This is a genomic window from uncultured Maribacter sp. (genome assembly GCF_947500985.1).
GTDB lineage: Bacteria > Bacteroidota > Bacteroidia > Flavobacteriales > Flavobacteriaceae > Maribacter.
In genome coordinates, this window is sequence record NZ_CANMTX010000007.1 from 1 (window position 1) to 57,671 (window position 57,671).

The 57,671-nt window shown below is 34.8% G+C and carries 44 protein-coding genes and 2 tRNA genes (1 of these 46 running past the window's edge); 29 read left to right on the forward strand and 17 right to left on the reverse strand.

Features of this window, described 5'->3' with window-relative positions:
• Positions 1-483: 483 nt before the first annotated feature.
• The 3 genes from Q0871_RS14880 to Q0871_RS14890 all read right to left on the reverse strand — a co-directional run bounded on the left by Q0871_RS14880 (position 484) and on the right by Q0871_RS14890 (position 7,927).
• Positions 484-1,950, reverse strand: coding sequence for a glutamate synthase subunit beta (locus Q0871_RS14880; protein WP_299325221.1), 1,467 nt, complete (start codon positions 1,948-1,950; stop codon positions 484-486).
• 9 nt (positions 1,951-1,959) lie between these two features.
• Positions 1,960-6,468, reverse strand: coding sequence for a glutamate synthase large subunit (gene gltB / locus Q0871_RS14885; RefSeq protein WP_299325222.1), 4,509 nt, complete (start codon positions 6,466-6,468; stop codon positions 1,960-1,962).
• A 319-nt stretch (positions 6,469-6,787) separates the two neighbouring features.
• The gene (locus Q0871_RS14890) at positions 6,788-7,927 is read right to left on the reverse strand and encodes an acyl-CoA dehydrogenase (protein WP_299325223.1); all 1,140 of its coding nucleotides are present in this window, start codon (positions 7,925-7,927) and stop codon (positions 6,788-6,790) included.
• A gap of 338 nt (positions 7,928-8,265) precedes the next feature.
• Between Q0871_RS14890 and nhaD the strand changes: the two genes are divergently transcribed.
• From nhaD to Q0871_RS14970, 16 genes are all read left to right on the forward strand, one after another.
• Positions 8,266-9,636 carry a sodium:proton antiporter NhaD gene (nhaD, locus tag Q0871_RS14895; RefSeq protein WP_299325224.1) on the forward strand — a complete coding sequence of 457 codons (1,371 nt, stop codon included), beginning with the start codon at positions 8,266-8,268 and terminating at the stop codon, positions 9,634-9,636.
• 52 nt (positions 9,637-9,688) lie between these two features.
• A complete protein-coding gene (locus Q0871_RS14900; RefSeq protein ID WP_299325225.1) occupies positions 9,689-10,378 on the forward strand; it encodes a MotA/TolQ/ExbB proton channel family protein in 690 nt (229 codons plus the stop codon).
• Positions 10,379-10,387: 9 nt separating this feature from the next.
• Positions 10,388-10,774 carry a biopolymer transporter ExbD gene (locus tag Q0871_RS14905; protein WP_073247166.1) on the forward strand — a complete coding sequence of 129 codons (387 nt, stop codon included), beginning with the start codon at positions 10,388-10,390 and terminating at the stop codon, positions 10,772-10,774.
• Positions 10,775-11,713: an energy transducer TonB gene (locus tag Q0871_RS14910; RefSeq protein WP_299325226.1), complete on the forward strand. Its 939-nt coding sequence runs from the start codon at positions 10,775-10,777 to the stop codon at positions 11,711-11,713.
• On the forward strand, positions 11,710-12,921 hold the full coding sequence (locus tag Q0871_RS14915) for a folylpolyglutamate synthase/dihydrofolate synthase family protein (RefSeq protein ID WP_299325227.1): 1,212 nt from the start codon (positions 11,710-11,712) through the stop codon (positions 12,919-12,921). Before Q0871_RS14910 ends, Q0871_RS14915 begins: the two co-directional genes overlap by 4 nt.
• A gap of 59 nt (positions 12,922-12,980) precedes the next feature.
• Positions 12,981-13,055, forward strand: a tRNA-Val gene (locus Q0871_RS14920).
• Positions 13,056-13,983: 928 nt separating this feature from the next.
• Positions 13,984-17,100 (forward strand): SusC/RagA family TonB-linked outer membrane protein, encoded by a 3,117-nt coding sequence (locus Q0871_RS14925; RefSeq protein ID WP_299325228.1) that lies wholly within the window; start codon positions 13,984-13,986, stop codon positions 17,098-17,100.
• 17 nt (positions 17,101-17,117) lie between these two features.
• A complete protein-coding gene (locus tag Q0871_RS14930) occupies positions 17,118-18,566 on the forward strand; it encodes a RagB/SusD family nutrient uptake outer membrane protein (protein WP_299325229.1) in 1,449 nt (482 codons plus the stop codon).
• 15 nt (positions 18,567-18,581) lie between these two features.
• The gene (locus tag Q0871_RS14935; protein WP_299325230.1) at positions 18,582-20,561 is read left to right on the forward strand and encodes a PKD domain-containing protein; all 1,980 of its coding nucleotides are present in this window, start codon (positions 18,582-18,584) and stop codon (positions 20,559-20,561) included.
• A 136-nt stretch (positions 20,562-20,697) separates the two neighbouring features.
• Positions 20,698-21,612 (forward strand): polysaccharide lyase family 7 protein, encoded by a 915-nt coding sequence (locus tag Q0871_RS14940; protein ID WP_299325231.1) that lies wholly within the window; start codon positions 20,698-20,700, stop codon positions 21,610-21,612.
• Between the two features lie 10 nt (positions 21,613-21,622).
• Positions 21,623-22,597, forward strand: coding sequence for a polysaccharide lyase family 7 protein (locus Q0871_RS14945; protein ID WP_299325232.1), 975 nt, complete (start codon positions 21,623-21,625; stop codon positions 22,595-22,597).
• 223 nt (positions 22,598-22,820) lie between these two features.
• On the forward strand, positions 22,821-23,522 hold the full coding sequence (locus Q0871_RS14950) for a FadR/GntR family transcriptional regulator (RefSeq protein WP_299325233.1): 702 nt from the start codon (positions 22,821-22,823) through the stop codon (positions 23,520-23,522).
• 76 nt (positions 23,523-23,598) lie between these two features.
• On the forward strand, positions 23,599-24,870 hold the full coding sequence (locus Q0871_RS14955; protein ID WP_299325234.1) for an Nramp family divalent metal transporter: 1,272 nt from the start codon (positions 23,599-23,601) through the stop codon (positions 24,868-24,870).
• 78 nt (positions 24,871-24,948) lie between these two features.
• Positions 24,949-25,023 (forward strand) — tRNA-Val (locus tag Q0871_RS14960).
• Between the two features lie 154 nt (positions 25,024-25,177).
• On the forward strand, positions 25,178-28,861 hold the full coding sequence (locus Q0871_RS14965; RefSeq protein WP_299325235.1) for an efflux RND transporter permease subunit: 3,684 nt from the start codon (positions 25,178-25,180) through the stop codon (positions 28,859-28,861).
• Positions 28,861-30,576, forward strand: a complete 1,716-nt coding sequence (locus tag Q0871_RS14970) for an efflux RND transporter periplasmic adaptor subunit (RefSeq protein WP_299325236.1) — start codon at positions 28,861-28,863, stop codon at positions 30,574-30,576. Before Q0871_RS14965 ends, Q0871_RS14970 begins: the two co-directional genes overlap by 1 nt.
• Positions 30,577-30,578: 2 nt before the next feature.
• Here the strand turns inward: Q0871_RS14970 and murF are convergent, their stop codons facing one another.
• Together murF and gldJ are read right to left on the reverse strand one after the other, a co-directional pair.
• Positions 30,579-31,856, reverse strand: coding sequence for a UDP-N-acetylmuramoyl-tripeptide--D-alanyl-D-alanine ligase (gene murF, locus Q0871_RS14975; RefSeq protein ID WP_299325237.1), 1,278 nt, complete (start codon positions 31,854-31,856; stop codon positions 30,579-30,581).
• A gap of 63 nt (positions 31,857-31,919) precedes the next feature.
• A complete protein-coding gene (gldJ, locus tag Q0871_RS14980) occupies positions 31,920-33,587 on the reverse strand; it encodes a gliding motility lipoprotein GldJ (RefSeq protein WP_299325238.1) in 1,668 nt (555 codons plus the stop codon).
• Positions 33,588-34,024: 437 nt separating this feature from the next.
• Between gldJ and porV the strand changes: the two genes are divergently transcribed.
• From porV to Q0871_RS15025, 9 genes are all read left to right on the forward strand, one after another.
• Positions 34,025-35,173: a type IX secretion system outer membrane channel protein PorV gene (porV, locus tag Q0871_RS14985; RefSeq protein ID WP_299325239.1), complete on the forward strand. Its 1,149-nt coding sequence runs from the start codon at positions 34,025-34,027 to the stop codon at positions 35,171-35,173.
• Between the two features lie 125 nt (positions 35,174-35,298).
• Positions 35,299-35,784, forward strand: a complete 486-nt coding sequence (gene cdd, locus Q0871_RS14990; RefSeq protein ID WP_299325332.1) for a cytidine deaminase — start codon at positions 35,299-35,301, stop codon at positions 35,782-35,784.
• A gap of 188 nt (positions 35,785-35,972) precedes the next feature.
• The gene (gene pdhA / locus Q0871_RS14995) at positions 35,973-36,971 is read left to right on the forward strand and encodes a pyruvate dehydrogenase (acetyl-transferring) E1 component subunit alpha (RefSeq protein WP_299325240.1); all 999 of its coding nucleotides are present in this window, start codon (positions 35,973-35,975) and stop codon (positions 36,969-36,971) included.
• A gap of 4 nt (positions 36,972-36,975) precedes the next feature.
• A complete protein-coding gene (locus Q0871_RS15000) occupies positions 36,976-38,619 on the forward strand; it encodes a pyruvate dehydrogenase complex dihydrolipoamide acetyltransferase (RefSeq protein ID WP_299325241.1) in 1,644 nt (547 codons plus the stop codon).
• 85 nt (positions 38,620-38,704) lie between these two features.
• On the forward strand, positions 38,705-39,742 hold the full coding sequence (locus Q0871_RS15005; protein WP_299325242.1) for a M28 family peptidase: 1,038 nt from the start codon (positions 38,705-38,707) through the stop codon (positions 39,740-39,742).
• On the forward strand, positions 39,742-40,422 hold the full coding sequence (locus Q0871_RS15010; RefSeq protein ID WP_299325243.1) for an SDR family oxidoreductase: 681 nt from the start codon (positions 39,742-39,744) through the stop codon (positions 40,420-40,422). The genes Q0871_RS15005 and Q0871_RS15010 overlap by 1 nt, the downstream gene beginning before the upstream one ends.
• Positions 40,423-40,424: 2 nt before the next feature.
• Positions 40,425-41,027 carry a SprT-like domain-containing protein gene (locus tag Q0871_RS15015; protein ID WP_299325244.1) on the forward strand — a complete coding sequence of 201 codons (603 nt, stop codon included), beginning with the start codon at positions 40,425-40,427 and terminating at the stop codon, positions 41,025-41,027.
• A gap of 1 nt (position 41,028) precedes the next feature.
• Entirely contained in the window at positions 41,029-42,117 is a 1,089-nt protein-coding gene (locus Q0871_RS15020) for a mannose-1-phosphate guanylyltransferase (protein WP_299325245.1), read from the forward strand.
• Between the two features lie 2 nt (positions 42,118-42,119).
• Entirely contained in the window at positions 42,120-43,589 is a 1,470-nt protein-coding gene (locus Q0871_RS15025) for a DUF389 domain-containing protein (RefSeq protein ID WP_299325246.1), read from the forward strand.
• Positions 43,590-43,591: 2 nt separating this feature from the next.
• On the opposite strand, the gene Q0871_RS15030 is transcribed toward Q0871_RS15025, so the two are convergent.
• Positions 43,592-44,359, reverse strand: coding sequence for an ABC transporter ATP-binding protein (locus Q0871_RS15030; protein WP_299325247.1), 768 nt, complete (start codon positions 44,357-44,359; stop codon positions 43,592-43,594).
• Positions 44,359-45,096, reverse strand: a complete 738-nt coding sequence (locus Q0871_RS15035; RefSeq protein ID WP_291794078.1) for an ABC transporter permease — start codon at positions 45,094-45,096, stop codon at positions 44,359-44,361. Before Q0871_RS15035 ends, Q0871_RS15030 begins: the two co-directional genes overlap by 1 nt.
• Positions 45,097-45,214: 118 nt before the next feature.
• On the opposite strand from Q0871_RS15035, the gene pafA reads away from it, so the two are divergent.
• Together pafA and murI are read left to right on the forward strand one after the other, a co-directional pair.
• Positions 45,215-46,882: an alkaline phosphatase PafA gene (gene pafA / locus Q0871_RS15040; RefSeq protein ID WP_299325248.1), complete on the forward strand. Its 1,668-nt coding sequence runs from the start codon at positions 45,215-45,217 to the stop codon at positions 46,880-46,882.
• 1 nt (position 46,883) lies between these two features.
• The gene (murI, locus tag Q0871_RS15045; protein ID WP_299325249.1) at positions 46,884-47,672 is read left to right on the forward strand and encodes a glutamate racemase; all 789 of its coding nucleotides are present in this window, start codon (positions 46,884-46,886) and stop codon (positions 47,670-47,672) included.
• Here murI and Q0871_RS15050 read toward each other — a convergent pair.
• A complete protein-coding gene (locus Q0871_RS15050) occupies positions 47,659-48,159 on the reverse strand; it encodes a dihydrofolate reductase (protein WP_299325333.1) in 501 nt (166 codons plus the stop codon). The two genes, murI and Q0871_RS15050, sit on opposite strands and share 14 nt — an antisense overlap.
• Positions 48,160-48,170: 11 nt before the next feature.
• Complete coding sequence (locus Q0871_RS15055) at positions 48,171-48,572, reverse strand: 2TM domain-containing protein (protein ID WP_299325250.1); 402 nt, start codon at positions 48,570-48,572, stop codon at positions 48,171-48,173.
• A 54-nt stretch (positions 48,573-48,626) separates the two neighbouring features.
• Here Q0871_RS15055 and Q0871_RS15060 point away from each other — a divergent pair, with 54 nt between their 5' ends.
• Entirely contained in the window at positions 48,627-49,712 is a 1,086-nt protein-coding gene (locus Q0871_RS15060; protein WP_299325251.1) for an aminotransferase class V-fold PLP-dependent enzyme, read from the forward strand.
• Positions 49,713-49,860: 148 nt separating this feature from the next.
• On the forward strand, positions 49,861-50,157 hold the full coding sequence (locus Q0871_RS15065) for an isoamylase early set domain-containing protein (RefSeq protein WP_299325252.1): 297 nt from the start codon (positions 49,861-49,863) through the stop codon (positions 50,155-50,157).
• A 73-nt stretch (positions 50,158-50,230) separates the two neighbouring features.
• Here the strand turns inward: Q0871_RS15065 and egtD are convergent, their stop codons facing one another.
• From egtD to Q0871_RS15105, 8 genes are all read right to left on the reverse strand, one after another.
• Complete coding sequence (gene egtD, locus Q0871_RS15070) at positions 50,231-51,199, reverse strand: L-histidine N(alpha)-methyltransferase (protein ID WP_299325253.1); 969 nt, start codon at positions 51,197-51,199, stop codon at positions 50,231-50,233.
• A gap of 16 nt (positions 51,200-51,215) precedes the next feature.
• Positions 51,216-52,376, reverse strand: coding sequence for an ergothioneine biosynthesis protein EgtB (egtB, locus tag Q0871_RS15075; RefSeq protein WP_299325254.1), 1,161 nt, complete (start codon positions 52,374-52,376; stop codon positions 51,216-51,218).
• A gap of 75 nt (positions 52,377-52,451) precedes the next feature.
• Positions 52,452-53,267, reverse strand: a complete 816-nt coding sequence (locus Q0871_RS15080; protein WP_299325255.1) for an energy transducer TonB — start codon at positions 53,265-53,267, stop codon at positions 52,452-52,454.
• Positions 53,268-53,270: 3 nt separating this feature from the next.
• Positions 53,271-54,095, reverse strand: coding sequence for a thymidylate synthase (locus Q0871_RS15085; protein WP_299325256.1), 825 nt, complete (start codon positions 54,093-54,095; stop codon positions 53,271-53,273).
• A gap of 133 nt (positions 54,096-54,228) precedes the next feature.
• On the reverse strand, positions 54,229-55,551 hold the full coding sequence (locus Q0871_RS15090; protein WP_244534077.1) for a nucleoside transporter C-terminal domain-containing protein: 1,323 nt from the start codon (positions 55,549-55,551) through the stop codon (positions 54,229-54,231).
• A 155-nt stretch (positions 55,552-55,706) separates the two neighbouring features.
• Positions 55,707-56,336: a bifunctional nuclease family protein gene (locus tag Q0871_RS15095; RefSeq protein ID WP_073247103.1), complete on the reverse strand. Its 630-nt coding sequence runs from the start codon at positions 56,334-56,336 to the stop codon at positions 55,707-55,709.
• A gap of 85 nt (positions 56,337-56,421) precedes the next feature.
• On the reverse strand, positions 56,422-57,390 hold the full coding sequence (locus tag Q0871_RS15100; protein ID WP_299325257.1) for an electron transfer flavoprotein subunit alpha/FixB family protein: 969 nt from the start codon (positions 57,388-57,390) through the stop codon (positions 56,422-56,424).
• 37 nt (positions 57,391-57,427) lie between these two features.
• On the reverse strand, positions 57,428-57,671 hold the end of the coding sequence (locus tag Q0871_RS15105) for an electron transfer flavoprotein subunit beta/FixA family protein (RefSeq protein ID WP_299325258.1). The gene runs 497 nt beyond the window's last position; the window shows 244 of its 741 coding nt (coding positions 498-741); its start codon lies off the right edge, out of view; the stop codon is at positions 57,428-57,430.

A 57,671-nucleotide genomic window follows, 5' to 3' on the forward strand; every position in this document is an offset into this window, starting at 1 on the left:
TTTGCGCCGATGGTACTGCTATACCAAGTGGGAGAGTAGGTAGCCGCCTTTTTCGAAAGCCCTTTACAGTAATGTAAAGGGCTTTTTTTATACCATAAAATCAACAAAACTATACCTGATATACACGCTATAAATGAGTGTGGTAGCATTATTACCACCACTACTACTACTAGAATTAAGTTATATAGATAAGTCTGTTAGGATAGTTAATATTGTACCAATCTTTAGAATAACTTAATAACTGAGATAGGATTATATGCATTAGTGCATTCTTTCTTAGCTTGAGTTCATTCCCATTTTGTTCATACTCAAAAACGTTAGTTTAAAACCAGACTTGAATGGAAGTATACTCATTCATCTATTTAATTGGTTCAGCAAAACTAAACTTGGCCAGAACTTATTAGGTAAAACTGTTCTTGGTCTAAATGAAAAAAGCCCCAACTAAATGAATAGTCGGGGCTTTTAATGCTATTTGTAGGAATATTATACTCTTGGTAAATCACCTTCTCCTTTAAGAGGTAAAGCAGTTTCACCCATTAAGAATTTATCTACATGATGCGCAGCTTGTCGACCTTCAGATATAGCCCAAACAATTAGTGATTGACCTCTTCTTTGGTCACCTGCAGCAAATACGCCTGCTACATTAGTTTTATAATCATTTTCAGATGCTTTAATATTTGTTCTAGCATCCATTTCTAAGCCTAATTGACCGGCAACTGTATTTTCAGATCCTGTGAAGCCTAAAGCTAATAGTGCTAATTCACATTTCCATTCCTTTTCTGTGCCAGGAACTTCTTTAAGTTGTGGACGTTGCCCAGGAGTTTTTATCCATTCTACCTCTGAAGTTATTAATCCTGTTAAATTTCCATTGGCATCACCAATAAATTTCTTTGTAGATATGCTGAAGAAACGTTCAGCTCCTTCTTTATGTGAAGAGCTTGTTCTTAATCTCATAGGCCAAAATGGCCAAGGTTGACCTTCTGGTCTTTCTGCTGTAGCCATTGGCATAATTTCGAAATTGGATACAGAAGTAGCCCCATGGCGAAACGAAGTACCGATACAATCAGATCCTGTATCACCGCCACCTATAACAACTACATCTTTACCTGTTGCTTTGATTTCTTTGCCTAAATCTTTAATGCCGTCTACACGTCTATTGTTTTGACCAAGAAAGTCCATTGCTTGAACCACTCCTTTTAAATCTGAACCTTCAATTGGTAAATTTCTTCTGATAGTTGCACCACCAGTTAATACAATCGCGTCATATTCTTCTTTTAGTGTATCCGCTTTAATATCCACGCCTATATGAACTCCACATTTGAAAGTTATACCTTCTTCTTTAAGAACATCTAAACGTCTGTCGATTACGTTTTTCTCCATTTTGAAATCTGGAATACCATAACGCATTAATCCGCCAGGTTTTTCATCACGTTCAAATACGGTAACATCATGACCCGCTCTGTTCAATTGTTGTGCAGTTGCTAAACCTGCAGGTCCTGAACCTACTACTGCAACTTTTTTACCTGTTTTGTTCAAAGGTAACTTAGCAGTAATCCACCCTTTCTTAAAAGCAGTTTCAACAATATTTTTCTCGATATTTTCAATAGTTACTGGGTCTTCATTAATGCCAAGTACACAAGCTTCTTCGCATGGTGCAGGGCACAATCTTCCTGTAAATTCCGGAAAGTTGTTTGTTGAATGTAAAATTTCACTCGCTTTTTCCCATTTAGAGCGGTATACTGCATCGTTGAAATCAGGAATTAAATTTCCTAAAGGGCAACCACTATGACAAAAAGGTATACCACAATCCATGCAACGAGCACCTTGCTCTTTCATTTCCTTTTCAGGTAATGGTATTGTAAATTCTTTATAATCTTTTAAACGTTCCTCAACCGGTTCGTATGCTTCAATTTTTCTATCGAATTCCAAAAATCCTGTAATCTTTCCCATATTCCGATCTTAAATAGTTTGTAAATTTTCTTCCTCTAATCTAATTAAAGCTTGTCTGTATTCTTCAGGTAAGACCTTAACGAATTTAGGTAAGTACGATTCCCAATTTTCTAAAATACGTTGAGCTAATGGACTTGATGTAGAGTTATAATGGCTTTCAATTAAATCTTTTAATTGCTCGATATCATTGGTCTCAGTTACTTCTAAAAGATTAAGACCTTCTGTACTGCATCGCTTTTTAAAAGTTTTGTTACTATCTAATACAAATGCAATACCGCCACTCATACCTGCACCAAAGTTTCTACCTACTTCACCAAGAATAACAGCAACACCACCAGTCATATATTCACAACCGTGATCTCCAATACCCTCCACTACAGCTTTGGCTCCAGAATTACGGACACAAAAACGTTCTCCAGCTTTTCCGTTAATATAAGCTCTACCAGCGGTAGCTCCATATAAAGTAACATTACCAGTAATTACATTGTCTTCAGGTACTATCGTTGATTTCTCAGGTACTTTGATAACTAGTTTCGCGCCTGAAAGTCCTTTTCCTAAATAATCATTGGTATTTCCATTAACAATCATTGTAAGTCCCCTTGTTGCAAATGCTCCAAAACTTTGTCCTGCAGACCCTGTGAAATTAAGGCGTAGTGTGTTTATTGGTAATCCTTCTGCGCCATAAGTCTTAGATATCTCATTACTAATGATTGCACCAACGGCACGATCAGTATTACAAATAGGGTAATCTAAGATTAATTTCTCTTTTCTAAATAAAGAAGGATTAGCTTTTGCTATAATATCAAACTCTATAGATTTATCTATATCGTGTTTTTGTTTTTCTGTATTGTAGAATTTAGTTCCTTTAGGTACATCTACTTGATGTAGTATTGGAGTTAAATCTATACCAGCTGATTTGTAATGGTCAATTGCTTTTTTACGATCTAGTTTTTGAACCTGACCTACCATTTCATTTATAGTCTTAAAGCCTAATTGCGCCATGATTTCTCGTAACTCTTGTGCTACAAAATACATGTAGTTAACTACATGTTCTGGCTTACCGTTGAATTTCTTTCTTAACTCAGGGTTTTGAGTAGCGATACCTACTGGGCAAGTGTTTAAGTGACATACTCGCATCATGATACAACCAGATGCTACAAGTGGTGCGGTGGCGAAACCGAATTCTTCGGCACCTAAGAGGCAGGCTATGGCAACATCTCTACCAGTTTTTAATTGCCCGTCACATTCAAGAACAATTCTATTTCTTAAATCATTTAATACTAGTGTTTGTTGTGCTTCGGCAATACCAAGTTCCCATGGTAAACCACAATGTTTTAATGAGGTTAAAGGAGAAGCTCCTGTACCACCATCAAAACCAGAAACTAATACTACATCAGCTTTAGCTTTAGCAACACCAGCTGCAACGGTACCTACACCAACTTCAGAAACTAATTTTACATTAATTCTAGCTTTTCTATTAGCAGATTTTAAATCATAAATTAGTTGAGATAAATCTTCAATAGAATAGATGTCGTGATGTGGTGGTGGAGATATTAACCCTACATAAGGCGTAGAATTTCTTGTTTTTGCAATTTCAGGATTTACTTTTGGTCCTGGTAATTGACCACCCTCACCTGGTTTGGCACCTTGTGCCATTTTTATTTGAATTTCTTTAGCATTAGTCAAGTAGTTAGAAGTAACACCGAACCTACCTGATGCAACTTGTTTTATAGCACTATTTCTCCAGTCTCCAGTAGAGTTTTTATAGAATCTATTTTGATCTTCCCCACCTTCGCCTGAGTTACTTTTACCACCAATACGGTTCATCGCAATCGCTAAATTCTCATGCGCTTCTTTACTGATAGATCCATAAGACATTGCACCAGTTTTGAATCTTTTTACAATTTCTGTCCATGGTTCAACATCTTCTAATGGAATTGGGTCATAATTAGAGAATTCAAAAAGACCTCTAATCGTCATAAGGTTTTTAGATTGCTCATTAACCATACTCGAGTACTCCTTGTATGTGTCTGGCTCATTATTACGCACAGACTTTTGAAGTTTTGCTATGGATAGTGGATTGAACATGTGTTTTTCACCATCTCTTCTCCATCTGTATTCTCCGCCAATTTCTAAATCTAAATTAGCATCGATATGTTTTTTGCTAAATGTTTTATGATGACGTAGTGCAATCTCTTTTTCAATTTGATAAAGACCAATTCCTTGAATACGTGTTGGTGTATTCGGAAAATATTTTTCAACAACCTTAGTATTGATACCAATACATTCAAAAAGTTGAGATCCACGGTAAGAATTCAGTGTTGAAATACCGATTTTGTTCATCACTTTTAAAATGCCTTTTCCGACAGCCTTATTGTAATTTTTAATAGCATCGTCAAACGATATTTCTGTAATATCATGTTCCTCTATTTGCTCTGCAATAATTTCATTAACCAAATAAGGATTTATAGCACTTGCACCAAAGCCAAATAATAACGCGAAATGATGTACTTCGCGTGGCTCTGCAGATTCTATTATAACACTAAGTTTAGAACGTTTGCCTAGTTTCTGTAATCCACTATTTACAAATGAGCAAGCCAAAAGTGCTGGAATAGGAGCCATTTCTTCTGTAACATTTCTATCTGAAAGAATAATAATATTTGCTCCCTCGTCTACAGCTTTAGATGCTTGATTTAATAATGCTTGTAAAGCATCTTCTAGTCCGTTATGCCCTTGTTTGATAGCATATAACATCGTAATTGAGACTACTTTGTAATCTGGACTTACATCGTAATTTTTAATTTTATCCAAATCCTCTTTAGAAATTACAGGATTTTGAATTTTAAGTTTTCTACAGTGTAATTCTGAAAACTCGAATATATTATGGTCGCTACCCAAAGTTAAACTAATATCTGTAATCAATTCTTCACGAATACCATCTAGAGGAGGGTTCGTTACTTGGGCGAATAATTGCTTAAAATAATTGTATATTAATTGAGGTCGTTGAGATAAAACAGCAATTGGCGTATCTGAACCCATTGAGCCAATTGGTTCTTTGCCGGCTTTTGCCATAGGAAGAACTATTGTATTGATATCTTCTAATGTATATCCAAATACAGATTTTCTTTTCTCTAAAGTTTCTTCGCCTAGAAATAAAGGGCAATCATTATAAGGAATGTCTTTTAAATGAACTAGGTTGTCATTTAGCCATTTCTTGTAAGGGAATTTTTGAGCTATGTTCTCCTTAATTTCTTCATCGTTAATAATTCTGCCTTCTTCCATATTCACCAAGAACATCTTGCCTGGTTGTAATCTTCCGTGGAATTCTACATTGTCAGGGGCGATGTCAACAACACCCGTTTCAGATGACATAACCACATAATCATCTTTTGTTACCGTGTATCTGGAAGGTCTTAATCCGTTTCTATCTAATACTGCTCCAATAAAGTTACCGTCGGTAAAAGGAATAGAAGCTGGTCCGTCCCAAGGTTCCATCATACAAGAGTGATACTCGTAAAAAGCTCTTTTAGCTTCAGACATTTCTGCATTTTTCTCCCATGCTTCAGGTACTAATATCATCATTACCTCAGGTAAAGATCTACCTGTCATTAATAAAAGTTCAACAACCATATCCATGGTAGCAGAATCAGACTTTCCTGGTAATATTATAGGGAGAATATTTTTTATTTCATCTCCGAACATCTCGCTCTCCAATAATTCTTCTCTAGAGAACATGCGTGTAACATTACCTCTAAGAGTGTTTATTTCACCGTTATGACACATGTATCTAAAAGGTTGTGCCAAATCCCAAGTAGGGAAAGTATTCGTAGAAAAACGTTGGTGAACCAATGCTAATCTAGTTACTACTCTAGAATCCATTAGGTCTGAGTAATATAGGCTAATGTCTAAAGGCATCAATAAACCTTTAAAAATAATTATCTTGGTAGATAAGCTAGGTACATAAAAGAACTTGCTTTCAGATAATTTTGATTTTATAATCGTATGCTCAGTTACTTTGCGTGCAATAAAAAGTTTCAGATTAAAATCGAAGTAATCTTGATCTTCGTTCTCTTTTGCTACGAATATTTGTTTTACAAAAGGTTCGGTTTCAGCGGCGATTCTACCAGGTATGGATCTGTTTACCGGTACATCTCTCCATCCTAATAGTTTTAAGCCTTGTTTTTTTATATTTTCCTCAAAAACCGAGATACAAAAATCGCGTTGATTCTCTTTACGAGGGAAAAAGATGTTACCAACCGCATAGTCACCAGCTTTTGGTAATTCGAAACTACAAACAGCCTGAAAAAAATCATGTGGTATATCTATTAAAATACCTGCTCCATCTCCTGTCTTACCGTCGGCACTAACCGCACCTCTGTGTTCTAAACGTTCAAGTATCTCTAACGCTTTATGTATAATGTCGTTAGATTTTTTTCCTTTAAGACTGCATATAAATCCAGCCCCACAGTTATCATGTTCAAATTCCGGTAGATATAATCCTTGCTTCTTCAGTGTCATCCTTTGTGGTATTTCTTCAAAAATATCAATTTAATTGAATTATATTCAATGATTGAAACAAATTCAAGTAAAAAATTCAACAGAATAAATAAAAGCTTAAAAAATCGATAATTATGGATTTTTAAAACCTTCAATTTATCAGATTGATAAATTTAAGTTAATATTATCGAAAAGGATAGGTGAAGTAGGGGGTAAATTCTAGTTTTTGCAACTTTCTAACAATTGAGCATAACTTTATTGAGAGGTTAACAAAGTAAGATTACAGTTTAATAAAATTCACCCCTATTTTTTATAGGGGTGAATGAAGAATAATCTAATTTTACTTCAAAATACTTCTTGAAATAACGATTTTTTGAATTTCTGAAGTGCCTTCGTATATCTGTGTTATTTTGGCATCTCTCATTAATCTCTCTACGTGGTAGTCTTTTACAAATCCGTTTCCACCATGAATTTGTACGGCTTCAACGGTAGTTTCCATAGCGACTTTAGACGCATATAATTTAGCCATAGCGCCAGAAAGGTCATAATCGTTACCGTTATCTTTATCTATTGCAGATTGATATACTAATAATCGTGCAGCTTGAATTTCGGTATGCATATCTGCAAGTTTAAATGCAATAGCCTGGTGATTGCTGATTTCAGTACCAAAAGCCTTACGTTCTTTAGAATATTTCAAAGCTAGTTCGTAAGCACCTGCGGCAATACCCAATGCTTGCGCGGCAATACCAATACGACCCCCTGCTAAAGTTTTCATAGCAAACTTGAATCCGAAGCCATCTTCGCCGATTCTATTTTCTTTCGGAACTTTTACATCGTTAAATATTAATGAATGGGTGTCGCTACCTCTGATTCCTAATTTATTTTCTTTAGGACCAATTTCAAATCCGGGAGCACCTTTTTCTATGATTAAAGCATTTATTCCTCTGTGCTTTTTGTCTTTATCGGTTTGTGCAATTACAATATATGTACTTGCAGTACCGCCATTTGTAATCCAGTTTTTAGTGCCGTTTACAATATAATGGTCGCCCATATCTATTGCAGTTGTTTTTTGAGATGTAGCATCACTACCAGCTTCTGGTTCAGAAAGGCAAAACGCACCTATTTGCTCTCCTGTAGAAAGTTTAGTAAGATACTTTTCCTTTTGAGCTTCAGAGCCAAATTTTTCTAATCCCCAGCATACAAGAGAATTATTTACTGACATTATAACTGAAGTCGAAGCGTCAATTTTAGAAATTTCTTCCATGGCTATTACATATGATAGCGTATCAAGACCGCTTCCGCCATACTTTGGGTCTACCATCATTCCTAGGAATCCAAGTTCACCCAATTTTTTAATTTCCTCTGTGGGGAATCTTTGGGCGTCGTCACGTTCAATTACTTCTGCTAAAAGTTCAGTTTCGGCAAAATCACGGGCAGCTTGTTTTATAAGTTTTTGTTCTTCATTTAATGAAAAATCCATCTAATTATATATAAAGGTTAACAAATCAAAGATAAAGATATAGTAGTTAAATATTACACTTAAACACCTCCTTTTGACCGATTTTGTAACAATAGTATTATCGTAATATAGCATCAGTTCATATTTAACATTTTCTTATGCGTTAAAATGTGGTCATTAAAAACCTGTTAAATTTATAATAGTGTCGATTTAAGTATTTGGAAGTCAAATAACTTCGGTATTATTGTCAATTCATTAGGAATTCACAGACAATTTTAAATATATTTGGAAGATTTATTTTTTAGAATTAGAACCTATATTTACAACTAATAACTAGTTACTTTAAAAAACCAACGAAAATGGAAACCATCATTGTTATTGTTTTTTTGGCCGGATATCTTGCCATTACCTTAGAACACAATCTTAAAATAGATAAATTAATTCCAGCATTAGCTATGATGGCTATACTTTGGGCGCTAATAGCTCTTGGTATAGATGGCTATGAAAACTGGTTTGATTCTGCTCATCAAAGTCTTGTTGAAGGATTTGATAAATTTGGGCATTTGGATCGAATGCATATGATGGAGGAATCTCTTTTGCATCATTTGGGTAAAACTGCTGAAATCTTATTTTTCTTATTAGGGGCAATGACCATTGTAGAAATAATCGATTATTTCGATGGTTTTGCAACCATAAAAGGCTTTATAAAAACAAAGCAAAAAAGTAAATTACTTTGGTTGTTTTCAATATTGGCTTTCGTGTTATCTGCTATCATAGATAATTTAACGGCGACAATAGTTTTGATTACCATACTTCAAAAAGTAATTAAGGATAGGGAAACAAAATTGTGGTTTGCTGGTATGATAGTTATTACAGCAAATGCTGGTGGTGCTTGGTCACCAATTGGCGATGTTACCACTACCATGCTGTGGATTGCTAATAGAGTAAGTGCCGGTCAGTTAGTACTTCATGTTCTTTTACCTTCATTGGTTTGTATGATTGTTCCTGTTGTAATAGCAAGTAGGTTTAAGGTGTTTAAGGGTTTGATCGATGGGGAATTAGAAGAAGAAAAATCTAAGTCTAAGTATAGTGGAGTAATGTTGTACTTAGGTCTAGGAGCCATTTTATTCGTTCCTATTTTTAAGACGGTAACTCATTTACCACCTTATGTTGGTATGATGTTGTCATTGGCTGTTGTAGCAACTTTCGCTGAAATATATAGTAATAAGAAATTTAGCATTTCTTCAGTAGACCCAGAAGGTCAAGATAGTGAAGGTCACCATAGTCCTGTTCACCATTCTTTATCTAAAATAGAATTGCCAAGTATATTGTTCTTCTTAGGAATTTTGTTAGCGGTAGCTGCTATGGAATCATTAGGTATACTATTTAATGCTGCAGGTGCACTAAATGAAGCAATACCAAATACTGATGTTGTAGTATTGTTGTTTGGTTTGGGATCTGCGGTTATTGATAACGTACCTTTGGTTGCTGCAAGTATGGGTATGTTTAGCGAACCTTTAGATAATCCGTTATGGCATTTTATTGCTTATTCTGCTGGTACTGGTGGTAGTATGTTGATAATTGGTTCTGCCGCAGGTGTTGTTGCAATGGGTATGGAGAAAATTGATTTTTTCTGGTATCTTAAAAAGATTGCATGGTTGGCTTTTGCAGGTTTTATTAGTGGGGCTGTTGTTTTTATCCTATTAAGAGATTTTGTACTTAACGCATAATTTAATTCGCAATTCATCGTTATAAAGGCAAATTCAATACTTAAAGAATACTATGTTATTATTCCAGGATTTGGCTCAAGATGCGAGCGAAGAATTATTGTCTGAAGAGAAAACTCTTTCGGTTATAGATTTAATATTTAATGGCGGTACAGGTAGTGTCATTATTATATCGGTATTATTTATAATGTTGGGCGTAGCTCTATATATCTATTTTGAGCGTTTACTTGCTGTAAATGCTGCATCTAAAATAGATAAGAATTTTATGAATCAAATACGAGATTATGTTACTACGGGTAAATTAGATGCTGCAAAGCTTTTATGTGCTCAGACAGATTCGCCGGTAGCTAGATTGACTGAGAAAGGTGTTTCTCGTATAGGAAAGCCGTTGGATGATATAAATACCGCTATAGAAAACGCTGGTACTCTTGAAGTTTATAAGCTTGAAAAGAATGTAAGTATTCTAGCAACAGTAGCAGGTGCTGCCCCAATGATTGGTTTCTTGGGGACGGTTATCGGTATGATTCTTGCTTTTCATGAAATGGCCAGTAGTGGTGGTCAAGCAGAAATGGGTTCATTGGCATCTGGTATTTATACAGCAATGACAACAACAGTTGCAGGTCTTATTGTAGGTATTATTGCTTACGTGGGGTATAATCATTTAGTGAACAGAACTGATAAGGTGGTTCATAAAATGGAAGCTAACGCTGTAGAATTCTTAGATTTATTAAACGAACCTCTTTAATTTTATACTATGAAATTAAAAGGAAGAAATAAAGTCAGTCCAGACTTTAGCATGTCTTCAATGACAGATATTGTATTCTTGTTATTGGTATTTTTCATGCTAACCGCAAATTCACCGAACGCTTTAGATTTATTACTTCCTAAAGCGAAAGGGAAATCTACAAATACTCAGAATGTATCTGTAAGTATAGATAAGAACCTTCAATACTTCGTTAATGATGAACGTATTAATGGTGAATATATAGAGATAGAGTTGAAGAAAGCTTTAGCTGGTCAAGATAGTCCTACTATCATACTTAGAACAGAAGAAAGTGTTGCGATTAAAGAAGCTGTATATGTTATGGACATCGCAAATAGAAATAATTATAAGGTTATTTTGGCAGTACGCCCGAACTAAATGGCATTTTTAGATACGAAACATAAAAAGAAATCATTGACACTTACCACATTGTTGTTAAGTGCGTTATTGTTGGTTTTATTTTATATCGGTCTAAATTATATGGATCCGCCAGAAGAAAACGGAATCTCTGTTAATTTTGGCACAATGGAATTTGGTAGCGGTAAAGTACAGCCAAAAGAAAAGATACAGTCAGAGCCTTTAGATACTCCTCCCGTTGAGCCAACAATACAAGAAGTTGCAGAAACTGTTGAGGAACCTTTAGAAGAAGTCGAAGAAGCTGTGGCCGAGAAAGAGGCGCCTGCAGAAAAGTTATTGACTCAAGATAATGAAGAGGCTATAAAAATCAATCAGGCAAAAGAAGCTAAAAGAAAGGCTGATGAAGCCGCTGCAGATGCAAAAAGAAAAGCAGAAGCAGTAGAGAATAAGAAAAAGGCTGAAGCAGCAAAAATTGCTAAGCAAAAGAAAGATGCCGAAGATCAGGCACGCCAAGAGCAAGAAGCTAAAAAGAAAGCTTTAGACGCAATGATGGGTGGTCTTAATAAATCTGACGGCACAGCATCTGGTAGCGAAGGTGATGATAATAAGGTAGGAGATAAAGGTCAACCAGACGGTGATCCATATGCAACTAGTTATTATGGAAGTCCCGGTAGTGGTAGTGGAACTGGTGGTTATGGCTTAAATGGTCGATCATTAGTAAACAAAGGGCAAGTGCAGCAGGAATGTAACGAGTCAGGTAGAGTAGTGGTCAAAATTATTGTAGATCGTAATGGTAAAGTGATAAGTGCTGAGCCAGGTGTAAGAGGTACAACTAATAATAATCGATGTTTGTTAGAGCCGGCCAAGAAAACCGCATTCATGCATAAGTGGAATTTAGATAGCAATGCCCCAAATCAACAAGTTGGTTTTGTAGTTGTTAACTTCAAATTAGGAGAGTGACCTATAAAGAAACATTAGATTGGATGTTTGCACAACTTCCAATGTATCAAAATAAAGGTAATAGTGCATTTAATTCAAAACTTGATGGCATTACATCATTTGCCAATCATTTAAACAACCCTCATACACAGTTTAAGAGTATTCATGTAGCTGGCACCAACGGTAAAGGGTCAAGTAGTCATCTATTGGCTTCTATTCTTCAAGAAGCTGGCTATAAAGTAGGTTTGTATACCTCGCCTCATTTAAAAGATTTTAGAGAACGTATTCGTATTAATGGGCATAAGGTAGCTAAGCGTTGGGTAGTTGATTTTATTCAAGAGAATCAAGTATACTTTTCTGAAAATAAGCTGTCATTTTTTGAAATGACTGTTGGTATGGCATTTTCATATTTTGCTCAAGAAAAGGTTGATATAGCAATTATTGAAGTGGGCTTGGGCGGTAGGCTCGATTCTACGAATATTATTAAGCCAGAGGTTAGTCTGATAACAAATATTGGTTTAGACCATGTTGATATGCTCGGCGATACTATCGTTAAAATTGCAGGCGAGAAAGCAGGTATTATAAAATCGGGGGTTCCAGTGGTAATAAGTGAGTATAATATTGAAACAGCACAGGTATTTAATTTAGTCGCAAAAGATAATAATGCTAAAATAATTTTTGCTGAAGATGCGGATTATCCTGATTATGAAATCGGTTTGTTAGGTTCTTATCAGAAGAAAAATATAAAAGGAGTACTTGCAACTTTAAATACCTTATCTGGTTTCGTAATAACCGAAAGTAATATAGTTCAAGGATTGATAGGTGTCGTAGATAATACACAACTTATGGGGCGATGGCAGCAAATTGGTTCAGACCCTATAATAATTTGTGATACAGCACATAATAAAGAAGGTATTTCGCTTGTCATGGAACAAGTAAAGAAACAGAAATATGACGACTTACATATTGTAATCGGCTTTGTAAAGGATAAGGATATTAATAAAATATCACCCCTTTTTCCTAAAAAGGCTACATATTATTATTGTAAGCCAAAAAATTTTAGGGGACTTGATGAAAATAAATTAGCAAGTGTATTTTCTGATTTAGGTTATAAGGGTGAAGTTTATAAGTCTGTAAATAAGGCTTTTAAAGCGGCAAAAAAACGAGCTAAAAAGAATGGTTTCATTTATGTTGGCGGTAGTAATTTTGTAGTAGCAGAAGTTCTTTAAATTTTTATTGATTTTTCTTTTGTGAAATGTAAAAGTATTATATATTTGCACCCCCATTGGGGCTCTTAGCTCAGTTGGTTCAGAGCACCTGCCTTACAAGCAGGGGGTCACTGGTTCGAATCCAGTAGGGCCCACAGGTTAAAAGGCTTTCATGAAAATGAAAGCCTTTTTTTAGTTTTAGCCTGTTTTTGGAATTACTTTTTCTTTCCTTCAAGTAGTAACCTTATTACATTTAATTAAGATTTTACAAAGTGATTAAGAGCTACTTATTAATAAAACAAATCAGTTAAAATTTTGATGTTGGCTGTTTTATTTGGACTTAAGATTTTTCGCTGATTTTACTGTAATTATTAGAGCATTTATCGTTGATGTTTATGAAGTTGTTTTATGTTTTCAAATCATTTATTAAGGTGTATTTTGAAATAATATCCTTGAAAGGATATAAAATATGTTAAATTTTTAAGAGTTCTGGTTGTTTATGGTTTTTGACCTTATTCTATGGAATAGTTTTGTTTTTGATAATGGTAAAACCCTTTCTAACCATCATATATACTGCGGTTTTTGGTCTAATTATGTATTTCTGAAAATGTGCTCAAAATTTTGACAATTATGTAATATTAGGAAGTAGAAACTTGTTTAATCTCAAAAAACACCACCCTAAATCATTAATGTAATTTTTTTTAACAATATAATAACATATATTTGGTAAACCAGTTTGACGAACCAATTTGGTAAACCAGTTAAAATATTGAAATTAAAGAACCTTTATAAACTAAAAAAAATGACGTGAAACTTTAGAGCAGAATTGCATAAAAAAAGGACGGGTGCTCGCCCATCCTTTTAGTAAAAAAAATTACTTCATTTCGAAGGGAAGTAATACACAAACATGTAAATATTACTATAAACACATTTCCTGGTAAAAATAGGAATTTTCATTGATTTAAGATGAAAGGGTGTGTATAGGAATATTGAAGATTATGATGCGAGATATATAATCGCATTTTAAGTAGATCAAAAAGATGGTACAAGCCAATTCAATAGAACTAACTTAATATAACACAGATGAATTTTAAATTAAAAATTTTTATGGTTGTAATGTTGCTTGTCAACATTCAATTATTTGCACAAGACACCTATGATCTATCAGGTACGGTAGTAGATGCAAACAATGTACCAATACCTGGTGCAAATATCGTTGTAGCAAATACAACAAGAGGAACTCAAAGTGATTTTGATGGTAACTACACTATAAAGGTTAGCAGCGGTGATGTTTTGAGATTTTCCTATATCGGTTATAGTACACAAAATGTCACTATAGGTACTCAGCAAACGGTAAATATAACATTGGCGGAAGATGCAAGTCAGCTTGATGAAGTAGTTGTAGTAGGGTATGGTACTCAGAAAAAATCATCCGTTACAGGATCGGTTTCTAAGGTAGTTAATGAAACTTTAGATCAGATTGCGGTATCTAGGGTGGATGATGCCCTTATCGGTCAAGTATCCGGTGTAAATATCCAATCTACGAATGCTGAAGCTGGTGGGGCACCAACTATCACTATTAGAGGGGTTGGTTCGGTAACTGCCGATTCAGGACCAGCTTTGGTTGTTGATGGTATTGTAGTAAGTTCTGATTTCTTGGGGAACATTGATATGAACGATGTTGAATCCTTTGAGGTTTTAAAAGATGCAGCTTCAGCTTCCATTTATGGTAGTGAAGGTGCAAACGGTGTCATCTTGATTACGACTAAAAAGGGTAAGGCAGGAAAAACAAAATTTAGTTACCAGACCTACACAGGCTTTAAGCAGGCTCATGGTAGCGATGATTATCGTAAGAATACTGCTGATTGGGCTCGTAGAGAACAAGCAGAAACTGGAACGATTTCAGGGGAAACTCTTTACGCCCTGGCGATAACAGAGGCTACTGGTATAGACAGGGACTGGCAAGATGTCTTTTTTGATGGTGGTACTGTAACTAGTCACTCGTTATCTGCAAGAGGTGGTTCTGAGGATTCAACGTTTAGTGCTTCTTTGCGTTCACTTAGTGATGAGGGGGTGATTATTACGGATGATTACAAATTATATACGGCAAGCTTAAAATTTGATACTAAAATTGGTAAGAAATTAAGATTTGGACTTTCGGCATCTCCTTCTTATACGGAGCAAAGGGTTCTTCCTACATCTATTCATAATCCACTACGTCAGTCACCATGGTTGCCAATATACCATACTGAAGAATCTTTACAGTTTATCAATCGTGACGTATATCCTGACGTTGGAGTTGGAGATTACTTTTTGGAGAATCATTTGGATAATAGAAATTTTGACAATGATTTAAATGCTGATGGAAGTCAGAATACAGAACGTCCTAGAACTTCTGGTGATTCAAATCCTTTTCAACAATATGTTGAACGCCAACATACTGAAATTAATCAAAAATTGTTCGGTTCAACTTATTTAAGCTATTTGTTGGCAGATGGCCTAACGCTTAAAACTTCGTTAGGTGTAACTATTGAGCAGCGAAAAAGAGATCGCTATGATGGTGTAAATTACCATGCTTCAGGTGCTAGTAGATCAAACTATGTTTTAAATAACAGATTTCGTACAAGACTTATTAATGATAATACTATAAATTACAATAAAACATTTGGAAATCATGACCTTAGTTTATTAGGTGGTCTTACAGTACAACAACGTACAAGTGAAACTAGTGAGATAGAGGGTAATGGTTTTACAGATGACCGCCTAAGAAATATACAAGGTGCTAATCCTGATAACACAACTGTATTTCAATCCAATACGGAACTTAAGAAGATAGGTATGTTCGCTAGGTTGAATTATGCATATAAGGACAAATACTTGTTCAATGCTTCTTTTAGACGAGATGGTAGTTCTGTTTTTGGTTTAGATAATAAATGGGGTAACTTCCCTTCTGTATCTGTGGGTTGGAATGTTGCTAAAGAGAATTTCTTATTAGATAGTGAGACGATTAGTAATCTAAAATTTAGAGCTAGTTACGGTCTTACAGGGGCAGAGAACTTTAATGTTGGCTCAGAAATAGTAAATAATTGGCCTTACTTGGCTTTATTGCAAAATTCCAACGCTATTGTAGATGGTTCTTTGGTGACAGGTGTATCTCCGTTGAATATTGCCAATGCACTTTTGCAATGGGAGGCTTCAAAAGAATTTACGGTCGGTTTAGATTATGGGTTTTTAAATAATAGAATTACCGGTTCTCTTGATTTTTACCAAAGAACAAGTGATGAATTATTATTGGAAAATCCTGTTTCTTATGTAACTGGATTTAATAGTGGTGTTGTTAATTTAGGAGAAGTTCAAAATCGAGGTGTTGAATTTGAACTGAGAACCAAGAATATTTCTAAAGAGAAATTTAGATGGAACTCTACTTTTATAGCTTCAACCAACAAAAATGAATTATTAAGTTTTGGAGATTCTAATAATGCACTGATTCAAGATACTTACGGTAGAAATTCGCTATGGATCAATAGAATTGGTCAGCCAATTTCTTCATACTACGGTTTTGTGGTTGATACTGAAAAATTTGATGAAGTCTCATTTAGAACATCTTATGTTGATAATCCTTACAATAGGATTAATGGACAATCAGAAGATACTATCGTTAAGGATTTAAACGGTGATGGTATTATTACGGATGAGGATAAGACTATATTGGGTAATCCTTATCCAGATTTAATTTATAGTTTCACAAATGAATTTCAGGTTGGTAATGTTGATTTTTCTTTTCAGTTACAGGGTAGTTTAGGTGCGCAGATAAATAATATCGGTGACCAATACTTCTATAACTGGTTTGGAAACTCCACGAGAGATCCTAATGAAATAGTTGCAGATGGTTTAGTTTCAGATACATCTTTTATTCAAGAGAAAGTATTGACTAACGAAGTAATTGCTAGCGCAGATTATTTCTCTTTACGAAATGTAAATATTGGTTATAATTTTGATAAACAAACGCTTTCAACTATTGGTTTATCGGGTCTTAGGGTCTATGCTACGGGACAGAACCTTCTTTATATTACGGCAAATGATTATCATGGTTTCAATCCTGAACATGATGATAACGGTGATCCAAGAGCATTTGGTTCTCAAAGAGCTGGTACACCGGTTTTCAGCACGATAACATTTGGCCTAAATATTGATTTTTAAATATAAAAAAGAGAATTATGAGATATATAAAATATTTAGCATTTTCACTGGCGGCAATAATGACGTCATGTGATGCAGATGAATTTTTAAATCCATTACCGGATACCGTAATCGTAGAGGATACTTTCTTTCAGACTGATGCGGATGTGGAGAGTGGTCTATTTGGAATTTATGATGCTCTTCAGGGAGTAAATTCAAATACGGAATCTAGTGATACCGATTTTAATAGAGGTGTTCAATTTGAGCATCTGTTGACCGAGCATCGATCGGATAATACAAGAAATCAGACTTTAGAGGGTTCTAAAGCCGATTTTCATAGATATTTAATACAACCAACGAATACGGAATCAGAAGATTATTATGCTTCTATGTACTCGATTATATTCAGGGCCAATAATATGTTAAGTTTTATTGATATTGCTGATGAAAGCAATCAAGCTCGATATACAGCTGAAGCCAAATTTTTAAGAGCTTATGCGTATTTTAACTTGGTAAGATTATATGGTGATGTACCTTTGGTTACCGATGTAGTCTTGGCATCGGATACCGAGTCAACTTTTACTAGGGTTTCAGAGGAATTGATATATGCGCAGATTGTAGAAGATTTACAAGAAGCTGCAGGTGTATTGGATAATACTTTTAAGTCTAGAGCTTCAAGAGCTGCAGCACAAGCTTTGTTGGCAAAGGTTTATTTGACGCAACCGACAAGAAATTATGCAGCTGCACAGCAACTATGTGAAGCCATAATTAATAGTGGCGAATTTAGCTTACAAGAAAATTTTTCTGATGTATTTTACGACGAATTGAATAGTGAAATAATTTTTGCCATTGAATATGCGTTCGGTAATCCTAATGAAAGCCAAAGTTTTTCTGCTGAATTTACATCAACTGTTCGTGCTGGTTCAGATGATGGACAGAATATTGTAGAAAATAATTTGATTGCTGATCTTCAAGCCTTTGGTGGAACACGCTCAGAAGTATCTTTTATTACGTTCCCTACTAGAAGTGAGGTTACTAAGTTTTTACCTGAAGGTTCCGATATATCTGTATTTCCGCCTACCTATGGTGATAATGCGCGTAACGCTGGCAACGATTATATTGCCTTGCGTTATGCTGATGTATTGTTAATGCATGTTGAAGCAGCTATAGGCGCTGGTACGAGTACTTCTAATGCGAGTGTTATCAGTTCTTTTCAGCAAGTAAGAGATAGAGCTTTTCCAGATACGGCACCTAATACAATAAGTAGTGTTTCAAAAGATGAGTTGTTATTAGAGAGACGTGTAGAATTAGCTTTTGAAAACCAACGTTTCTTTGATTTAATAAGATTTGGTGTTGCTGAAGAGGTTTTGAGTGCATATGCTGCCGACAATGAATACTCGTTTACTGCGACAGATTTATTATTGCCAATTCCTTCAAGGGAAATTAATTTAAGTGGAGGGCTATTAACACAAAACCCAGGGTATTAATTTTAAATAAAAACTATGAAATTTAAAATAAACTTTTTTAGTAAAAGCAAATTTTTACTAATGGCCATTATTACGGCCAGTTTAGTAGTAAGCTGTGTCAATGATGGGCTTTTTAGAGATGATTTGCCAGATGCAAATTCTAAGGTGGATACCGTATTTCCGGCTGCCAGTTTTTCATTTGCTTCTTCTTCTGAAGATTTTAGAATAGTAAGTTTTAGTAATTTATCAACTGAAGCGGCAACATATTCTTGGGATTTTGGAGATGGAAATACATCCACCGAGCAAAATCCTACTTTTACATTTGAAGACGGTGAAGGCACTTATCCGGTAACGCTTACTGCTACTGATGGTAATGGTGTAACAGGTTCAAATACTGTAGATGTTATTGTTCAAGAAGGACCATTTCAACCTATAATACTTGAGGCTGGTTTCGAAGATAATGAGATAGAAAATGGTGATGGAAGGGATTCTTGGAGAAATAGTGATTTAGGCGGTGTAATACAAATAACAGGTAGTCCCGTATCATTTGGAGATCAGGGTGCTAAGTTACCTACTCCAGCAGGTGATCGTGTTGGTTATCAGGAAATAACCGTTGATGCTGATTCCAATTATGATTTGTTCTTTTACTATACCATGTTAGCTAATTCCGGTGATCCCTCTATTACGGTCTCTGTACTTGGTGTAACTGAAAATGGTGGTACGTTTACTACTGATGAAGAAGTAGCCAATGGTACAATAGCTTCGGTAACGGTAACAGATGACGAAGATCCTGAAGTTTATATTCAGCAACAACTTTCTTTTAATTCAGGTAGTAATAATACAGTGGCAATCTACTTCACCAATGGTGAGGTTGAGGCAAGGCTTGATAATTTTACGATTGATATAGGAACTGCCGGTGCAGTGCCACCTTCTGCAGGATTTACTGTGGAACAAAGTGAAGTTGATTTCTTAGAGTATACTTTTACGAATTCATCCACAGGAGGTGTTAGTTTCGAGTGGGATTTTGGTGATGGTAATACTTCTATAGAGGAGTCTCCTATACATACCTATGCGACTGCTGGTATGTATGATGTGACATTGACTGCTACTAACGACGTAAATCTAACGGCGGATCTTACAAGATCAATTAACATTCTATCTCCAGTATCGGCAGCCTTTACTTCAATGGTTGATGCAGGTGACTATAGAACTTTTAGTTTTATGGACGCTTCAGAAGGAGCTGAAACTTTATTATGGGAGTTTGGAGATGGTTTCCAATTTACAGGAATGAACCCTACGCATACTTATGATGAGGATGGAATTTATACTGTAGTTTTAACTGCCACAAGTATAACTGGAAATATCAGTTCGGCTACAGAAGAACTTGTGGTTTCTGATGGATTTGTTGTTCAGGTTATAAATGGAAATTTTGATCTTTATGGGACAACTGCTGGATGTACAGGAGAAAGCACTGGTGATAATGCAGATCCTTGGGATATGACTACTAACTCAACTATTAAGGATTGTGATGGTACTGATATACCTAGTCCATATGCTGATCTTTGGGATAATGGTGCATTAGATTCTTGGCTTGATGGTTTTTATGGTGATGGTAGTGAGCAAGCGGGTTCTACCAGTGATGGAAACAATGATACAAGAGGAGCTAAACTTGAAGAGGCTGGTCGACGTTTGTATCAAGTGGTTACCGTTCAACAAGGACAAACATATACGTTCTCAATAGATTCTCGTACCTCTGGTGCAGGAGCAAATTCTGATGTATTTATATTAAATACACAAATTGAAGATGAGACTGGTATTAATGCATCTACTTCAGATGCTGCTGTCGATGCGTATTTTGAAATCACGAATGATTTAAATGCTGATTCAAGTGCATTTGTAACAAGTACATTTACATTTACAGCATCAACAAATCAAGTAGTGATATATGTTAGGAATGTAAACGTTGAAGATAATGTTACTGAAGCTTTCTACGATAACATAACGATTACTCAATAATATTAATTAATTAAAAGTGAAACTACCCAGACCTTTATTTTGGGACTGGGTAGTTTTTATAACAGAACAGAAAATAGCAAAAACTATTATATATCTCTTTGATTAAGATGATTATACTTTACGCTTAATTTATAAAATGAAATTACCTCTAAATAATTTTTTACTTTTTATATTAATTTCGCTTTCTTTTATTTGTGTCTCTGCTCAAAATATAACAAGTGGTAATGCAGAATCTGAAGTTGTAATTGAAAAGCAGAAAAAGAAAAAAAATAAGAAAGTAAGACTGGCAAATATTGATTTAAGCCATTGGAAGGTTACTATACCTGAGGGTACAGGAAAAGGAGGGGCAATTAGTGTTGAGCCGCCAGAAATTTTAGATTATGCTACAAATGAGATATTGAAACCTTATATGTATAATGATTCTACTAAAGGGGCATTAACGTTTTACGCTTACCCAACTACAGCGACCACAGCAAATACTAAATATTCTAGGTCAGAACTAAGGGAACAAATGGTTCCGGGGGATGACAATGTCAATTGGACATTTAAGCAAGGTGGTACTTTAAAAGCAAAACTTTCAGTTGATGATGTTTCTAGAGATAAGAATGGAAAATATCATAAAGTGATTATTTTGCAAATACATGGTCGATTGACCAATGATCAAAAAGAATTAATTAAACAAAAAGACAATAATGCACCGCCTGTATTAAAAATATATTGGCAGAATGGTAAAATTAGGGTTAAAACAAAAAAACTAAAATACACCGATGTAAATGCTATAGGCATATTACATGAAGAAGCCTGGACAGATGATGAAGGCTTTAATTTTGAGGAAGAAGTAGGCTTCGGTAAGTTTCAAATTGAAGTGAAAGTTACAGATGGTAAAATGGTAGTCTCATTAAATAAAACAGAATTCGCCGTTTACGATGATTTCAATATGAAAAGATGGGGTGTATTTGAAAATTACTTTAAGGCAGGTAATTATTTTCAAAGTAGAGATGAAGGTTCATTTGCCAAGGTCAGTTTTTATGAACTTGAAGTGAAGCATTAATAAGAATTATATGATTTTAAATAATATTTTATGGTTTTGTAAACTAACCAAAGCAAAGTGTTTTTTTGCCATCGTTATAGCAATAGCCATTTCGAGTTGTAGTAATGATGCAGAAGCAGACGAAGAAGAGATTGCACAAGAAGAAGTAGTTGAAAAGGAAATAGTAGAGACTCCTGAGCCAGAAGAAGAAGTTGTAGTTGAAGAGGAAATGGTAGAGGGTGTTGATTTCTTTTTGCCAAATATAAACTTGAGTAATTGGAAAGTAACATTACCAATCGGTAGTCCAGATGAAGTGGAGCCGCCAGAGATTTTAGATTATGCAACAGATGAAAGGTTGATACCTTATATGTATAATGATTCTACTGATGGTTCTTTGGTATTTTACACAACACCTGGTTCGTCTACCGCTAATTCTTCCTATTCAAGAACAGAGCTAAGAGAGCAAATGGTACCTGGTAGTAATAGTACTAATTGGACTTTTACAGAAGGTGGTCGAATGAAGGGAACATTGTCAGTACCAGAAATCACGATTGATGCAGGAGGTGATTTTCATAGGACTTTGGTGATGCAAATTCATGGAAGATTAACAAATGAACAGCGAGATTTAATAGGGGAGGATGATAATAATGCTCCCCCAATGTTGAAAATATACTGGCAGAAAGGTAAAGTAAGGGTGCTTACTAAAAAGCTTAAAGATCTTAATGCCACAGACGAAGCGATTTTACATACAGATGCATGGGAAGATAATGAAGGGCATACGTTTTCAGAGGATATAGGTGCAAATACATTCAATCTAGAGATTATAGCTTCAGATGGTAGGTTAGAAATTATTTTAAACGAAACTGATTCTGTAGTTTATGAAGATATTCATATGCAAAAGTGGAGTGTGTTTGAAAACTATTTTAAAGCGGGGAACTATTTGCAAACCCTTGATGCGGGGGCATCTGCCAAAGTTAAATATTACGAATTAGAAGTCACGCATTAGTGATATACGATTAATATACCTAGTATAAATAAGAGAGTTGTTTGAGTTAGATTTTGTTGAAATGAATTTACCAGTCTTTTTTAGGCTGGTAAATTTCATGAACAATTGCTGCTTTGTAGAGTGTAATTATTGTTGGGAATAAAACTTCTTATTTTAGTATATAAGAATTATAGTTTTAGGTGAACAATTTTGGCAACCAATTTTCCTTAAAAGCAAGTTATATATGAAATTAGAAATCCTCACAAGGACTGAAAATCAGGAAATACAAAATGAGATTATAGTTCAGCTTAGAGATTTAATGAATAATAAAAATCTTGAACCTGGTGATAAATTGCCGTCAGAAAGAATGCTTTCAGATAAATTCGGAGTTAGTCGAAGCAGTGTTAGAGAAGCAATTCAGAAATTAGAATTTTATGGAATTTTAATTTCAAAGCCTCAAAGTGGAACTTTTGTAGCAGATATAGGTCAGATTGCCGTAAACGGAATGGTGAATGATATTCTTCGTCTAGAAGAACCTGATTTTAAATCATTGGTAGAAACTAGAATTCTTCTTGAACTAAAAACTGTAAGGTTTGCGGCTAGAAGAAGAACAGATGCAGATTTAAAGCAATTGAAAAGTGCTTTGGATGCTTATCGTAAAAAGGTCGAGAATGGTGAAGATGCAGTACAGGAAGATTTGCTATTTCATTTGGCTATAGCAAAAGCTAGCGGAAACAGTACTATGAACACTTTCATGCTTATTATTACACCAGAAATACTAACAAATTTTGAGAAGTACCATGTTTGTGATAAAAATATGGCATTTAGAGGCATAGAAGAGCATCAAGATATTTTTGACGCTATAGAGGAACAGAATCCGCAATTGGCGAAAGCAAAAATGAAAGTGCATTTTAAGAACTTATATCAATTTTGCTATAACATTTAGAAGAATAAGTCAAATAGTTATTGCCAACTAAACTTCGAAATCATTTTTATAATAATCTACCTAAAGAATAAATAAAATGAGTAATTCAGCCAAACTATCAATTTGGAAAAAAATATTGGCTTTAGTTTTGGCATTTGGTCCTGGAATATTCGCTATTGGGTATACTATTGGTACTGGTAGTGTAACGTCAATGATCGTGGCAGGTAGTACATATGGTATGCAACTTTTATGGGTGCTACTTTTAAGTTGTATTTTTTCAGGTTTGTTAATGTATGCTTACGGTAATTTCGCTTTAGTCACGGGTGAAACTGCACTTTATGCTTTTAAAAAACATTTAAAGTGGGGTAAGTTAATTGCTATTCTTATAATTCTTGGAATTTCTTTTGGTCAGTGGAATTCATTAATGGGTATTCTTGGTATTTCCGCGAATGTCATCTATGAGATATTTTTAATTTATTTCCCAAATTTGGTAGATTTCAAATATGAGTCTGTTTTAATAATAGCAATAACTGTTATTGTTATATTTTATGGATTGTTAATGGTAGGTAAGTATGCCTTTTTTGAAAAAATATTGGTCATTTTTGTAACTATCATGGGGCTTTCATTCATAATTTCCTTATTTATGGTGTACCCATTACCTGTTGAAGTTGTAAAAGGTTTGATGCCAACAATACCAAAAGTTGAAGGTGGTCAGATGATGGTAGCAGCCTTTGTAGGTACGACCATGGCTGCAGCTACGTTTCTTTCAAGACCACTTTTTGTGAAGGGAAAAGGTTGGACAATAAAAAATCGCTCGCAACAAAAGAAAGATGCAATAATTGCAGCTTCGCTTGTGTTTTTTATTAGTGGATCTGTAATGGCTGTAGCTTGTGGAGCTTTATTTCATCAAGGAAAACCGGTAACTCAAGTATTGGATATGGTGAATACATTAGAACCGGTTGCTGGTAAATTTGCTCTAACACTTTTCTTTTTTGGAACGTTAAGTGCAGGATTATCATCAATTTTTCCATGTCTACTAATTGCTCCAATATTATTGGCAGATTATCAATCAGGGGAGTTAGATACTAGTTCAAAACAATTTAGAATAATTACAGCAATAGCCTCATTATTTGCGCTGATAGTTCCTGTATATGGAGCTAATCCTATTCAAATGCAAATACTATCTCAAGTATTCAATGTATTTGTTTTGCCATTGGTCATATTAGGAATAATACTTCTTATAAATAACAAGAATTTAATGGTCAAGTATAAGGCGGGAGTTTGGCTTAATTTAGGACTCTTTGCTGCACTTTTCTTTTCTTGCGTAATTTCTTATAATGGCGTTGTAGCATTGCTGGATTATTTCTAGTTCAAAACAATTTTATAGTCACCCTTCTAATTAAAATAGGATAAGTAGTATCTTTGTTGACTTGTTTAGAGTTTTAACGGGATATTAGCTCAGTTGGTTTAGAGCGCTGCCTTGACAGGGCAGAGGTCACCGGTTCGAATCCAGTATATCCCACAAATTTTTATCTAGTATATTTAAATTTATAGAAGGTCATTTTTTGTTTAGATTCTAGATAAATACTTATCCTCTTTCTACAATCTATACTTGTTTCCTACGTTTATTGTCAGAGGCTTGTAGTTTATAGTAAACAAGTAGGTTTATAAGTTTTATGCTAAACGGATTAATTAAATATGTTGTGCAGAATAAACTAATTGCATTTGTAATGTTATTAGTTCTTTTGGCATGGGGTTTAATGAGTGTTCCAATTACTGTAGACAATGTATTGGTTGGGTCAAATCCGGTTTCGGTAGATGCTATTCCTAATCTTGGTGATAATCAACAAATAGTTTATACAGAATGGGAGGGACAATCACCTCAAGATATAGAAGATCAGGTTACCTATCCTCTTACTTCTAATCTATTAGGGCTTCCGGGTGTAAAATCTGTACGTAGCTCTTCTATGTTTGGTTTTTCGACTATTTATTTGATTTTTGAAGATGATGTAGAGTTTTATTGGAGCCGTAGCCGAATCTTAGAAAAACTTAGTAGTCTACCATCAGATTTATTGCCTAAAGGCGTTTCTCCAAAACTGGGTCCTGATGCTACAGCTTTAGGTCAGTTATTTTGGTATACGCTTGAAGGTAGAGATGAAAATGGAAAGGTTACTGGTGGGTGGGATCTGCATGAGTTAAGAAAAGTACAAGATTTTTATATTAAAAATGCACTTTCTTCTGCACGAGATGTTGCAGAGGTAGCCTCAATAGGTGGTCATATTCAAGAGTATCAAATTGAGGTCAATCCTCAACTTATGCGCCAATATCAAATTGCATTAAAAGATGTTGTTAAGGCAGTTGGAGAAACGAATAAGAATGTTGGTGCAAAGACCATTGAGATTAATAATGCAGAGTACTTAATACGGGGCTTGGGTCTGGTTAGAAAAATCGATGATATCGAAAGTACCGTGGTGGTTTCAAATGATTTTGTTCCTATTAGAGTAAAAGATATTGCCAATGTAACCTTAGGTCCAAAAGAGCGTAGAGGTATTTTAGATAAAGAAGGAGCTGAGGTCGCAGGTGGTGTGGTGGTAAGTAGATATGGTTCAAATCCTCAAAAAGTAATAGAATCTGTCAAGCTCAAGATAAAAGAGTTGGGGAAGGGTATGCCTTCTAAAAAATTAAATGATGGTTCTATTTCTAAATTGACCATTGTTCCGTTTTATGATAGAACCGAACTAATAAAAAGTACTTTGGGTACTTTAAGTTCGGCACTGTATTTAGAGATATTAATAGCAATATTAGTTGTCCTAATAATGCTACGTAACTTAAAAATATCAATTATAATATCTGCATTATTACCTGTAGCGGTGCTAATGGTTTTTATTGCTATGAAGTTATTTGGTGTCGAAGCTAATATTGTTGCATTGTCAGGTATAGCCATCGCAATAGGTACAATGGTCGATTTAGGTATTATTTTGTCAGAAAATATTGTTAGAAAACTGGAGCAAGATAAAAGTGATAAGTCAATTGACGATGTGGTAATTGAAGGTGTTAATGAGGTGTCTGGTGCAATAGTTACAGCTGGTTTAACAACAATTTTAAGTTTTGTTCCTGTTTTTGCTTTAACTGGTGAAGAAGGTAGGTTGTTTACACCTCTTGCTTTTACCAAAACAGCTGCATTGCTTGCCGCCATGTTGTTGTCTTTATTTGTTATACCTCCAATAATTGCAAAATGGTATAGTATTGACTTCAAGAAATTTAAAGTAAAAAATATTGGTTCTTATCTAATAGGTTTACTCGGCTTACTATTAATATTGTCTGGTTTTTGGATAGGTCTGGTACTATTAGGTTTAATGATTTTGAACTTATTAAAAGAATATGGGGTAGTCGATAAAAAGTATTTTAAACGAATAAGAGTTTTATATCTAGTATCATCAATACTGCTCATTCTAACGTATTATTGGAATCCGTTAGGGTACGATAATAATTATTTTTCAGACTTAATGTTTGTACTATTGGCAGCCTTCTCTATTTTGGGAGTACTTTATGCTTTTTATAAATTTTATGAAAGTATATTGCTTTGGGCAATGTCTCATAAATCATATTTTTTAAGCTTGCCTGTATTTTTACTGCTATTGGGTTCATTGGTATATACATCTATTGGTAAAGAGTTTATGCCGAAATTAAATGAGGGGTCTTTTTTGTTAATGCCTACGTCTACAGCTCATTCTGGTATTTCTGAAAATAAAAAAATATTACAACAGTTAGATATGGCAGTTGCATCTATTCCTGAAATAGAAACAGTTGTTGGTAAAGCAGGTCGTGTTAGTTCGGCACTAGATCCAGCTCCATTGTCAATGTTTGAAAACGTAATAATTTATAAAACTGAATTTATGTTAAACGAAAGTGGAAAGCCTCTTTCGTTTAAGGTTTCAGAAGACGGAAAGTTTGAGACTAAGGGTGGAGAATTCGTTTCTGCCGGATCGGGTATTTCTCAAAATAATTTAATTGTTGATAACAACGGTGAATATTATAGAAATTGGCGTTCACATGTAAATAGTGCCGATGATATTTGGAATGAAATTGTAAAAGTCACAAGTATACCAGGTGTTACCTCTGCTCCTAAATTACAGCCAATTGAGACTAGGTTAGTAATGCTTCAAACGGGTATGCGTTCATCAATGGGTATTAAAATTTTCGGTCCCGATTTAGAATCTATTGAAAAGTTTGGTTACGAGTTGGAGAGGGAATTAAAACAAATAATAGAAATAGATGATGCATCGGTTTTTTCCGATAGAATTGTGGCAAAACCTTACATCAATGTTGTATTTGATAGAGATAGGGCGGCGAGATATGGAGTGACTATAAATGAATTGCAAGAAATATTGGAGTCTGCAATAGGGGGCAAAGTATTGACCCAGACCATTGAAGGTAGAGAGCGGTTCGATGTAACTATCCGGTATCCTAGAGAATTAAGGTCTGATCCTAAAGACTTAAAAAATATAATTGTCTCATTACCAGATGGCAGTTCTGTGCCTTTTTCAGAATTTGCGAGTATTAAATTCGAAAAAGGTCCTCAAATGATTAAAAGTGAGGATGGTTTTTTAACAGGTTATGTTTTGTTTGATAAAGCAGACGGGGTTGCAGAAGTTACCGCTGTGGAAAAGGTAAAAGAAATTATTGAAAACAAAATAACAGAAGGTGATTTGATTGTTCCTGATGGTGTTCGTTATAGATTTGCTGGTACCTACGAGAATAACATTCATGCTGAGAAAACCTTATCTTTAATTATTCCTTTAGTACTAATAGCTATATTATTTATATTATATCTACAATTCAGGTCTTTAGCAGTTTCTTTAATGATATTTTCAGGAGTAGCTGTAGCCTTCGCGGGTGGTTTTATGATGTTATGGCTTTATGGGCAAGACTGGTTTTTAAACCTTTCTTTTTTAGGAAATGATTTAAGAAGTGTATTTAATGTTAGAGCCATAAATATCAGTGTCGCAGTCTGGGTCGGTTTTATTGCATTGTTTGGTATTGCAACAGATGATGGTGTAGTTATTGCTACGTATTTAAAACAAAGTTTTGAAGATAAAAAGCCCAATTCAGTGAAAGAAATAAGAATAGCAGTATTGAATGCGGGTAAAAAGAGAATTCGACCATGTTTAATGACTACGGCGACTACTTTATTGGCGCTCTTGCCGGTATTAACAGCAAAAGGTCATGGTAAAGATATACTTATACCTATGGCTATACCTGCTTTTGGTGGAATGTTGGTAGCTCTAGTGACGTTATTGATTGTACCTGTTTTATATAGTCTTTGGCAAGAATTAAAATTAGAAAAAAAAATTAGGTAATGGAAAGCTTAGCAAAGTATACAAAATACGCGGTCTATTTGGCAGTATTGCTTTTTGGCTTATTATTAGGGTATTTATTCTTTGGTGAATCAAAAAATGATAAACCTATTGATGTTGAGTCACATATTGATAAAGTCACATACACCTGTTCTATGCATCCAAATGTTGTTAGTGACCAACTAGGATCATGTCCAATTTGTGGAATGGATCTTGTGAAAATGAGTGTTGAAGCTGGTATGGAATCTGATAATCGTTTTGAGATGAGCGAGCGTGCAATGGCTTTAGCTAATGTACAAACAAGTGTTATTGGTTTTAATACACAAAATGGGCAAGTGACCTTGTCTGGGGAGATTACTTCTAATGACAAAACAAATGCGACACAGACTACTTTATTCGATGGTCGATTAGATAAATTAGAAATAAATTATATTGGTGAGTATGTTAGAAAAGGTCAAGTTATAGGAACAATTTATAGTCCAGATTTGTATTTGGCACAAGATAAATTATTAACATCTGCATCGTATAAAGATACCCATGAAAAATTATATTCTGCAGCAAGAAACACTTTGGGTCTTTGGAAGTTAACTGATGAACAGATAGATGATTTGTTAAAGACAGGTAAACCTATTCAGAATTTTCCTTTAGTTGCTGATGTTGCTGGTACAGTGGTAGAAATTATAGCTTCTGAAGGTAATTATTTTAAACAAGGCGATCCTTTGTTTAAGGTATCTCGTTTATCAACAGTTTGGGCGGTATTTCAAGCATACGAAAATCAAATGCCGCTATTGAAAATAGGACAGCAAATTGAAATTAGCTCAGAAGCATTTAGGGGAGCTCCGCTTAAAGCAACTATATCTTTCATAGAACCTATTTTGGATAGAGGTAGCAGGGTAGTTTCTGTCAGAGCTGATATTTCTAATAAGGAAGGGAAATGGAAGCCGGGTATGTTCGTTGAGGGTAAGGTAAACGTAGATAGCGAGGATGATAATTTATTGATGGTGCCAAAGAGTGCTGTTCTTTGGACGGGCGAACGGTCTGTGGTCTACAAAAAAGTAAATGCTGTTAAACCTGAATTTGAACTTTTAAGAGTTCAGTTGGGAGAATCTGTTGGTGAAAATTACATAGTATTAGAAGGTTTGCAAACCGGTGATGAAATTGTCACCAATGGTACTTTTGTTATTGATGCTGCAGCTCAGTTGCAAGGAAAGAATTCTATGATGTATTCTAATGATAATGAATTGAAGCAAAATAAAAAGCAGCAAGAACATCTAAATAAATTGACTTCAGAACAAAATCAGAAGTTGAAGGAAGTTTTAAAGGTTTATTTTGATTTTAAGGATGAATTAGTTGCATCGAATTCTGATAAGTCAATAATATTCGCCGAGAAGCTGAATAAGGTATTGGTCTCAGTAGATCAAACAGGAATGGATAATAATCTTCAAGGTAATATTAAATCTGCCATCGCATCTCTTGTTATTATTGAAAAGAGTAAGGATTTGGAGAAGAATCGTTTAGAATTTAAGAATTTATCAAAGGCTATTATTTTTGTGTCTTCTCAAATAACTGATTACGGCAATCCAATTTATATTCAACATTGCCCTATGGCAGATAACAATACTGGTGGTGACTGGCTAAGTTTAGATAAGGCTATTAAAAATCCATATTTCGGCGATAAAATGTTGACCTGTGGTAGTGTAGTGAAGGTCATAAAGTAATATTATAGATAGTCTAAAACGCGTTCTAGAGCCATGCCTCTTGAGCCTTTAATCAAGAAAGAAGATTCCGTTTGTTTAGGCTTGTTAACTAAGTAAGCTTTCAATTCTTCAAAACTCTTTAGTCTAATAGCAGTAGAGTTAGTAGAGTAAAAATTCTCTCCAACCAATATCACTTGTTCAAAATTTAAGCTCGTTGCTAAATCTGAAACATTTTGATGTTCTTCTTTTGCAGACTCTCCTAATTCGAACATGTCGCCTAGAATCAAAACTTTTCGTTCTTTTTTTAACGAATTGAAATTTTCTAATGCCACTTTCATACTCGAAGGATTGGCGTTATAAGCATCAAGAATAATATAGTGTCCGTTATTATTTAATATCTGAGATCTATTATTGTCTGGAGTATATTCTTCAAGTGCCTTTTTTATTTCGCTTAACTCAACATTGAAATATTTTGCCATAATAATAGCTGCGCAGCAGTTCGAAAAATTATAAGCACCAATTAAATTCGTTTCTATATTGATGTTTTCTACTTTTAGATTGACAAATGGTTGAGCTTCTAGCAATTTAATAGTATAGTATTTAGAATCATCAGAACTAAAACCGAATTTTTTAGTATACGTACTTAGCTTATCTTTTTGAATGGGGTCATCAGCATTTATGAAAATCGATTTTTTGTGAGAAATCAGGTAATCATATAATTCGCTTTTCCCTTTTCTAACACCTTCAATTCCGCCAAAGCCTTCTAAGTGTGCCTTTCCAAAATTAGTGATATAGCCAAAATCTGGCTCTGCAATTTCACATAAAAACTCAATTTCCTTTAGGTGATTTGCGCCCATTTCAACAATAGCGATTTCAGTGTTAGGTTGAATGGTTAACAAGGTTAAAGGGACACCAATATGATTGTTGAGGTTTCCTTTGGTGGCTATTGTTCTATAAGTTTTGCGAAGTACAGCGTTAATTAATTCTTTAGTAGTTGTTTTACCATTACTGCCAGTTAGGCTTATAACCTGCGCTTTAGATTGTCTTCTATGAAAATTAGCTAATTGTTGTAATGTTGTTAAAACATCTTTAACTAGTATAGTTCTTTCATCAATTAGATATTTCTCTTCATCAATGACAACTATGCTAGCTCCTTTGTCTAAAGCTTTTTGAGCATAGATGTTACCGTTAAAGTTATCTCCTTTTAGCGCAAAGAAAATATCGTTTTCTTTAATTTTTCTAGTATCAGTGCTGATAGAAGGGCTGGCTAGAAAAGCGGAATGTAAATCTTGAATTTTCATAAAATCGAAGATAAAAAAAAGCCCCTTAAGAAAGGAGCTTTTTTTAGTTCGTAAAGGGAAAAATTATTTAGCTTTTTTTCCTCTAACTGTCTTGTTTTTTGTTTTTGATTTAGAACCAACTCTAGACATTGCACATCTAAAACCGATGTAATCAGTAGCCATATATTGTGGCAGGTATCTTCTTTGTGCTGGATCTAACCAATAAGCTCTATCTCTCCAAGAACCACCTTTGTATACTCTAACTTCATCATTAATTAATGTAGTTCTGTTGTTTGAAGCATCATAGCCTTTAACAAGGTTTCCTAATGAATCTCTTTCAACAGAATGCTTAGGAGAGTTGTACATTTTCTTGTTTGGATCTTCTTCTTCACCGTCATCAAATCTGTCGTAAAATCTTGAAGAACCAGAATCACCATCTCTATAACCTCTGTTATCACTAGAAGAGAAGTTAGTTCTTAAATACGTTTCTTCCTCGTCAACAGGTACCATTTTAATTTCACCTGGTAAGTTTACTGCAACTACTTTTCCATTCGGTAAAGTGTCATAAACAATAGAATCTCTTAAGATGTTTACTTTTCCATCTTCACCTATTGCGCTTTTCATATAAATGTTACCTCTATAGTAGTTAAAATCACTTACTTCGTCATCAACTATTGGTCGGTAAACATCAGCAGTCCACTCGGCAACGTTACCAGCCATATCATAAAGACCTAAATCATTCGGCTTGTATGACATTACTTGAGCTGTAATATCTGCGCCATCATCAGACCATCCTGCAATTCCACCATAATCACCCTTACCTTGTTTAAAGTTTGCTAATTGATCACCTCTACCTACACGTTGTCCGTTACGAGTGTAATCACCTTCCCAAGGGTATTTTTTTCTACCTCTGTAGTTGTTATATTCTCTTTGTCCTACTTGTGCCTGCGCAGCATATTCCCACTCAGTTTCGGTAGGCAACCTATATTCTGGCATAATGATACCACTACTTCTTTTAGCGAAAGTAGAGGTGCTATCTTTTTTCTGCTTCCCTTGCAAAGAATCAATTTGACCATTATAAACAGATTCTGGTCTATTTAGGTAAGCTTCAGTGCTGAAGGTGCCTTGAACCTCACCTGTAGCTGCTTGGTATTTAGCGTCTTCAGATAAGTAACCTTCTCTTTCAAGCATAACTTCGTTTACACGGTCAGTTCTCCATTCTGCAAATTGTGTAGCCTGAATCCAGTTTACACCAACAACAGGGTATTCTGCGTATGCTGGATGTCTCAGGTAGTTATTTGTCATTGTCTCATTGAAGCCTAATCTGTTTCTCCATACCAAAGTATCTGGCAATGCACCTACATATATGTTAGTGTATTTAGGATTTTCTGGTGGATAAACACTTTTTAAGTAATCAAGGTATTCTAAGTACATAACATTAGTTACCTCAGTTTCGTCCATGTAAAAAGACTGAACATGTTGTGCGGTAGGAGTGTTATTCCAGTCATGCATCACATCATCTTGTACTTTACCTTTGGTAAATGTACCACCTTCAACAAACACCAATCCAGGAGCGGTTTCTTGCTCTTTAAAGTCGGTGTTGTATTGAAAACCGCCTTCTTTGGCATTTATCTTCCAGCCTGTAGCTCTAGACGTGTTTTTTCCAGAGGAGGATTTAGAACAGCTTGTTACTGTAAAACCTCCTACTAATACCGTGCATGAGAGTACAACTTTTATTAAATGTTTTTTCATAATTAGGACTTGAGTTCAATTTTCATATACTATAGTAGTTTGGTCGCTATAGTATATGGTGCTATAATTTCTTTTAATTTGTTTGTCACTTTCGCTCAATAGAACGGTGTTTTCATGAGATTATTTTACAATTCAAAATAATTTTAAAAATCTCATAGCGAACTGTCAATAAATTTAGGCTCGCTTTTATAAGTAAACGCTTAAAACAACTAATTAGTATGGTTTTGAATAATTCTTTTAGAAAGGATAAACAAGTATTGTTATATAGGATAAAACAACCTGTAAAAACGATAGTTGAATGCTATGTTGGCAAATTCTTACAAAATTCTTGTTGCTTATGCAAGATAACGGGAAAAACAGCGTTTACAAGTAAAATAATAATAGTAAATATATTTAAAAGGTATATTTCATCCTTTTTACTAAAAGAACTATTTAAGATGAGAAAAATTTCAATAATTTTCTTTGTATTGATTGTCGGTAAGGTTTTTGCCCAAGATGATCAACGCGTGATTACTACTGCAGTGCCATTTCTAACTATAGCCGCAGATGCAAGATCTGCTGGTATGGGTGATATGGGTGTTGCAACTTCAACAGATGCTTTTTCTCAACAATGGAATGCTGCTAAATTCGCTTTTGCAGAACGTAAAATGGGTATAGGAGTTAGTTATACTCCTTATTTAGAAAGTATTATTACTGATATTTCTTTATTGAATGCTAGTTATTATAATAAACTAGACGACCAAAGTGCTTTTGCGGTAAGTTTAAGATATTTTACATTGGGTGAAATAGAACTTAGACAATTTGCAAATGATCCAGGTACTATTGCGAAGCCTAATGAATTAGCGTTAGATGGTTCGTATTCTTTAAAGTTGAGTCCGACTTTCTCAATGGCTGTTGGTGGTAGATATATTAGGTCGAACTTAAAATTACCACAAAACGGAACTGAAGATTCTCAAGCTGCAAGTTCTTTTGCAGTAGATGTGTCTGGTTATTACAGGTCTAACGAGATTGCTTATAATAACTTTGATGGTCGATGGAGAGCAGGTTTTAACCTTTCTAATATTGGAGGTAAAATCCAGTATGATGCAGGTGGACAAGAAAACTTCTTACCAAGTAAGTTAAGCTTTGGTGGTGGTTTTGATTTTATTTTGGATCAAGACAATGTCATAGGTGTAACAACAGAATTCACGAAATTATTAGTACCAACACCTCAAGACTTTGATAATGATGGAGATGTTGATTCCGCAGATAATGATATTTACCAGAACGAAAGTGGGTTCAGTGGTATATTTAATTCATTCTCTGATGCACCAGATGGTTTTAGTGAAGAGTTAAAAGAATTTACCTGGGCTTTAGGGGCAGAGTACACGTATCAAGATGCTTTTATGCTTAGAACAGGTTATTTTAATGAAAGTGAAGAGAAAGGTTCTAGAAAGTTTTTTACGCTTGGAGCAGGTTTTAAATTTAAAGCGGCACAAGTAGATTTATCTTATTTGTTCTCAACATCTCAAGTAAGAAATCCTTTAGAAAATACATTACGTTTTTCACTTACTTTTAATCTAGGTGAAGAATTTTATAATGATTAATACTTAACACAGATAACGCATAAAAAAGCCTGCTATAAGCAGGTTTTTTTATGCGTTATCTTTATATTCTCATTAATTATTAGAGTCGAGTATATATTTGTAGATTGAAAAAAAATAAAAAAATGATCAACCAAAAAAAGATAAGTTTTGATATAACGGTTTACGATTCGTTAAACGAACTTAAAAATGATGATCAAAATCTAATGTCAGCTGCTGTAAAGGCCAGGCAAAGAGCTTATGCTCCCTATTCTAGTTTTAATGTTGGAGCTTCGGTTTTATTGGAGAACGGAGAAATTATAGAAGGTAATAATCAAGAAAACGCATCATATCCATCTGGGTTATGTGCAGAACGGGTAGCTGTTTTTTATGCCGGTTCAAAGTATCCAGGTATGAAAATAAAAGCGATTGCGATAACGGCGGCATCCATAAATCATGAGGTAAGTGAGCCCGCTGCGCCTTGCGGTAATTGTAGACAGGCTATTTCTGAATATGAATTTAGACAACAAGAACCTATAAAAATTCTATTAATGGGTGAAACGGGTAGTGTTATAGAATGCAATTCTTTGGCAGATTTATTGCCACTTGGCTTTAATAGTAGTTTTTTAAATTAAGAAAATTTGCAAAAAGTATTGTAAATAAACACGTTATATACTTTATTTGTTAAGCATATAATTTCTGAATGGATTTGCTTCTATTATTTTTATCGATTCATTTATATGTGTATTTTTGCTCTTTTGAGATACCTAGGTCATTCTGCCTTTGTTATCAATAAAGAATTTTAAACCTTTAGTTAAAATTGATGAAAAAAATCACCAAGGAAACGTATTTGAAGTGGTATGCAGACATGCTATTTTGGAGAAAATTTGAGGATAAATTAGCTGCTGTTTACATTCAGCAAAAGGTAAGAGGATTTTTACATTTGTATAATGGGCAAGAAGCCGTATTGGCTGGTGCACTTCATGCAATGGATCTTTCTAAAGACCGTATGATAACTGCTTATAGAAATCATGTTCAGCCAATTGGTATGGGCGTAGATCCTAAAATGGTTATGGCTGAGCTATTCGGTAAAGTAACTGGTACCTCAAAGGGTATGGGAGGTTCAATGCATATTTTTTCAAAAGAACATCGTTTTCATGGAGGTCATGGTATCGTTGGAGGTCAAATTCCATTAGGTGCAGGTATGGCTTTTGGCGATAAGTATGCAGGTAGAGATAATGTTACCTTATGTTATATGGGTGATGGTGCTGTAAGGCAAGGGTCTTTGCATGAAACTTTCAACTTGGCTATGTTATGGCAGTTACCTGTTGTCTTTATTTGTGAAAATAATGGCTATGCAATGGGGACTTCAGTAGCGAGAACATCTTTTTCTACAGAAATATGGAAGTTAGGTTTAGGTTACGAAATGCCATGTGGACCTGTCGATGGGATGAATCCAGTAACGGTTGCTCAAGAAATGAGCAAAGCTATTGATAGAGCTCGTAGTGGTGGTGGACCAACTTTTCTTGAAATGAAGACCTATAGATATAGAGGTCATTCAATGTCAGATGCTCAGCATTATAGAACTAAAGATGAAGTCGAAGAGTATAAGAAAATAGATCCAATTACTCAGGTGTTGGATATTATCAAAGAAAACAATTACGCAACTGACGCTGAAATTAAAGACATTGACAAGAATGTCAAGGTTATGGTTAAGGAATGTGAAAAGTTCGCAGAAGAATCAGATTATCCACCTATAAACCAATTGTATGATATGGTTTACGAACAAGAGGATTTTCCATTTGTTGAACATAAATTTTAATTAGATGGCTATAGTAGTAAATATGCCCCGTTTAAGCGATACCATGGAAGAGGGTACCGTAGCTAAATGGTTGAAAAGCGTTGGAGATAAAATTGAAGAAGGAGATATATTAGCTGAAATCGAAACAGATAAGGCGACGATGGAGTTTGAATCATTTAATGAAGGAACTCTGTTGCATATAGGTATTCAAGAAGGTGATAGTGCGCCTGTAGATAGTCTTTTGGCTATTATTGGTGATGAAGGTGAAGATATTTCTGCTTTAATAAGTGGTGGTAGCGCGTCAGCTTCAACAGAAGAGTCATCTGATGATAGTCCGGTTGCTGAAGATGCTTCAGAAGAAGTAGAAGCGCAAGGCGGTGGTGAAATTCCTGAGGGAGTTGAAATTATAAAAATGCCTCGTTTAAGTGACACCATGGAAGAAGGTACTGTGGCGACATGGTTAAAGAAAGTTGGTGATGATGTTGAGGAAGGTGACATATTAGCAGAGATCGAAACCGATAAGGCTACTATGGAATTCGAGTCTTTCTATAATGGTAAGTTATTGTACGTTGGTATACAAGAAGGAGAATCTTCTCCTGTAGATGCTGTCTTGGCAGTTATTGGTCCGGAAGGTACCGATGTAGATGCTGTTTTAAGTAGCGGATCTGGTAGTAGTAAAAAAAGTGCTGCAACAGAAACCAAAAAAGAAGCACCAAAATCTTCAGATTCATCTGATAATAAAGAAGTTTCTAAGCCAGTTGCGGATGGAGCAAGAATTTTTGCATCTCCTTTGGCTAAGAAAATAGCTGCAGATAAAGGTGTAGATTTAGCTAATGTTTCGGGTTCTGGTGATAACGGTAGAATTACTAAGAAAGATATAGAGAATTATACGCCAAGTAAAACGGCTGCACCAGTTGCTGCTTCTAACGTAAAGGCAGATAATGCAATAGTATCTCAACCAGTTTCTATGGCATTGCCATCTGGTGAAGAAGGTACTGAAGAAGTTAAGAATTCTAATATGCGTAAAGCAATTGCTAAAGCATTAGGTAATTCTAAATTTAACGCACCACATTTCTATTTGACTATTGAAGTTGATATGGATAATGCTAAAGCGTCACGTGCTCAGATAAATAGTTTGCCAGATACCAAAGTGTCATTTAATGATATGGTTTTAAAGGCTTGTGCTATGGCACTTAGAAAGCATCCTCAAGTAAATACTTCTTGGAGTGCAGACGCTACTAAATATCATAAGCATATACATATGGGTGTTGCGGTAGCTGTTGATGAAGGTTTAGTTGTACCTGTTGTAAAACATGCAGATTTACTAGGTTTAACACAAATAGGTAGCGCCGTTAAAGATTTAGCAGGTAAAGCACGTAATAAGAAAATAGCCCCTTCAGAGATGGAAGGTAGTACCTTTACGGTATCAAATTTAGGAATGTTCGGTATACTTGAGTTTACAAGTATTATCAATCAGCCAAACTCAGCTATACTTTCGGTTGGTGCAATTGTTGAAAAACCAGTTGTTAAAAACGGAGAAATAGTTGTAGGTAATACAATGAAGTTGACACTTGCTTGTGATCACAGAACTGTTGATGGTGCTGTCGGAGCTCAGTTCCTTCAGACATTAAGATATTTTGTAGAGAATCCGGTTACTATGTTAGCGTAGAACTTGATTCTAAAATAGAATTGCTAAAGCATCCTTTTATCGGGATGCTTTTTTTTTATCTTTATATTCTAAATTTGATGTTGTTATGAAATATATAAGTATTGTACTCCTAAGTACTTTGATTCTAGGTTGTGGTGGCGCGAAAGTTGATCAATCAACAGTTTTGAACCCAACGAATCCAAAAGGTGTTAAGGGTTCGGTTCTGCCTGCATCGAAAAATGCTCAATTGGAAAGTGTAAAGTCAAAAGTTTCTACTAAGGCTTTATCCGTTGATATAGAAGCAACCATGACTTTCTTGACGTCAGATGAATTACAGGGTAGAGATACTGGAAGTGAGGGAATTGAAAAGGCTGCAGATTATATTCAAAATATATTCAAGAACAACAATGTTCTACCTTATTTTGCATCATATAGAGATACATTGGAAAACTATAGTGACGGTATAGCTTATAACGTAGTAGGTTTTTTACCGGGTACTGATGAAAAACTAAAAAATGAATTTGTTCTAATAGGAGCACACTATGATCATATAGGTTTGATTAGCGGAGATAGTAACGATAAAATTGCGAACGGAGCCAATGATAATGCTTCAGGCACTACAACTGTTCTAGAATTTGCTAAATATTTTGGTGAACATAAAAACAACAAACGGAGCGTAATTTTTACCCTATTCACCGCAGAAGAAAAAGGATTGGTAGGTTCTAAGCATTTGGCTAAAAAATTAAAGGCTGAAAATATTGATTTGTACACTATGTTGAATTTCGAAATGGTAGGGGTGCCAATGGTAGGTAAAGATCATAGTCTTTATTTAACCGGGTATGAATTATCGAATTTAGCAGAGTTGAGTAATGGTTATGCAAATAAAAATTTAGTAGGATTTCTTCCTAAAGCAAAAGAGTTTAATTTGTTTAGACGATCAGATAATGCTCCTTTTCACGATGAGTTTAATGTGCCATCTCAGACTTATAGTTCTTTTGATTTCACCAATTTTGGAGAGTACCATAAAGTAGGTGATGAGGCATCGTTGATGGATTATGAATTTATGGCAACAATTGTAAATGAAACAGTACCGATGTTAGAAGGTATTATTAATGCACCGGTAAAAGAAGTAAAGTATAATTAATGGAATACGTAATTGTAACAGGTACCAGTAGAGGAATTGGTTTTGAATTAAGTAAGTTATTAGCTAATGCCGGTTATAAGGTCTTGGCGCTATCTAGAAATGAAAAACCGATTAAAAGTCTTAATCATAAAAATATTGAAGCTTTTTCTTTTGATGTGTCATCGGTAGAAGATAGAGATAACTTGTCTAATTATTTAAAAGATAAAAAGGGAAATGTTATTGCGCTAGTAAATAATGCAGGCAAGCTTATAAATAAACCTTTTTTAGAATTGACAGAAGAAGAATTTAAGGCGGTATATGAAGTGAATGTTTTTGGAGTTGCTGCTATGACTAGGCTTATTATTCCATTTATGGATAAAGACGCTCATGTGCTTACCATTAGCTCAATGGGCGGTATTCAAGGTAGTGCTAAATTCCCAGGTCTTTCAGCTTACAGTTCAAGTAAAGGAGCGGTATTGACTTTGACGGAATTATTGGCTGAAGAATTTAAAGAAACTGGTCCGTCATTTAACGCATTGGCTTTGGGGGCAGTACAAACAGAAATGTTAGAAGAAGCATTTCCGGGTTATGAGGCTCCTGTGAGCGCCAAAGAGATGGCAGAATATATAATGGACTTTGCTTTAAAAGGTCAAAAAATGTATAACGGTAAAATATTACAGGTTAGTAGTAGTACACCTTAAGAATGCAAGAAACGTTAGCTAAATATCTTCCTGAATTAGCGGTTGGTCCATGTTATGCACTAATTAAAGATAGTCAGGTGCATTTGAAAATCGTGAATGAACGTGTTACTAGGCATGGAGATTATAGAATGCGAAAAGATGGTAACCATCAGATTACCGTTAATGCATCTTTGAATAAGTATAGATTCTTAATTACGTTAATTCATGAAATTGCGCACTTAATAGCATTTGAGAAATATGGGCGTACTATTAAGCCACATGGTTTAGAATGGAAAAAAACATTTCAATATTTAATGCTTCCATTCATTCGTCCAGAGATATTTCCTTCACAGCTTTTACCTTTATTGGCTAGACATTTTAAGAATCCGAAGGCAAGCAGTAGTACTGATGCACAATTATCTATTGCCTTAAAACAATTCGATGAACAACAATCAGATAAAACTTACGTTTACGAATTACCAATAGGGTGTGTGTTTCGCATCTATAATGGCAAATTATTTAAAAAAGGAAATAAACGAACTAAGCGTTATGAGTGTATAGAATTATCCTCAGGAAGGATGTTTCTTTTTCAACCAAATGCTGAAGTAGAATTAATAAAGAGCTGACATGAACAAAAATTATTATGCCGTTTTAATGGCAGGTGGAGTAGGGTCTAGATTCTGGCCAATAAGTACAAGTGAGAATCCGAAGCAATTTCATGATATGTTGGGTACAGGTGATACCCTTATTCAAAAAACGTTTCAAAGATTAAACAAATTCATACCTACCGAGAATATTTTAATTCTTACCAATGAACGTTATAATGATTTGGTGTTAGAGCAATTGCCAATGGTAAAACAAGAACAGGTAGTTCTTGAGCCTGCAATGAGAAATACAGCACCGTGTATTCTATATGCTGCGATGAAGATTCAGAAGATGAATGAAAATGCGGTAATGATTGTTGCCCCAAGTGACCATTGGATAGAAGATGAAGATGCATTTGCAAAAGACGTTACAGCATGTTTTACAAAGTGCGAGACCGAAGATGTTTTATGTACTTTAGGTATAAAACCTTCTTTCCCTAATACAGGTTTTGGTTATATAGAATATAATAAGGCAGATAAGGCAGATAAAGCAGAAATAAAAAAGGTAAATCAGTTTAGAGAGAAGCCAGATTATGAAACTGCTAAAAACTTTCTAGCGCAGGGTAATTTTTTGTGGAACGCAGGTATATTTATGTGGAGTGCAAAAACTATTGTCGACGCTTTTCAGAATTTTCAGCCAAAACAATATGCTTTGTTTAGAGATGGCTTAGTATGTTATAATACAGACGATGAAAAGAAATTTATATCTGAAAACTATCCTAAAGCTGAAAATATATCTATTGATTACGCTATTTTAGAAAATTCGGAAGCGATATACGTGAAGGAAGCAACATTCGATTGGAATGATTTAGGTACTTGGGGATCGTTGTACGACAAGTTAGATAAAGATGAGAATAATAATGCTATAGTAAATGCTAAAGTACTGACGGAAGATGCTAATGGTAATATGATTAGGTCTAAAGCTGGTAAAGTAGTGGTTGTAGACGGACTTAGCGATTATATTATTGTTGATAAAGATGAAGTACTTTTGATCTATCCTAAGACCAAAGAACAAGATATTAAACAAGTTTTAAATAAGGTAAAGGATACCTTTGGTGATGAATTCGCTTAAATATGGAGAACAATCTTAATCAAGATAACATTACCCCTAACAGTAATGAGGGTAGTGGTAGTGAAGAAGTAAAAAAAGATTTTCAAGGTCTTTTAGGTAGTGTTAAAATGTTTCTTTCTGAGCTGTTGGATATTAGAACCAATACCGATCAGCAGGCGACGAAAGAAGCTATTATTGCCGATATTCCTTTTAAGGGGCATACTTCTTGGATTTTGATTTGTTCTATTTTTATTGCATCTATAGGTCTTAATGCCAATTCTACAGCTGTAGTAATCGGTGCGATGTTAATTTCGCCTCTAATGGGTCCTATTTTAGGTATAGGTATGTCTGTGGCTATAAATGACATTGATACCTTAAAAAGATCATTGAAGAACTTTGCTGTAATGGTAGTTTTAAGTGTGATAACGGCGTACTTATTCTATCGTTTTTTTCCCCTTAGAGATGAGTCTTCAGAGCTTTTAGCTAGAACTGAGCCTGATATTAGAGATGTTTTAATAGCATTTTTTGGTGGTTTGGCATTGGTGATTGCACGTGCTAAGAAAGGTACAATTGCTAGTGTAATTTTCGGTGTTGCAATTGCCACAGCGTTAATGCCACCTTTGTGTACGGTAGGTTTTGGTTTGGCAATCGGAAACTGGGAGTATGCGAGGGGTGCAATGTATCTGTTCATTATAAATACTATTTTCATAGCCTTAGCGACTTTCTTGGTAATAAAGCTCTTGAAATTCCCCATGGTTCGTTACGTGAATTCGCAACGAAGAAAATTAATAGCTAGGCTAGCTTCTTTATTGGCTGTTTTGGTTATGATACCTGCAGGTTTTACATTCTATAGTGTTTTTAAAAAATCGTTATTCAATAGAGATGCCGAAACTTTCATTACAGAGAAAATAGTGCCTTACCAATTTGCGGGTGAAGGCAAGTTTTTAAAAGATTTTAGTGAGGTAGATTATGATGATGAAGGTAAGTCAAAAATTGAACTGGTTTTCATGGGAAATGACGGTATACCTGATAATGTGATTGCCACTTGGCGTGCTCAAATGGCGGAGTACAAACAGCTAAAAGGTACTGAGCTAGCCGTTGTTCAGGGTTCTAAAAGTGACGAGGCAAATGAACTAAAATATGTGAATGAGCTTTATGAGTCTCAGAAAACTATTCTAACTAGTAAAGACGAGAAAATTCAGCTTTTAGAAAGTGAATTGGTAAGGTTGAATCAGATTTCATCAAATCAAATTCCTTTCAAAGAAATTAGTCTTGAGGCGAAAACGAATTATGAAAATTTAGAGCGAATAGGTTATGCTTATTTAATTTCAACAGATTTTGCTAAAACCGATAGCATACCATTATTTGAAGTCACTTGGAAAAAGGAAGCCAAAAGAGCAGAAACGGTTAAAGATATGAGCAAGCTGCAAGATTGGTTGCGTCTAAGATTGAGTAATAAGAATATTCAGATTAAAGAAGTGCCTACAGAGTAGGGTTAGTTTTGCTCTTGAATATACATTTGGCGCACCTTTTTGAAAAGATCAGATGAATAAACAAAATTAGTTACCGCTTCATTATCGGTTTTAAAGATTTCGTTTTTAGTCCCTTCCCATTCTAGAAGTCCGTCTTTTAGGAAAATTATTTTTTCCCCAATTTGCATTACCGAGTTCATATCATGAGTATTTATTACGGTAGTAATATTATACTCTTCGGTGATTTCTTTGATAAGGTCATCAATAAGAATAGCCGTCTTAGGGTCCAGACCAGAATTTGGTTCATCGCAAAAAAGATATTTCGGATTCATAACTATAGCACGAGCAATAGCGACACGTTTTTGCATACCGCCAGAAATTTCAGAAGGAAATTTATGATGTGCATCAATTAGATTCACTCTTTTTAAAACCGCATCTACACGGTCTTTCATTTCAGATTTAGACTGCTTTGTAAACATTTCTAAAGGGAACATTACATTGCCTTCGACCGTCATACTATCAAAGAGGGCACTACCTTGAAATACCATGCCCATTTCTTGTCTTAAATCTCGTTTCTCGTTATCGGTAAGGTCAGCATATAATTTTCCGTCATAGACAATACCGCCTTCCTCTGGGATAAATAATCCTAAAAGACATTTAAGAAAAACAGTTTTACCTGATCCACTTTGTCCAATGATTAAATTAGTTTTTCCTTTTTCGAAAGTAGTCGTAACCCCTTTAAGGATATGAGCATCGCCAAAAGATTTATGTATGTCTCGTACTTCTATCATTATCCTAGCAAAAGTTGGGTTAATATGTAGTTGAGTATGATAATTGCAACACTCGTCCAAACGAACGCTGTTGTACTTGCTTTACCAACCTCTAAAGCTCCGCCTCGCATATAAAATCCATGAAATGAAGGTATAGTCGCAATCACAAAAGCAAAAATCAAGGTCTTCACAAATGCATATGCAATATGAAAAGGAACAAAATCTGATTGCAATCCTGTAATAAAATCTTCGCTAGTTAGAAATCCGCCGAAAACTCCGGCCATCCATCCACCGAATATTCCAACATACATAGAAATTGCAATTGCGAAAGGGTAAAAAAGCATTGCAATAATCTTAGGAAAAACTAAGTAATTTAATGAATTTACACCCATTACTTCTAAAGCATCTATTTGTTCGGTTACACGCATGGTGCCAATACTAGATGTAATGTAAGATCCTACTTTACCAGCCATTATAATAGATACGAAAGTAGGTGCAAATTCTAATATTACAGATTGGCGAGTTGCAAAACCAATTAGATTTCGCGGTATTAATGGGTTGGTTAGATTAAGCGCTGTTTGTATGGCTACAACCGCACCAATAAAAAAGGAAATGAATATGATAATACCCAGTGAGCTAAAAATCAACTCATCTATTTCCTTGAATATAAGGGACTTCATTATTCTCCATTTCGTAGGTTTTTTAAAAACCTCGCGGATCATAATTGCATAGCTCCCTACAGATGCTAAATAGTTCATTGATTGAAAATATATTTCTTACCGTAAAAATAACAATAAAGGACCTGATTTAACCTCCGTTTAATCTTTAAAGATGTAAATTATTTTACATTTGTGTTACAATCCTATCCGTATGAAAATGAAAAAATATTTTGTGGCTTCTTTATTTGTAAGCACGATGTTATTGGTTAACGCTTTAAACGCTCAAAAGAAAAATAAGGAAAATTCAAATGATAACCTTTTAAGAGTGAAACCGAAATTGGTAGTTGGTATTGTAGTAGATCAAATGCGCTATGATTATATAACACGTTTTTACAATCATTTTGGTAATGATGGATTCAAAAGACTTGTAGAACAAGGATTTAATTGTAAAAACAACCATTTCAATTATGCACCAACAAGCACGGGACCGGGGCACACATCTGTATATACCGGTACAACACCTGCAGTACACGGTATAATCGGTAATAATTGGTATGATAAAGAGATTGATGAAAGTGTGTATTGTGCCAGTGATGATACGTATACATCTGTAGGAACTATGGCAGACGCAGGAAAAATGTCACCACACCGTATGGGCGTTACCACGATAACAGACGAAGTTCGTTTAAATAGTCAAATGCAAGGCAAAACTATTGCTATTGCATTAAAGGATAGAGGTGCAGTTTTACCTGGTGGTCATACGGCTAACGCGGCTTATTGGTTTCATGGTGCAGATGAAGCAAAATGGATAACAAGTTCTTATTACATGAATCAACTTCCGAAATGGGTTAATGATTTTAATTCATCTGGAACAGCACAATCTTATAAAAGAGAATGGAATACGTTAAAAGATATTAAGGAGTACAAAGAGAGCGGAACTGATAATAATCTTTTTGAAGGAAAATTTGAAGGGGAGTCAACAACTTCATTTCCTCACAATACTCCTGTTTTACTAGATAAGACAAAAGATTTTGATATTATAAAGGCAACGCCATTTGGTAATTCTTTAACTGCGGATTTTGCTATAGAGGCATTGAAGCAAGAGGGTTTGGGTAAAGACGATATAACAGATTTTCTAGCGGTAAGTTTTTCAAGTACTGATTATGTTGGGCATATGTATGGCGTAAATTCTAAAGAAGTTCAAGATACTTATTTAAGGTTAGATGCAGATTTAGAAAGGTTTTTTAAAGCTTTGGATAAAAACGTAGGAGAAGGAGAGTATACGTTATTCTTAACTGCAGATCATGGAGCAGTTGAGGTGCCAACGTATTTAAAAAGTGAAAAAATACCGTCAGGTTATATTGACACAGCTGCGAACAAAAAAAGGTTGGCGGAGTTTTTACAGTATAAGTATGGTACAGAAGATATTATTAAAAACTATTCTAATGATCAAATATTTTTAGATCATAAAATTGTTAAAAACCTAGACCTTAGCTTGGCTGACGTGCAAGTTGAAATAGCTCAAGAGGTTTTAGGTTACGATGCAATAGATAGGGTATACACTGCAAATCAAATGTGGAGTACTAATTACACCCATGGTATTCCTTATATCTTGCAAAATGGCTATAACCAAAAAAGATCAGGTGATGTATTGGTAGTTTTAAAACCAGGATTTATTTCTTATAATACTACAGGATCTACACATGGCTCACCACAAATTTATGATACACATGCGCCATTATTGTTTTATGGTATGGGTGTAAAACCAGGTTCGACAGTTAACAGAACAGAGATTCCTGATATTGCACCAACCATTTCGGCGTTGTTAGGTATCTCTTTTCCAAACGGAGCAACTGGTAAGCCTATAACAGAAGTGTTTAAATAATATGGACGACAGGCAAATAGGTATTTTTGATTCTGGTATTGGCGGCACATCTATCTGGGGCGAAATTCAAGAGCTTATGCCTAATGAAGATTGTATTTATTTAGCAGATAGTAAGAATGCTCCTTATGGTGAAAAATCTGAAGAGCGAATTCTAGAACTGAGTATAAAGAATACTGAATATTTATTAAGCCAGGGTTGCAAGATTATAGTCGTTGCCTGTAATACGGCAACGACAAACGCCATAGACTATTTAAGGGCAAACTATACTGTTCCTTTTATAGGTATTGAGCCAGCATTAAAACCTGCGGCTATAAATACCAAATCTAAGATTGTGGGCGTTTTAGCTACTAAAGGAACTTTGTCGAGTAGTCTGTTTCATAGTACCTCAAAAAATCATGCTGCAGGTATAACTGTCTTAGAGCAACGAGGCACTGGTTTGGTCGAAATGATAGAAAACGGAAATCTTCAAAGCGATGAATTATACCATTTATTAGAGGGTTATATAAAACCTATGCTTGAAAAGGGAATGGATTATCTTGTTTTAGGCTGTACGCATTACCCATATTTAATTCCGCTATTGAAAAAAATGCTACCAGAGAATGTAACTATAATAGACTCTGGTCAAGCAGTGGCTCGACAAACTAAAACAGTTTTAGAGAAAAATGAATTGTTGACCAATTCTACAAATGTTGGCATTCATCAATTTTATACAAATGGTGATGTAAAAGTACTTGCTTCAATTTTAGAATCGGCTAAACCTAAATACACGGTATCGTTTAAAGACTTTTAAGGGCATTTTCTTTTTTAACGTAGGTTAAATAAGTGAATGATAAATTATGTTTTTCGTCTGTTGGGTGAAACTCTTGGTTTGTTAGCATCCAATACTTCTCGTCAATTTCTGGAAAAAAGGTATCGGCATCTTCAAAAGTGGCATGCACACGGGTAAGTTCTATTTTGTCAGAAAAATTTTCACCTTGCTTGTAAATTTCTCCACCACCAATTATAAAGGCAATTTCATTGTTTACTAAATCTATAGCTTCATCTAAAGAGTGCACTACAATACATTCATCATAGTCTACCGAGTAATTTTTATTTCTGGTAATGATGATGTGAGTTCTGTTTGGTAAAGGTTTTGGGAAACTTTCATATGTTTTTCTACCCATTATAATTTTATGACCAGACGTTAATTTCTTGAATCTTTTAAAGTCATCTGGCAAATGCCAAAGCAAATCGTTGTCTTTGCCAAGCGCGTTGTTTTCTGCTGCCGCAGCAATCATTATAAGTGTACTCAAAGTAGTTTTTTTTTAGGTTCAGGTTCAATTGAAGTAGGTAGCTTAATTTCCTCTTCAATTTCTTTTTCCATTTCGGCAATTCGTTGCTTCTGCTTGGCTACTAATTTTTCACGTTGCGAACGTTCCCAATCATTGCCCATGAATTTATTGGTAATAAAAACATTGAAAATATGTAGAACAAACAGAAATCCCCAAAAGGTAATTGCCCAAACGAACCAATTATATTCTTGCCCGTATTTTAATATTTTATTGATAAGCACTAAGAAAACACTACCAACTAAAAATACTACGAAATGCGTATAAAGGCGTTTTTTTTGTTTAACCCTTTTTTGAGCATTCTCTAATAGCTCATGTTGCTCTAAATCTAATTTGGAGGTATTTTTATTTCTAGAAAACATACTCTTCCTATCTTTGGTATAAAGATACAGGAAATGTATTATACGCTATAATCAATGGAAAAATTTAGAAAAGAATTCCCAGTTTTAAGAAAAGGTATTTATGCGAACACCGCAGTGTATGGTTTGCTGTATGATTCATTGTTAGAATGGCGACAAGAGCATGATCTAGACTTTTTAATAGATGGTAGCGATATGCGCGAGCAATCTTTAAAGGTAATTTCAGATACGCGCACTAGCGTTGGTAGGTTTTTTAATTGTAAAAGAGAGAACGTAGCATTAGTTAGCAATTTTTCATCTGGGCTTAATGTGTTATTAGAGGGGTTGAATTCTAAGAAAAAGGTGCTACTTGTAAAGAATGATTATCCTTCTCTTAATTGGAGTTTTGAGAATAGAGATTTTGAGGTTTCTTATATATCTATGACAACCGATTTAGAAGTGCGTATTCAAGAAACAATATCAAGTCAGAAAATAGATGTACTGGCATTAAGCCTTGTGCAATGGCTAGATGGTTTTGCTATTGATCTAGATTTTTTGAAAGATTTGAAAAAGCAGCATCCGAATTTAATAATCATGGTAGATGGTACTCAGTTTTGTGGTAGTGCTAGCTTTGATTTTGATAGCTCAGGTATTGATGTTTTGGGTGCTAGTGCCTATAAATGGTTATTGGCTGGTTATGGTAACGGATTTATGTTATTTTCTGATCAAGTTAAAAATGAGTTCGCGATAAATAATATTGGCTTTAATGCTGCCGACGGAGATTTTGATAAAAAAGATGAAATTAGATTTGCTAAGAAATTTGAGCCTGGTCATTTGTCATCACTGATTTTTGGAAGTTTAAAGTTTTCTTTAGATTTTTTTGAAAGAATAGGGGTGGATAAAATAGCAGAACAAAACCGCAAGTTATCAGAGAAGGCAAAGGCAGAATTTCAAAAGCTAGGACTGTTATCTGATGAGGTTTCAGGAAGAAAGCAGCATAGTACCATTTTTAATATAAAAGCAAACGAAGCTACTTATCAAAAACTAATAGACAATGATGTATTTTGTGCTCAAAGAGGCGACGGTGTGCGTTTAAGTTTTCATTTTTATAATACCGAATCAGAAATAGATGCAATTGTAAAAATTTTAAAAGCAGGAAAGTAGCTATTCACAATAAAGTAATTTTGTAGGGTTATATTTCGTTGTATATCTATAATGAGCATAAATATTAAGGATTTGATAAAAATATCTTAAGTGTTGTAAATGAGTGTTTTATTGTGCTAATTTTGCTTTGAATATTAAATCTAATATCATGGCAATTGCAAAAAAATATTTAAAAACTAAGCCAGTATGTAAGGTTACTTTTACGGTACCTACAGACGATGCAAAAAAAGTAGCTGTTGTAGGCGATTTCAATAATTGGAACGCAAAAAAGAGCGCATTGAAGAAACAAAAGAATGGCTCTTTTAAAGGAACTTTTGATCTTCCAAAAGAGAACTCATTTGAATTCAAATACATTGTTGACGGAGAATATGTAACCGATGGTGAGGCTGATCGTTACCAATGGAATGATTTTGCTGGTTCTGAGAATGCTGTATTAGAATTATAAAAAAAATAATACTGAAATATAGAAAGCCTGCTATTTAAAATAGCAGGCTTTTTTTTCCATTTATAAGTAGAATCTAAGCTTTTTTAAAGACACAGTTTTTATAACCATATGTTGTTGATTCATACGAAGTGGTCATTTTTAAACCAGATTCTTTCGCGAGCCAAGTGATAATTTCATTATCGTACTTCTGTGAAATTTCGGTGTGTATGGTCTCCCATTGCTTAAAATCGACGGTTAATTCTAAATTTTCAATTTGTACAGTCTGTTCAATTTTCGAAACTAAATAGCTCTTTGCAGTGCCTGTTTCGGGGTTATACACCTCCCAATGTAAAAATTGATCTAAATCAAAATTTGCATTTAATTCGGTGTTTATTCTTGCAAGAACATTTTTATTGAATGCAGCTGTAATGCCTTCTTGATCATTATAGGCATCTAATATGGTTTGCGGATTTTTCTTTTGGTCAAACCCCATAAACAGTAAATCTTCAGGTTGCATTAGCTGTTGAATCTTGTTCATGAAGACAACCGCCTGCTCATGCTCTAAGTTGCCAATATTAGAACCTAAAAATAAAATAATTTTTCTATTCTTACGACTGTTTATTTCTTTAAGAGCTTCAAAATATGTTCCTTGAAAAGGCTGTACTTGTACCTCTGGCAATTCTTTTTCAATAGAATTCTGTAGTTGATTTAATGCGTTGTCACTAATATCGATAGGTACATATGTAAAATCGATTTTTTGGTCGCTGAATTCTTTTAATAAAATTTTGGTCTTTTTGCCATCTCCAGCACCAAGTTCAATTAAGTCAAATGACCCAAAACCGGTAAACAGATTTGAAATCTCTTCTTTATTGTTCTCAAGAATTTCATACTCAGAATCGGTAAGATAGTAAGTTGGCATTGCCATAATATCTTGAAAAAGCTTATCTCCTTTTTTATCGTAAAAATACATTGAAGACAAGTGCTTGGGGTTGTCGGTCAAACCTTGGGAAACTTCTTTTTCAAATTCACTTGTATTGGTGAGCGTAGTTTTTGTGTCTTGCATACGTTATCTGTCGTATTTATTTGGCTAACCTTATACCGGTATACTGCCATTTTAAATCTGTTTGAAAAAAATTGCGATAAGTGTGCCTGGCATGTTTGTTCGGAGTAGCAATAGAATTACCTCTTAGTACTTTCTGGTTCACCATAAATTTACCATTGTATTCACCTAAAGCTCCATCGACTTTTTTATAATTAGGGTAGGGTAGGTAGGCGCTTTCTGTCCATTCCCAACGTTGTCCCCAATTAAATTGATCTTGTGCTGCTTCCCACTCAAATTCAGTAGGCAATCTGCAACCTTTAAACTGGGCAAAGGCAAATGCTTCAAAATATGATATATGTGTAACAGGTGCTTCTAAATCAATTTCTGTTAATCCGTTAAGGCTATAATAATGCCAAACACCTTCTATCTGGTGCCAATATAACGGTGATTTAACTTGGTTTTGCTGTACCCAATCCCATCCAGCTGCATGCCAAAGGTCGAAACGTTTATATCCGTCAGCCTTTATAAATTCAAGATATTCGGAATTGGTAACGAGTTTGTTCGATATTTGATAATCATGTAGGTATACTTTATGTCTACCTAATTCATTGTCAAAACAGAAGTCGGTAGAATTATGACCTATTTCATAAATTCCTTCACTCATACCTATCCAGTGTTGAGCCCCTTTATCAATGCTATATTCTTTAAATGACTCTGAGTATTTTGGTAAAAGCGGATTATTACCTAAAATATATTTAATATCTGTAAGCAATAATTCTTGATGTTGTTTTTCATGATGAATACCAATTTCAAGAACGGCTAATAACGTGCTATCTTCATTAGATTCCAGAAGTCTTTTCATTGCTTGAGTCACATAGTCTCTATATTCGTAAACCTTCTTTACTGAAGGTCTAGACAGATTACCGCGATCGGCACGTACAACACGTTTGCCTACGGCTTCGTAGTAACTGTTAAATACAAATGAAAAATCTTCATCAAAAACCGTATATGACTTGTCGTATGTTTTGAGAATAAACTCTTCGAAAAACCAAGTTGTATGACCTAAATGCCATTTTGGAGGAGAGACATCTATGATAGGTTGTACCACATAATCTTCAATTTCAAGAGGCTTGCAAATAGCCTCGGTGTGCTCTCTTGTTTCTAAAAAGAAATCTAAGAACGTATCAGTACTAACCATGAAAACAATTTTTATGGAAAGTTAATTAAAAATGATCAATTGAGTTTGACCTGATAAATTAAGAAATTGATACTATTAAAGCTTGAAGTTAATGGGAATGGAGTATGGGATCTTTTTTGGGGCGCCATTTTGACGACCAGGTTGTAGCATTGGTAGTAGAGAAATAATTCTTCGAGCTTCATTTTCTAAAATAGGTGCAGGACCTTTTGTTTTAATATTACCAACATTTCCTTCTTTATCAACCAAAAACATAATACTTACTCTTCCACTGATCTTTTTTGCTATAGCTTCTTTTGGATAAACAAAGTTAGAACCAATATGAAGTTGCATTAGGGAATTAAAGGTTCTTCTATCTGTTAGGGCATTAACTCTTGGTTGATTTGGAAACAGTGGTGTTTCTTCGATAGTACCACCTTTAAAAGTACTATTACTATCTAAGGGAATTTTGTTTAATTTATTATTGCTAGTTGAATAATCGTAATTCAAAAAGTAATTTGGTTTGTAATTATCGGGTTTTTTATTATCGACTCTTAAAACATGCAATTCAGCAATTCTTTGATTAAGCTCTCTAGTAAATTTTTTATTCAGTTTTTTATCGTTGATGTAAGAATGAATTCTTTCATCATTGATCTGATTTAAATCATTTAATTCAAAAGTGATTCTTGTTTTTAACGTATCAATTTCTTGATTCCTTTTTTTGAATAAATCTTCAAGAATAACAAGTACCTCTTCCTCAATTTTAAGACTTAAGCATTCATTTTTATCTAAAGCATCTGCACACTCATCAATTATTATTTCTTCTTGTGGAAAATAAATAGAATCGTCTTGAGAAAAACAATTCATTGAAATGAAAGTACAAACGATAAGTAAAATGGATGCTTTTATTTTCATAGTTTAAATTGCTACTTTTCCTTTTATATGAGGATGCGGGTTGTAATCTACCAATTCAAAATCTTCGAACTTGAAATCAAAAATATCTTTCACATTCGGATTCATTTTCATTTTCGGCAATGCTCTTGGCTCTCTGCTTAGTTGTAATTCAACCTGTTCCATATGATTATTGTAAATATGGGCATCACCGAAAGTATGAATAAAATCGCCGGCTTCATAACCGCAAACTTGAGCCATCATCATGGTAAACAATGCGTAAGATGCAATATTGAATGGTACACCTAAAAATATATCTGCACTACGCTGGTACAACTGGCAAGATAATTTGCCATCGGCAACATAAAACTGAAAGAATGCATGGCAAGGAGGTAAAGCAGCTTTGCCGTTAGATACATTCTCAGAAAATGATTTAGAAGTATCTGGCAACACGCTAGGGTTCCAAGCAGATACTAACATTCTTCTACTATTGGGATTCGTTTTTAAAGAGTTTACTACTTCTTTGATTTGATCGATTTCATCATCGTTCCAATTACGCCATTGATGACCATAAACAGGTCCTAAATCTCCATTATCATCAGCCCATTCGTTCCAGATTCGAACACCGTTTTCTTGTAAATACTTGATGTTGGTATCACCTTTTAAAAACCAAAGTAATTCATATACAATAGATTTTAAATGTAATTTTTTGGTGGTAACCATGGGGAAACCTTCGCTGAGGTCAAATCTCATCTGATACCCAAAAACACTTTTAGTTCCGGTTCCTGTACGGTCACCTTTTTGGTTTCCTTCATTAAGAACATGTTTTAAAAGGTCATGGTATTGTTTCATAGCAATAGAATTATGTATACGCCAAATTGATTCATCAGCGTATTACAAAAATACTATTTAGATGAATTTTTGAGTGGAATTTAAAGAATGGGTTATGAAGATCTTATTAACTAAATTAAAGTTGGAAATGTTATTACCCTAAAATCATACCTGCAATAGTAGCAGAAAGTAATGAAGCTAGAGAGCCACCAAGAACAGCTTTCATTCCAAATTCAGATAATGTCTTTCTTTGTCCTGGTGCTAGTGATCCAATACCGCCAATTTGAATACCAATAGAAGCAAAGTTTGCAAAGCCACATAACATATAGGTAGCCATAATAACAGACTTGTTAAACTTTAAATGTGGTAAGGTGCTAAGATCTTTAAGTTCTGCTAATTGTATATAGCCTACAAATTCACTCGCCACTAATTTAATGCCTAGCAATTGACCCATAAGCATGATGTCTTCATTGGCTACCCCGATTAACCACATTAAAGGGGCAAATATAGTCCCTAGAATTGCTTCAAGAGAGAATTTAGAATACGAGGTATTTTCAGCTATCCAGCTATTTAAATGAGTAAAATCTCCGGTCCATTCTAGAATACCGTTGACCATCGCAATAATGGCTACGAAAACTAAAAGCATAGCACCTACATTAACAGCTAGCCTTAGTCCTTCTGTAGTACCATTTGCTATAGCATCTAATACGTTGGCGCCAATCTTTTCAGAAGAGACATGAACTTCAGTATTTACTTCTTCTGTCTGTGGATATAGTATTTTGGAAATTACAATCGCTCCAGGAGCAGCCATAACGGAGGCAGCTAATAAATGTTTCGCAAATACCAACTGTAGCAATTCATCTTCACCACCTAAAAACCCAATGTAGGCAGCTAAAACAGCACCGGCAACGGTTGCCATACCACCAATCATAACCAGCAGAATCTCTGATTTGGTCATTTTTTCTAAGTATGCTTTTATTAAAAGAGGTGCTTCTGTCTGCCCAAGAAAGATGTTTCCGGCAACAGAAAGACTTTCAGGTCCTGAAATACCCAAGGTTTTAGAAAGTGCCCAAGCAAGCCATTTTACTACTTTTTGTATTAATCCTAAATAAAATAGTAAGGATGTAAGAGCTGAGAAAAATATGATTGTTGGTAGTACTTGAAAAGCAAAAATATATCCAAAAGTACCGGTATCAACGACTAAACCTTCAAAAAGAAATTTACTACCCGCACGTGTAAATTCTAGTATGCTGACAAAGATTCTTCCTATTTGTTCAAAAACTAATTGTACGAAAGGTATTTTTAGTACACCAACGGCAATAACCAATTGAAGCGCCAGACCTATACCTACAGTTTTCCAATTAATGGCTCTTCTGTTAGAGCTGAATAAAAAGGCTAAAAATAATAAGACTACCATGCCTAAAACTCCTCTGCCGAGACTGTTGAAAGAAAATCCTTCATTGATTTCCATTCCCATAACACCAGCAGTAGCAACATCTTCAGCCAAAGTGGTGTCAGTTGTACTTTGTAAAGGTTGAGTTACGTCTACGTCTTGAGCAAAAGTAATTGTGGTAAGAATCAGTGCAAAAAATAGCAACCATTTGCCCTTTTTCATAAACTATAATTTAATGTTTAGTTGCGTTTAGAGATTTCATCTCTCAGTTTTGCCGCCTTTTCGTAGTCTTCGTTGGTGACTGCCTTTTTTAATTCTGCTTCTAATTCATCTATAGTAAGTTCTGTGTAGCCATCGCTTGCACCAGATTCTATTTCTATAGTTTCCCCTTCTTGCAAAATCTCATCGACCATAATACTATCGTCGTTATCTTTTTGATCTTTCTCTTTAGATGAGAATTTCAAGAAAATACCAGCTTTGTCCAATATAGTCTTATAGGTGAATATAGGGGCATTGAAACGCAATGCCAAGGCAATTGCATCACTAGTTCTTGCGTCAATGATTTCTTCAATACCGTCTCTTTCGCAAATGATGCTAGAGTAAAATACGCCATCCACCAATTTATGTATAATCACCTGTTTGATTACAATATCAAATCTGTCGGAGAAATTTTTAAATAGGTCGTGTGTAAGTGGTCTTGGAGGCTTTATCTCTTTCTCCAAAGCAATTGCTATGGATTGAGCTTCAAAAGCGCCAATGACAATAGGTAATTTTCTATCGCCTTCAACTTCGTTCAAAATGAGAGCGTATGCCCCGTTCTGAGTTTGGCTGTAAGAGATACCTTTTATTTTTAATCGTACTAGACTCATAGGTTTTTAACTAAAAAAGGCTGTTCATATACTTGGGGTTCCAACTATACGAACAGCCCTTTAAGGGGCACAAAATAACAAAAATTTAGCCGTTTTGTGCTTTAAAATCCTTTAATTTTTCAATCAATTGAGGAACTACTTCAAAGGCGTCTCCAACAATACCGTAATCAGCAGCTTTAAAGAAAGGCGCTTCAGGGTCATTATTGATTACAACTTTTGTTTTGGAAGCACTTACACCTGCTAAATGTTGGATTGCTCCAGAAATACCAATAGCAATGTAAAGATTACTTGCAACAGGCTTTCCTGTTTGTCCAACATGTTCACCGTGCGGTCTCCATCCAAGATCAGACACTGGTTTGGAGCAAGCTGTTGCAGCACCTAAGATATCTGCAAGTTCTTCTATCATTCCCCAGTTTTCTGGTCCTTTCATTCCTCTTCCTGCAGATACGACAATATCAGCATCGGCTATAGTAGCTTTACCAACAACTTTATCTATTTCAATAGATTTGGTATCATTTGTCGCAGCATCGGCAGCACCACTTATTTCTTCAACAGAAACTTCTGTTTTGTTTTCGTGAGCACCAAAAGCATTATTAGATACACCTACTATTTTAATATCTGTATCTATTTGAGTGTGTGCAAAGCCTTTATTACTGAAAGCGGTTCTTTTAACCATAAATGGAGCAGTGCTATCTGGCGCCTGAACTACATTTGGTGCGTAACCAGCAGATAGTTTGGCAGCCAATAAAGGAGCTAAATACTTTGTATCTGTGCTTGAACTTAAAATAACAACCTTTGCATCTGTGCTTTTTACTGCTTCAGCGATAGATGCTGAGAAAGCACCAGCATTAAATGTTTCTAATGAGCCGTCTTTAACGTTCATTACTTTAGAAACTCCGTACTCGCCAAGAGATTCACCCTCGGTAGTATTGAAAGCTATTGCGGTAACAGTTGTACCCATCATTTTGGCAACTGCAGAAGCATAAGAGGCGACCTCGAACGCATTCTTCTTAAATTTTCCTTGTTCTGATTCTGTATATACTAAAACTGACATCTTTTTTGTTTTTAATTATTACCTAATAAATAGGTTATTAAATGACTTTGGCCTCATTATGTAATAGGTCAATCAATTGATCTACACTATCGGCAAGTTTAACTTGACCTTTTGGAGCCGGTTTGTCGAATTTTTTGTCTTCGGTAGCTTTGATAGCCTCAACCGGTTCAAGAACAGAAAGACTTTTCTTTCTTGCCATCATAATTCCACGCATATTAGGTATACGTAAATCACTTTCTTCAACAAGACCTTTTTGTCCACCTACTACTAAAGGTAGTGAA

Bases quoted from the DNA above. Each gene is read 5' to 3' on its own strand.
- Q0871_RS14950 (WP_299325233.1), top strand. From the start codon at position 22,821: ATGAAATTAGAAATCCTCACAAGGACTGAAAATCAGGAAATACAAAAT.
- Q0871_RS15055 (WP_299325250.1), bottom strand. From the start codon at position 48,572: ATGTTTTCTAGAAATAAAAATACCTCCAAATTAGATTTAGAGCAACAT.
- gldJ (WP_299325238.1), bottom strand. From the start codon at position 33,587: ATGAAAAAACATTTAATAAAAGTTGTACTCTCATGCACGGTATTAGTA.
- murI (WP_299325249.1), top strand. From the start codon at position 46,884: ATGGACGACAGGCAAATAGGTATTTTTGATTCTGGTATTGGCGGCACA.
- porV (WP_299325239.1), top strand. From the start codon at position 34,025: ATGAGAAAAATTTCAATAATTTTCTTTGTATTGATTGTCGGTAAGGTT.
- egtB (WP_299325254.1), bottom strand. From the start codon at position 52,376: ATGGTTAGTACTGATACGTTCTTAGATTTCTTTTTAGAAACAAGAGAG.
- Q0871_RS14910 (WP_299325226.1), top strand. From the start codon at position 10,775: ATGGCATTTTTAGATACGAAACATAAAAAGAAATCATTGACACTTACC.
- Q0871_RS14935 (WP_299325230.1), top strand. From the start codon at position 18,582: ATGAAATTTAAAATAAACTTTTTTAGTAAAAGCAAATTTTTACTAATG.
- Q0871_RS15020 (WP_299325245.1), top strand. From the start codon at position 41,029: ATGAACAAAAATTATTATGCCGTTTTAATGGCAGGTGGAGTAGGGTCT.
- Q0871_RS15090 (WP_244534077.1), bottom strand. From the start codon at position 55,551: ATGGGAATGGAAATCAATGAAGGATTTTCTTTCAACAGTCTCGGCAGA.
- Q0871_RS15030 (WP_299325247.1), bottom strand. From the start codon at position 44,359: ATGATAGAAGTACGAGACATACATAAATCTTTTGGCGATGCTCATATC.
- murF (WP_299325237.1), bottom strand. From the start codon at position 31,856: ATGAAAATTCAAGATTTACATTCCGCTTTTCTAGCCAGCCCTTCTATC.
- Q0871_RS15065 (WP_299325252.1), top strand. From the start codon at position 49,861: ATGGCAATTGCAAAAAAATATTTAAAAACTAAGCCAGTATGTAAGGTT.
- Q0871_RS15000 (WP_299325241.1), top strand. From the start codon at position 36,976: ATGGCTATAGTAGTAAATATGCCCCGTTTAAGCGATACCATGGAAGAG.
- egtD (WP_299325253.1), bottom strand. From the start codon at position 51,199: ATGCAAGACACAAAAACTACGCTCACCAATACAAGTGAATTTGAAAAA.
- nhaD (WP_299325224.1), top strand. From the start codon at position 8,266: ATGGAAACCATCATTGTTATTGTTTTTTTGGCCGGATATCTTGCCATT.
- Q0871_RS15010 (WP_299325243.1), top strand. From the start codon at position 39,742: ATGGAATACGTAATTGTAACAGGTACCAGTAGAGGAATTGGTTTTGAA.
- Q0871_RS15015 (WP_299325244.1), top strand. From the start codon at position 40,425: ATGCAAGAAACGTTAGCTAAATATCTTCCTGAATTAGCGGTTGGTCCA.
- Q0871_RS15095 (WP_073247103.1), bottom strand. From the start codon at position 56,336: ATGAGTCTAGTACGATTAAAAATAAAAGGTATCTCTTACAGCCAAACT.
- Q0871_RS14925 (WP_299325228.1), top strand. From the start codon at position 13,984: ATGAATTTTAAATTAAAAATTTTTATGGTTGTAATGTTGCTTGTCAAC.
- Q0871_RS14930 (WP_299325229.1), top strand. From the start codon at position 17,118: ATGAGATATATAAAATATTTAGCATTTTCACTGGCGGCAATAATGACG.
- Q0871_RS15085 (WP_299325256.1), bottom strand. From the start codon at position 54,095: ATGAAACAATACCATGACCTTTTAAAACATGTTCTTAATGAAGGAAAC.
- Q0871_RS14945 (WP_299325232.1), top strand. From the start codon at position 21,623: ATGATTTTAAATAATATTTTATGGTTTTGTAAACTAACCAAAGCAAAG.
- Q0871_RS15005 (WP_299325242.1), top strand. From the start codon at position 38,705: ATGAAATATATAAGTATTGTACTCCTAAGTACTTTGATTCTAGGTTGT.
- Q0871_RS15060 (WP_299325251.1), top strand. From the start codon at position 48,627: ATGGAAAAATTTAGAAAAGAATTCCCAGTTTTAAGAAAAGGTATTTAT.
- Q0871_RS14940 (WP_299325231.1), top strand. From the start codon at position 20,698: ATGAAATTACCTCTAAATAATTTTTTACTTTTTATATTAATTTCGCTT.
- Q0871_RS14965 (WP_299325235.1), top strand. From the start codon at position 25,178: ATGCTAAACGGATTAATTAAATATGTTGTGCAGAATAAACTAATTGCA.
- Q0871_RS15080 (WP_299325255.1), bottom strand. From the start codon at position 53,267: ATGAAAATAAAAGCATCCATTTTACTTATCGTTTGTACTTTCATTTCA.
- Q0871_RS14880 (WP_299325221.1), bottom strand. From the start codon at position 1,950: ATGGGAAAGATTACAGGATTTTTGGAATTCGATAGAAAAATTGAAGCA.
- Q0871_RS14970 (WP_299325236.1), top strand. From the start codon at position 28,861: ATGGAAAGCTTAGCAAAGTATACAAAATACGCGGTCTATTTGGCAGTA.
- Q0871_RS15050 (WP_299325333.1), bottom strand. From the start codon at position 48,159: ATGATTGCTGCGGCAGCAGAAAACAACGCGCTTGGCAAAGACAACGAT.
- Q0871_RS14905 (WP_073247166.1), top strand. From the start codon at position 10,388: ATGAAATTAAAAGGAAGAAATAAAGTCAGTCCAGACTTTAGCATGTCT.
- Q0871_RS14955 (WP_299325234.1), top strand. From the start codon at position 23,599: ATGAGTAATTCAGCCAAACTATCAATTTGGAAAAAAATATTGGCTTTA.
- pdhA (WP_299325240.1), top strand. From the start codon at position 35,973: ATGAAAAAAATCACCAAGGAAACGTATTTGAAGTGGTATGCAGACATG.
- gltB (WP_299325222.1), bottom strand. From the start codon at position 6,468: ATGACACTGAAGAAGCAAGGATTATATCTACCGGAATTTGAACATGAT.
- Q0871_RS14900 (WP_299325225.1), top strand. From the start codon at position 9,689: ATGTTATTATTCCAGGATTTGGCTCAAGATGCGAGCGAAGAATTATTG.
- Q0871_RS15100 (WP_299325257.1), bottom strand. From the start codon at position 57,390: ATGTCAGTTTTAGTATATACAGAATCAGAACAAGGAAAATTTAAGAAG.
- Q0871_RS14890 (WP_299325223.1), bottom strand. From the start codon at position 7,927: ATGGATTTTTCATTAAATGAAGAACAAAAACTTATAAAACAAGCTGCC.
- pafA (WP_299325248.1), top strand. From the start codon at position 45,215: ATGAAAAAATATTTTGTGGCTTCTTTATTTGTAAGCACGATGTTATTG.
- Q0871_RS15025 (WP_299325246.1), top strand. From the start codon at position 42,120: ATGGAGAACAATCTTAATCAAGATAACATTACCCCTAACAGTAATGAG.
- Q0871_RS15035 (WP_291794078.1), bottom strand. From the start codon at position 45,096: ATGAACTATTTAGCATCTGTAGGGAGCTATGCAATTATGATCCGCGAG.